The organism is Streptomyces sp. DG2A-72, from assembly GCF_030499575.1.
Lineage (GTDB): Bacteria > Actinomycetota > Actinomycetes > Streptomycetales > Streptomycetaceae > Streptomyces.
Window position 1 is genome coordinate 6,447,589 of record NZ_JASTLC010000001.1, and the last position, 55,699, is coordinate 6,503,287.

A 55,699-nucleotide genomic window follows, 5' to 3' on the forward strand; every position below is an offset into this window, starting at 1 on the left:
ACAATGTCGCCGACCTGGTGTTCCATGAGGAGCAGGCGTCGTACCTGGCCGGCGTCGCCGCCGCCGAGACCACCAAGAAGAACCACGTCGGCTTCATCGGCGGCGTGGACATCCCGCTGATCCACAAGTTCGAGGCCGGCTTCAAGCAGGGCGTGCAGTCCGTCGACCCGAAGATCAAGATCGAGTCGCAGTACCTGACCGAGACGCCCCAGGAAGGTGGCTTCTCCAGCCCTGACAAGGGCAAGGAGGCCGCCAGTGGTCAGATCGAGTCCGGCGCCGACGTCATCTACCACGCGGCCGGTCTGTCCGGTCAGGGCGTGATCTCCGAGGCCGCCGCCAACAAGGTATGGGCCATCGGTGTCGACTCCGACCAGTACAAGCAGAGCGCGCTGGCCAAGTACAAGGACTACATCCTCGGCTCGGCCCTGAAGAACATCGGCGGTGCCGTCTACGACCTCGCCAAGTCGGTCCACGAGGGCAAGCCGCTCAGCGGCGTCGTCCGAGGCGACCTGGAGTCCGGCGGTGTGGGCTTCGCCGACTCCAACCCGAAGTACAAGGCGATGACCGACGTCGTCGCGGCCGTGGACAAGGCCAAGCAGGACATCATCGACGGCAAGGTCACCGTCAAGACCCAGTGACCGCCTGCGGGCGCACTGCTGAGCAGTGGCCTGCTGCGGGTGCGGGCACGCCGCCCGGCATCGACAACGTCGGCCTTCAAGCCCGCAACCAGGGCTTGAAGGCCGACCTCACGCGAGGCCCCGCATCACCCGACAGCGTCCTGGCGGGTTACGGAACGCGCTCGTCGTGTCAGGGCGTGTCCGTCTCGACGCTGACCCTGTACACCTCGACACCGGTGTTCCCGGGGTCGGTACTGCAAACGGCCTTCGAGGTCTGCCCCTTGCGGGTGTCGACCCAGGCGCCGTATCTGGTCGCCTTCGTGCCGCGAGAGTCCATGCACACCACCTTCACCCGGTGGGTGTCGAAGCGGGTGACGCCCCCGGTGCACTTCGCGTAACCGGTCCCCTGGTTGCTGGATATCCAGGTGCTGCAGTTCGTCGCGGCCATGGCGGGCGTCGCCACACCGACGACAGTGCCTGCCAGGACGACGCCGACCCCTACAGAGGTGGCGGCGAGCTTCTTGAGTTTCATGGTCCTCCCCGTTGATCTCGGTGAGATATCACGCAGATGGTCTGACCTGCTGGGATGCGCATCTCCATCCCGGATCCTGCCAAGAAAGACCGGCGGAAGATCGAAGCTGGAAAGATCTTGGGTGAGTCATGGTCTGGTACATGACATCCCAGGGGTCGTTCATGGGGTTCGAAACGGTCGGATAACACTCTGGCAAGGTGGGGTTCTCCGCCATGTCTACGCGCGTTACGCTGCGGCGGAATTAGCGCCTGGTGTAGGCGCTTGCACTAAGGAGTCTCGTTCCATGCGCCGGGTGTCCCGTATCGCGGTAGGCGCTGCAACCGCAGCCCTTGCCCTCACCGTCTCCGCTTGTGGCAGCAGCAGCACGTCCAGCTCATCCGCCGAGGGCGGCAAGAGCCAGGGCATCGGTCTCGCCTACGACATCGGCGGCAAGGGCGACCAGTCCTTCAACGACGCCGCGTTCGCCGGTCTGGAGAAGGCCGACAAGGAGTTCGGCTACACCAGCCGCGACATCGAGCCGCAGGACGGCGAGGCGGACGCCGACAAGGTGCAGCGCCTCGAGCAGCTGGCCAAGTCCGGCTACAACCCGGTCATCGGCGTCGGCTACGTCTATGCGCCGGCCGTCAAGGAAGTCGCCGCCAAGTACCCGAAGGTGACCTTCGGCATCGTCGACGATGATCAGGTCAAGGCCGACAACGTCGCCGACCTGGTGTTCCATGAGGAGCAGGCGTCGTACCTGGCCGGTGTCGCGGCGGCCAAGGCCACCAAGAAGAACCACATCGGCTTCATCGGCGGCGTGGACACCCCGCTGATCCACAAGTTCGAGGCGGGCTACGTCCAGGGCGCGCAGTCCGTCAACCCGAAGATCAAGATCGAGAAGCAGTATCTGACCGAAACGCCCCAGGAGGGTGGCTTCTCCAGCCCCGACAAGGGCGAGAGCGCCGCCGAGGGCCAGATCGACGCCGGGGCCGATGTCGTCTACCACGCGGCCGGCCTGTCCGGCCAGGGCGTCATCAAGGCCGCCGCCTCCCGCAAGGTGTGGGCCATCGGCGTCGACTCCGACCAGTACAAGCACTCGGCGCTCGCCAAGTACAAGAACTACATCCTGACCTCCGCCCTCAAGAACGTCGAGGGTGCGGTCTACGAACTCGCCAAGTCCGTCCAGGACGGCAAGCCCGAGACCGGCGTGATCCGCGGTTCTCTCGACAACGGTGGCGTCGGACTGTCCGACTCCAACCCCGTGTTCAAGAACGACGCCGACATGCAGGCGGCCATCGAGAAGGCCAAGAAGGGCATCATCGACGGCACGATCAAGGTCAAGACCTCCTGACGGGCCTGACCTCAGGGCGCCGTAATTGAAGCGTTACGGCCACGGAACGGGGCACGGGAAGGATGACGTCTCCGCGCCCCGTTCGCGCGGCAGAATGCTCGGAACGGATCGAGAGCGAATCGAGATCGATCAGGTCCGGGCACTATTTAAAGCAGGGGCGCTACGCGCATAGAGTGGCCCCTTTCCCAAGGAGAGTGCGCCATCGACGCGACCAGCAGCCCTCCGCTCACCGCCCAGTCGACGATCGCGGTCGAGCTCGCGGGCATCACCAAGCGATTTCCCGGTGTCGTCGCCAACCACGACATCCACCTGACCGTCCGAAAGGGCACGGTCCACGCCCTCGTCGGCGAGAACGGCGCCGGTAAGTCGACCCTGATGAAGATCCTCTACGGCATGCAGAAGCCGGACGAGGGCACCATCGCGGTCGAAGGCGAGCAGGTGAGCTTCCACAGCCCCGCCGACGCCATCGCCCGGGGCATCGGCATGGTCCACCAGCACTTCATGCTGGCCGACAACCTGACCGTGCTGGAGAACGTGGTGCTGGGCAGCGAGAAGCTGTACGGCATCGGCGGCGGCGCCCGCAAGAAGATCAAGGAGATCTCCGACCGCTACGGACTGAGCGTCCGCCCGGACGAGCTGGTCGAGAACCTCGGCGTCGCCGACCGCCAGCGTGTCGAGATCCTCAAGGTCCTCTTCCGCGGCGCCCGCACCCTCATCCTCGACGAGCCGACCGCGGTGCTCGTCCCGCAGGAGGTCGACGCGCTCTTCAGTAACCTGCGTGAGCTCAAGGCCGAGGGCCTCGCCGTCATCTTCATCTCGCACAAGCTCGGCGAGGTCCTCTCCGTGGCCGACGAGATCACCGTCATCCGCCGCGGCACGACGGTCGGCACCGCCGTCCCCGCCGAGACCACTCCGCGTCAGCTCGCCGAGATGATGGTCGGCAGCGAACTGCCCACCCCGGAGACCGCCGAGTCGACGGTCACCGACCAGCCCGTCATCGAGGTCGGCAACCTCACCGTCTACGCGGTCGGCGGCGCTTCCCTCGGCGTCGAGGCCGAGCCCGCGGCTGCCGGCGTCACCGGCATGGTCGCCCCCAGCATCACCGCCGCCGGCGAGGTCAAGCGCGTCCTGGACGACGTCACCTTCACCATCCACGCCGGTGAGGTCATGGGCGTCGCCGGCGTCGAGGGCAACGGCCAGACCGAGCTCATCGACGCGTTGATCGGCCTGAAGAACGCCGACTCCGGCGAGATCCGCTTCCTCGGCGAGGACATCACCCCCTGGCCCACCCGCAAGCGTCGCGAGCAGGGCGTCGGCTACATCCCCGAGGACCGCCACCGCCACGGCCTCCTCCTCGAGGCCCCGCTGTGGGAGAACCGCATCCTCGGCCACGTCACCGAGAAGCCCAACACCAAGGGCAGGCGCCGCTTCTGGCTCGACCCCAAGGGCGCCCAGGAGGACACCCGCCGGATCGTCGAGGCGTACGACGTCCGCACCCCCGGCATCGACGTCACCGCCGCGTCCCTCTCCGGCGGCAACCAGCAGAAGCTGATCGTCGGCCGCGAGATGAGCCACCAGCCCAAGTTCCTGATCGCCGCCCACCCCACCCGGGGCGTCGACGTCGGCGCGCAGGCCGCGATCTGGGACCACATCCGCGAGGCCCGGCGCGAGGGCCTGGCCGTGCTGCTGATCTCGGCCGACCTGGACGAGCTGATCGGCCTGTCGGACACCCTGCGGGTGATCTACAACGGCAGGCTGGTCGCCGATGCCGATCCCGCCACCGTCACCCCGGAAGAGCTCGGCTCGGCGATGACCGGCGCCGCCTCCGGTCACCTTGAGCACGTCGAGGAAGAGAGCGCCCCGGAGGACGAGGCCCGATGAAGAAGTTCGACAGGGAGCGCGTGCTCCTGGCGGTGGCCGGTCCGGTCATCGCGCTCGTCGCGGCGATCCTGCTGACCTCGGTCGTGCTGATCGCCTCCGGCAAGAACCCGTTCGAGCCCTACTGGCTGATGATCGAGCAGGCAGGGTTCTCCGACGTCCAGGTGCTGATCATCAACCAGGCGTCGCTGTACTACCTGGCGGCGCTGGCGGTGGCCATCGGCTTCCGCATGAACCTGTTCAACATCGGCGTCGACGGCCAGTACCGCCTCGCCGCGATGATGACCGCGGTCGTCGGCGCCCATGTCGCCCTGCCCTCCGTCCTCCAGATCCCGCTGCTGCTGCTCGTCGGAGCGCTCACCGGCGCTTTCTGGGCCGGTATCGCGGGCCTGCTGAAGGTCACCAGGGGCGTCAGCGAGGTCGTCGCCACGATCATGCTCAACGCCATCGCCACCAGCCTGATCGGCTACCTCACCCTCGACAACATCTGGGGCGTGCAGGTCGGCAACAACAACACGACCGGCGAGATGAAGGAGTCCGGCTGGGTCCCGGGCATCGACCTCGGGCCCGATGTCGGCGAGATCTACGGCCTGGTCTTCCTCGCCGTCCTCATGGGCGTCGCGTACTGGGTCGTCCTCAACCGCACCCGCTTCGGCTTCGACCTGCGCGCCACCGGCGCGTCCGAGACCGCCGCCGCGGCCTCCGGGGTCGACGCCAAGAAGATGGTCCTCACCGCGATGATCATCTCCGGCGCGGTCGCCGGCCTGTCCGGACTGCCCCTCCTGCTGGGCGACGCCCACACCTACAGCCTGAGCTTCCCGACGGGTCTCGGCTTCACCGGCATCACCATCGCCCTGCTCGGCCGCAACAACCCCGGCGGTATCGCCTTCGCCGCCCTGCTGATCGCCTTCCTCGACAAGGCCTCTCCCGCCCTCGACTACGCCACACCGGAGGCGTACGAGAAGGAGATCGCCACCATCATGCAGGGCCTGATCGTCTTCGCGGTCGTCATCTCGTACGAGGCCGTACGGCAGTGGGGTCTGCGCCGCCAGCAGAAGCGGGTCGGCGCGGAGCTCGCCGCTGAGGCCGCCAACAACAACGCCCCGAAGAAGGAGGTGACGGCCTGATGACCACCGACACCATCGCCAAGCCGCAGGCGAAGCAGCCCGGCAGGGGCGGCCGCCGTATCTCACTCCCGGTACTCCTGCTGATCATCGCGGGCGTGCTGGTACTCGTCTCGATCGTCCGCCTCATCACCGGCGCGGACGGCATCACCTCCACCGGCCAGATGTCCACCGCGCTGCGCCTGGCCGTGCCCATCGGCCTCGCCGGACTCGGCGGTCTGTGGGCCGAGCGCGCGGGCGTCGTCAACATCGGCCTCGAGGGCATGATGATCCTCGGCACCTGGTTCGGCGCCTGGGCCGGCTACCAGTGGGGCCCGTGGACCGGAATCGCCTTCGGCATCATCGGCGGCGCCCTCGGCGCGATCCTGCACGCGGTCGCCACGGTCACCTTCAACGTCAACCACATCGTCTCGGGCGTGGCCATCAACATCCTGGCCCTCGGTACGACGCGCTACCTGTCGAAGTTCACCTTCGAGAACGCCCCGCAGGGCTCCTCCAAGCAGTCCCCGCCCATCGAGTCGCTCGGTCAATTCGACATCCCAGGCCTGTCCAGCGCGCTGGAGACCCTCAACGGCAAGCACTGGTTCCTGATCTCGGACCTCGCGGGCCTGGTCGGCGGTCTGGTCACCGACCTGTCGCCGCTGACGGTCATCGCGGTGGCGCTGATCCCGGTCACCTGGTACGTGCTCTGGCGCACCTCCTTCGGCCTGCGCCTGCGCTCCTGCGGTGAGAACCCGGTGGCGGCGGAGTCCCTCGGCGTCAACGTCTACAAGTACAAGTACATCGCCGTGATCATCTCGGGCGGCCTGGCCGGCCTCGGCGGTGCCTTCCTGTCCATCGTCGCGTCCAACGTCTACCTCGACGGCCAGACCGCCGGCCGCGGCTACATCGGCCTCGCCGCGATGATCTTCGGTAACTGGATGCCGGGTGGACTCGCCCTCGGCGCAGGTCTGTTCGGCTACACCGACAGCCTCAACCTGCGCGGCGGCACGACCAACGTCCACGCGCTGATCCTGCTCATGGCGATCCTGCTGGTGTTCGGAGCGGCGTACCAGGTGTGGAAGAAGAAGTACGTCCCCGCCGCGATCGTCGCCGCGGTCTCGGCCGTCATGTTCGTCTGGTACGCGGGCACGGATGATGTGCCTCGTCAGGTCGTGACCGCTACGCCGTATGTCATCACCCTGCTGGTGCTCGCCCTGTCGGCCCAGCGCCTCAGGATGCCGAAGGCGGACGGCCTGCCGTACCGGAAGGGACAAGGCAAGTGACCGTCGACTGGGAGGCCCTGCGATCGGTGGCGAGGGACGCCATGTCCCATGCGTACGCCCCCTACTCGGGCTACCCGGTCGGCGTCGCAGCCCTGGTCGACGACGGCCGCACGGTCTCCGGCTGCAACGTCGAGAACGCCTCGTACGGGCTGGGACTGTGCGCCGAGTGCGGCTTGGTCTCGGAGTTGCAGCGCACCGGCGGCGGCCGGCTCACGCACTTCACCTGCGTGGATGGCAGGGGCGACATCCTCGTCCCGTGCGGCCGCTGCCGACAGCTGCTGTACGAGTTCGGCGGCCCGGACCTGCTCCTGGAAACCCCGGCGGGAATCCTGCCGCTGTCGGAGATGCTGCCGCAGGCCTTCGGGCCGGGGCACCTCACCGAGTAACTCCCGTGCGGCCCCTCTGAACCGGCTCAGAGGGGCCGCGCACTTTCTTGATCTTTCGGAAGGAACGCCATGGACGTCATCTCCGTGATCCGCGCCAAGCGGGATCGCGGTGAACTCAGCGACGCACAGATCGACTGGGTCATCGACGCGTACACCCGTGGGGAGGTCGCCGACGAGCAGATGTCCGCGCTCGCCATGGCAATCCTGCTCAACGGCATGAACCGGCGTGAGATCGCCCGCTGGACGGCCGCGATGATCGCCTCCGGCGAGCGCATGGACTTCTCGGCCCTGTCCCGTCCGACGGCCGACAAGCACTCGACGGGTGGGGTGGGTGACAAGATCACGCTGCCGCTGGCTCCGCTGGTGGCGGCGTGCGGTGCGGCCGTTCCCCAGCTGTCGGGGCGGGGGCTCGGCCACACAGGTGGCACGCTCGACAAGCTGGAGTCGATTCCCGGCTGGCGGGCCCTGCTCTCGAACGAGGAGATGCTGTCCGTACTTGACGGTGTCGGCGCGGTGATCTGCGCGGCGGGCGACGGTCTGGCACCCGCGGACAAGAAGCTGTACGCCCTGCGCGACGTGACCGGCACGGTCGAGGCCATCCCGCTGATCGCCTCCTCGATCATGTCGAAGAAGATCGCGGAAGGGACCGGCTCTCTGGTCCTGGACGTGAAGGTGGGCACCGGCGCCTTTATGAAGACCATCGAGGATGCGAGGGAACTGGCCTCGACGATGGTGGGCCTCGGGACCGATCACGGTGTGAAGACGGTGGCGCTTCTGACGGACATGTCGACCCCGCTGGGGCTCACGGCCGGTAACGCCCTCGAGGTCCGCGAGTCGGTGGAGGTCCTGGCGGGCGGTGGGCCTGAGGACGTGGTGGAGCTGACTCTGGCCCTGGCCCGCGAAATGCTGGACGCGGCGGGCATTCGCGACGCCGACCCGGCGAAGGCCCTGGCCGACGGTTCCGCGATGGACGTCTGGCGCCGCATGATCGCGGCCCAGGGCGGCGACCCGGACGCGGAGCTGCCCACGTCGAAGGAGCAGCACGTGATCAAGGCTCCGTCCTCGGGCGTCCTGACCCGCCTCGACGCCTACGACATCGGCGTCGCCGCCTGGCGGCTCGGAGCGGGCCGTGCCCGCAAGGAGGACCCGGTCCAGGCGGGCGCGGGCGTGGAACTGCACGCGAAGCCGGGGGACACGGTGACCGAGGGCCAGCCCCTGCTGACGCTCCACACGGACACGCCGGAGCGGTTCGCGTACGCCCTGGAGGCGGTGGAGGGGGCGTTCGACATCGGGGCGGCGGGGGCCGACTTCACGGCGTCGCCGGTGGTGCTGGAGCGTATCGCCTGACGCACCTGAGCGCTCCGCTGGAAGTGCGGTGACGGGCCGTCGATCGTCTGCGGCACCATCGTGGCTGGTCGCGCAGTTCCCCGCGCCCCTTCGGGCGCTGCACGAACCGCAGCGGACTTCGCCAGGCCTAAAGGGGCCGGAACCTTCGGGCTCCGGCCTCTTTCGCCTGCTTGCCCTCAGCCGAGCAGGGCCGCGACGGCCACCAGAACCGGCACCGAGAGCACCGTCGACAGCAGGATCGAGTCGCGCGCGAGCCGCTCGCCCACGCGGTATCTCGACGCGTAGGTGAAGAGGTTCTGTGCGGCGGGCAGCGCCGACGTGACCACCACGTCGAGGAGTTGGGCGCCGTGCAGGCCGAAGGCACCGGACGCGAGTGCCCAGGCCGCCGCGGGCTGGCCCACCGACTTCAAGGCCACCGACAGCAGGACCAACTGCCGGTCCGGGCCCCGGCCGGGCATCGTGCTGCCGCACAGGGAGATGCCGAAGGCGAGCAGGACGGCGGGGACCGACATGTTGCCGATCAGGGTGACGGGGTCCATGACGGCGGTCGGGACGCGGAGGCCGGTCGCCGAGACCGCGACGCCGGCCAGTGAGCCCAGGGCGATCGGATTGCGCAGCGGCGTCAGGAGCCTGAGCCACAGCGGCTCCTTGCCGTCCCGGGCGGTCGAGAGGTCCAGGACCGTCAGCGCGACCGGCGTCAGCAACAGGAGCTGGAACAGCAGCACCGGCGCCACCAGCGAGGCGTCGCCCAGGACGTACACCGCGATCGGGATGCCGAGGTTGCCCGAGTTGACGTAGCTGGAGCACAGCGCGCCGATCGTCGTACGCCCCAGGCCCCAGCCGCGTACGGCACCCACCGCGATGAAGACGCCCGCCGCCGCTGCCGTGCTCAGCGCGGTCACCAGCAGGCGGCTGGAGAAGATCACCGACAGATCGGCGTGCGCGAGGGTGGTGAACAGCAACGCCGGGGACGCCACGTGGAAGGCCAGCTTGGTCAGTACCTCGCGGCCGTGTTCGCCGAGGTGGCCGCGGCGGCCGAGCACATAGCCCACCGCGATGACGACCGCGATGACCGCGAAGCCCGTCAGCACCCCCTGCACAACGCCTCCTCAGCGGTGAGGAAGCCGTGGGGTATCGCCGGAGGTGCTGATTCATGGGGCATGCACCCAACCCTCCGGGGAAGGCAGGACGCAGGTCAATGTGATCCTTCGCGGGCCGCGCGCGGGTGTACGGCAGCCTGCGGTGTGGGTGTACGGCACGTTGAGCGCGGCGCCCCGATGAGTTACGCCCGCCCGCCCGGTCTACCGCTCGTGGACGCCATGACACCCGCAGTACTCGTGCTGACCGGCCCCGTCACCAGGGACGAGGTGACAGGGCTGTGTGACGACGTGCGGGCGCTGCTGGAGGCGACGGGTGCGGAAGCCGTGGTGTGCGACGTCGGCGGGCTCGGACCGCCGGGGCTCGGCACCATCGACCTGCTGGCACGGCTGGAACTCGCCGCCCGGCGGGCCGGAGGCCGGATCCGGCTCCGCGATCCGGCCCCTGCCCTACACGCCCTCCTCGACCTGGTCGGCCTCCGCTTCGAGATGGAGGGGGAGCCCGAACAGCGGGAACCAGCGTTCGGTGTCCAGGAAGCAGTGGAACCCGGTGATCCGGCCGTCTGATATCTCCAGGACCTGCACCGCCCACGGGGTGAAGCCGCCCTTCTCCAGGTCCGGCTTGTACTGGGCGAAGCCCGGCAGGCCGTTGACCTGGACCGGCGTCAGATGCGAGCCGGCGCACGGGGCGCCGAGTGTCGTCATGAAGCCGGTGATGTCCTTGACGCCGGTCAGCCACAGGTCGAACGGCGGCATCGTCATGATCGCGTCCTCGTGCAGCAACGCCGTCAGGGCCGTCATGTCATAGCCCTCGAACGCCGCGACATAGCGCTCCAGGAGCTTCTGCTGCTCCTCGTCCAGCGGGTCGGAGACGGTGGCATCCGCACCCGTCTGCTCCCGCTCCGCGAGCGTGGCGCGCGCCCGCTGCAGCGCGCTGTTGACCGACGCGACCGTCGTGCCGAGCAGTTCGGCGACCTCGCTCGCCTTCCAGGCCAGGACCTCGCGCAGGATCAGCACCGCGCGCTGCTTGGGCGGGAGTTGCTGGAGGGCGGCCATGAACGCGAGCCGCACGGACTCCTTGGCGACGGCTGCCTCCGCAGGGTCGGCGGTGGTGGGGAGCACGCGGGCGTCCGGCATCGGCTCCAGCCAGGTGTTGTCCGGGCGGGGGAGAGGGCGGCCTGGGCGAGGGGGGTGGAGTCGGTGAGATCCATCGGCCGGGCGCGTTTGTTGCCTGCCGTGAGCATGTCCAGGCAGACGTTCGTCGCGATTCTGTAGAGCCAGGAGCGGAGGCTGGAGCGGCCTTCGAACCTGTCGTAGCTGCGCCAGGCTCGGACGAGGGTGTCCTGCACCGCGTCCTCCGCCTCGAAGCTCGAGCCGAGCATGCGGTAGCAGTAGCCGGTCAGCTCGACCCGGTGTGCTTCGAGCTTGGTGTCCAGGTCTGTTGTCGTTGCCGTGCTGTCGGTCATCGATCGTCCACCCACCCCTGTGGCCATTCCTGTGTCGTCCGCCTCATTGCGTCCAGCACTTCGGAAGCTACCGCAGCGCACTGACAACGGCTCGCTGTCCCGGGAAAAGGGCAGGTCACTGGGGATGCATCCGCAAAGCGCTCAGCGACGGCACCGTCTGCCGCCGACTGAGCGTCTTCGGGACCCCTGAGCTACCGCAGGGGAGTCAACTGCCGACGGCGCACGCTGTCCGGCTTGCACAGCGCTCGCCACTGGATGCGACGCCACGCTTGCGTCCAACCGCCACGATGGGCAGTAGGGGCGATCGACTGCGCCCCGCGCCTACGCGGTCAAGCGCCGCCATGCAACCGGGTCCACCGGCGTAGCCGGATCTGTGCCTTCAAGCGACTCCCACGTGGGAGCGCCAACTTAGCGCTACTGAACGGAGTTTGCCAAACGCGTTGCATGACAGCGCGCTGCCCGCGAGCCTGCCACCGTGATCCCCACAACCCCCAGCACCGCCAGGAGCCCAACCCCTACCGTTCCGGCCCAGCCCCCCGCGTGGAAGGCGACCGCTCCGGCCGTGCTGCCCGCGCTGGAGCCGACGTAGTACGCCGACTGGTACAGCGCCGAAGCCTGGGCACGGCCTGTCGTCGCCGTCTTGCTGACCGCCGAGGACGCCACCGCGTGGCCCGCGAAGAAGCCTGCCGTGATGAGGATCAGGCCGAGCAGGACCAGGGGGAGCGAGTCCGCGATGGACAACAGGAGGCCCGTCGCCGTCGTGCCGCCGGCCAGGTACAGCGCACCCCTGCGGCCCAGGCGGCCCACCAGGCGCCCGGCCGTGGACGCCGACACCGTGCCGACCAGGTAGACCAGGAAGATGGAGCCGACGATGCCCTGCGGGAGGCTGAACGGTTCCTCGGTCAGGCGGTAGCCGATCACCGTGTACACGCCGCCGAAGACGGTCATGAACAGCGCGCCGATCGCGTACAGGCGGCACAGCAGCGGGTTGGCGAGGTGCTCGCGGACCGTGCGGGCCAGCACGCGGGGCCGCAGCGAGCCCGGCTTGAAGTGCTTCGGGGAGGGGAGCAGCAGGCGGAACGCCACCGCGCAGGCCACGGCGATCGCGCCGATCACGCCCACCGCGACCCGCCAGCCCCACTCCTGCGCGACCCACCCGGTGATGACCCGGCCGCTCATCCCGCCGACGCTGTTGCCCGCGACGAACAGGCCGATGGCGGTCACCAGCGCCTTGGGCCGGACCTCCTCCGCCAGATACGCCGTCGCGGAGGCCGGAAGCCCTGCCAGCGCCGCGCCCTGCAACGCCCGCAGCGCGACCAGCGCGGGCAGCGAGGGCGCGAACGGGACCAGCATCCCGACCGTCACCGCCACCACCAGCGACGCCGTCATCACCGTACGACGGCCATAACGCTCCGACAGCGCGCTCATCGGGAGGACGAACAGCGCCAGACCGCCCGTGGCCGCCGCCACCGTCCAGCTCGCGTCACTCGCCGTCACGCCGAACTCGCCGGAGATCAGGGGGAGGAGGGCCTGGGTGGAGTACAGCAGCGCGAAGGTCGCCACGCCCGCGAGGAACAGGGCGAAGCTCATCCGGCGGTAGCCGGGGCCGCCCGGAGCCATGCGGGAGTCGGAGGAGACGGTGGGAACAACGGAGTCGGCGCCCACGGTGGTGGACGCCTCGGTACTGGCAGCAGGCATGCTCCGAAGGTAAAGAGCCCGCACTCATCCGTCCAATGCATGGAATCGGCATAATCGTTCCCATGGTGCATCAGCAGAGGTCACAGGCGCGCCTGTCACCGTCCAGTGACACAGAAGACATGACAGCCATGACGATGTTGCTCGCTCCCCGCCTCGCCTACTTCGCCGGCGTCGCGCGCACCGAGCATGTGACCCGGGCCGCGCAGGAGATGAACGTCCCGCAGTCCACCCTCTCCCGTGCCATGGTCCGCCTCGAACAGGACCTGGGCGTCGACCTGTTCGCCCGCCGCGGCCGTACGGTGTCCCTGACCCCCGCCGGACGCACCTTCCTCACCTCCGTCGAGCGCGCCCTCGCCGAGATCGAGCGCGCCGCCGACGAGGTGCGCGCCGACGCCGATCCGGCCGCGGGCAAGGTCGCGTTCGGGTTCCTGCACACCATGGGATGGGAGACCGTCCCCGGCCTCATCAGCGCCTTCCGCGCCGACCATCCGCGCGTCCGGTTCAGCCTCGTCCAGAACTACGGCGAGGCGATGATCGAGCGGCTGCGCGCGGGAGAGCTGGACCTCTGTCTCACCTCACCCGTCCCCGACGCCCCCGACCTCGTCGCCCGCCGCCTCGACGAGCAGAAGCTCCGCCTCGTCGTCCCCGCCGACCACCGACTCGCCACCCGCAAACGCATCCGCCTCGCCGAGGCCGCCGACGAAACCTTCGTGACCCTCGAACCCGGCTACGGACTCCGCCGCATCACCGACGACCTCTGCAAGGAGGCCGGATTCAAGCCCCGCATCGCCTTCGAGGGAGAGGAGGCGGAGACCTTGCGGGGCCTGGTCGCGGCCGGGCTGGGGGTGGCACTCCTGCCGCCGCCGGCGGTGCCGCGCCCGGGCGTCGTCGAACTGACGGTCACAGCACCAAGAGCGGCACGAGAAATCGGCGTCGCGTGGCTCGACGGCCACCCGGACACACCCCCGGTGGCAGCCTTCAAGAAGTTCTTGCTGTCGAAAAGGGGCAATCTGCTGCCGACTTAGGGGCGCGGGGAACTGCGCGACCAGCCCTCCACAACCCGCAGCCCGAAGACCACCTGCATCCCCACGGCGCTACCGCCTCAAAGACCGCCCGAACCCTGCAGCCAACGGCATCCGCAACCCCAGCGGCGGCGGAGCAGCAAACGCATCCTCCACCGGCCGCGAGAACGCCCGCCCGAACAACGCCCCCATGACGAAGTCCTCCGCAAGAGACAGGACTTCATCGCGATGCTGCTGCAAGCCATGACGGTCGGAGTGGACCTCGAAACGGCACACGTTCCGGTTGGACTTCTTCGCACGCTCCGCGAGCCGGAACGACAGCTCCGGGTCGGTGCGCTCGTCGTTCGTGCCGTGCACGATCATCACCCGCCGCCCGGCGAGCTGCTTCACCGGTTCGGGCGGCGCGGCCACGTCCTCCTCCGGCAGCCAAGGGGCGAGCGCCAGCACGGAGTTGACCGCGTCGTGCCCGCCCGCGCGCAGGGCCGCCCGGCCGCCCATGTCGATGCCGGCGAGGCAGACGGGGACGTCGCCATAGCGTCGTACGACCTCGCTGGCCGCCCAGGACGCGTCGCGGGCGAGATGTGCCTCGCTGCCGTTCCAGCCGCGGTAGCGGTAGTGCACGACGTGTGTCACCAGCCCCTCGTCGCGGCCCGCGCGCGCCAGACGGCGGCCCAACGCCCGTACGGACGCGGCTGCCAGCATCGGGGAGGGCCGGCGGCCGGAGACCTCGTCGCCGCCGGGGAGCAGCAGCACCGCCCCGCTGACCGCCCTCGGCTCCGGGCCGAGCGTCCTCCCCAGCCGGGCCGTGCGAACCGGCGTCGCTTGCTGTGCCATGACAGAACAGTGTCAGAAGAGAGGGTGTACGCGACCCTGCCGCACGGTCACCGTTGCGTATCGACGGATTCGCGCGACGCGCGATCTACGCGCGTAGGAGTTAGGGTGCGAAAATGACGAGCCAGACTGCCCCGATGGGAAACACACCGAGCTCGGACCAGATCCGCCGGGCACCCAAGGTTCTGCTGCACGACCACCTCGACGGCGGGCTGCGCCCCGGCACGATCGTCGACCTCGCCCGCGCTTCGGGCTACTCCCAGCTCCCCGAGACCGACGCCGACCAGCTCGGCGTCTGGTTCCGGGAATCCGCCGACTCCGGTTCCCTGGAGCGGTACTTGGAGACGTTCTCCCACACCGTCGGCGTCATGCAGACCCGTGAGGCGCTCGTCCGGGTCGCCGCCGAGTGCGCCGAGGACCTTGCCGAGGACGGCGTCGTGTACGCGGAGGTGCGGTACGCGCCCGAGCAGCACCTCGAAGGCGGGCTCACCCTCGAAGAGGTCGTCGAGGCCGTCAACGAGGGCTTCCGGGAAGGCGAGCGGATCGCCCGCGTGAACGGCCACCGCATCCGCGTCGGCGCCCTGCTCACCGCCATGCGGCACGCCGCCCGCGCCCTGGAGATCGCCGAACTCGCCAACCGCTACCGCGACTTGGGCGTTGTCGGCTTCGACATCGCGGGCGCAGAGGCCGGCTACCCGCCCACCCGGCACCTCGACGCCTTCGAGTACCTCAAGCGCGAGAACAACCACTTCACCATCCACGCCGGCGAGGCCTTCGGGCTGCCGTCCATCTGGCAGGCCCTCCAGTGGTGCGGCGCCGACCGGCTCGGGCACGGGGTGCGCATCATCGACGACATCCAGGTGCACGCCGACGGCTCGGTGAAGCTCGGGCGGCTCGCCTCGTACGTACGGGACAAGCGCATCCCGCTGGAGCTGTGCCCCAGCTCCAACCTGCAGACCGGCGCGGCGGCCTCGTACGCCGAGCACCCGATCGGGCTGCTGCGGCGGCTGCATTTCCGGGCCACCGTGAACACCGACAATAGGCTGATGTCCCACACCAGCATGAGTCGGGAATTCGAGCACCTAGTCGAGGCATTCGGGTACACCCTCGACGACATGCAATGGTTCTCGGTCAATGCTATGAAGTCAGCATTCATTCCTTTCGATGAACGACTGGCGATGATCAATGACGTCATCAAGCCGGGATACGCCGAGCTGAAATCCGAATGGCTGTTCCGCGAGAACGCCTCCACCAGCGGTTCTACGGCATCCGAGGGCTGATCGGGGACTGATCTTGGGCTACTCCGGGGCGTCAGCGCACACGAAATTCTGACGGCATTCACAACGCGCCCGCATTTCGGTATTTGCGGTGGATGGCGGGGAATGTTTACGGTTGTGAACATATCCCCGTCGGCCCTATTCAAGGACGCATTCACGATGAAGCAGTCTGCTGCCAAGACCCTCGGTGTCGCCGCGCTCGGTGCCGCCTTCGCCGCAGCCGGAACCGGCGCCGCGCACGCCGCCCCGGCCGTCGTCCCGGACACCGGGTCGGTGGTGAACACCGCCAAGATGGTCACCACGGCGCTGCCGGCGGAGGACGTCTCCAAGGCGCTGCCGGCCGGCGAGAAGGAGCGCGCCGTCGAGGGGCCGTACGTGCTCACCCCGGTCACCGGCCCCACCCTCGCCGGGTGGGCCCTGGCCCAGGGCCTCACCGCCCCGGCCTCCCTGCTGCTCGGCGGGATGCCGGTGCAGGCCGTGCCGGTGCAGGCGGTGCCGGTCCGCTGAGCAACGCCCTCTAAGCGCGCCGATGGGGCGCACCCCGAGTCACGGGGTGCGCCCCATCGGCGTTGATGCGCAAGGTGCTTACCGGTACGCAAGGCACTTACCAGGATGCGCGCGCCTTCTCCTCCGAGGGCAGGAAGATCCACAGCGCGATGTAGAGCAGGAACTGCGGGCCCGGCAGCAGACAGGACAGCACGAAGATCACGCGCATCGTGGTCGCGGAGGTGCCGAAGCGCCGTGCCAGCGCAGCGCACACTCCGCCGATCATGCGGCCGTTGGTGGGGCGGGCAAGGGCGGTCATCGCGGCTCCTTCGTGTTGTTTTGGCTCGCGGTGCGTCGGTGCGAGGCTCCCTCTGTGGTGGCCTCATCTGTCTTCAACGCTACGGCGACGAAGGGGGCAAAGCGTCGCTCTACGGTGCGATCCCGACCCTGGGAATCGTCGGGGTGCGACCCTGAGCCGGCTCCTCCTGGCGGACGGTCGTACGCCGCTTGCGCTCGGTCCTGCGGCGGAGCGCCAAGCGGCCCGCCGGGACCAGTGCCAGATGCGCGAGGGCCACGCCCACCGTGTTCAGCAGGAGCGAGTCGACGTCGACGACCTGGCCGGGCACGCCGGTCTGCAGGAGTTCGATGCCGAGCGAGATCAGGGCGCCCGCGGTGATCGTACGGACCAGGGAGCCGAGCGGGGAGGCGAGGAGTCTGCCGTGGGCCAGCGGGAGCAGCACGCCCAGCGGCGCGAGGAGTGCGAGCCCCTCGCCGATGCGCCGGGCCGCCTCCGGCCAGCCCAGTGCCAGATCGGCCCGGATACCGGCGAACGGACGCAGATTGGCGGGCATCACCCAGGGGACGTCCAGCGGACGCAGCGTGAGCCAGGCGACGAGCGCGAGGTGTGCGGCGAGGAGGACACCCCCTGCCACACGGATGCGAATCGCGGCGCCGCCGCCGATGGAGCCTTCACGCTGCACGCTCCCCTAGACGCGGCCCTCGGCACGATCGGTTCCGCAATGTCGACACACAGGGTTTGAGGCCTGCACCACAGTGCTCGAACCGAGGTCAGCCGCCCGTGACCCCCGTCGACGGCGGCGCCTGTGTGCCTGGCCTGGAGCGGACCTCGTCGGTGCACTCGTAGCGCTGCACGGGCTCGGTGTCCGGGCCGGCGAGGATGACCGAGCCGTCGCCCTCGGCCGCGGCCGAGTCGGAGAGGGTGCAGACGATCTGGGCGAGGGCGTAGGAGGTGAGGTCCTCGGGCGGGGTGCTCAGCCGCAGCGTGTCCTCGGGGTCGCCGGGGCGCGGGCCGCCGACGGTCATGCCGCCGCGTACGTCCGTGGTGTACCCGGCCTCCTTCTCGGCCGCCGACGGAGTCTGAGCCAGCTCGTCGAGGAGCCCCTGCGCCACCAGCACGCGCCGCTCGGAGTCCACGGCACCGTCGGGCACCCGTACGGTCCGGTCGACGGCCACCAGCGACGACCGGCACAGCAGGAAGACCTGGACCGGCAGCCCGCGCGCGGCCTGCGGCGAGACGTCCTGCTCGGTCAGCGAGCACTGCACGCGCGAAGGCGCGGGCCCGAAGTCCGTCGGCACCTCGGTGGCCCGGATCCCGCACCCGGCCAGCAGCACGGCGAGCACGGGAACGGCCGCCCATCGGCGTACGGTCATCAGGCCTCCCCCTCCGCGCGCTTGCCGTTCTTCTCGTCGGTCTCCTGCGCCGTCAGCTCCGACGCGTCCCGCGGCAGCGACAGCGTGAACACCGCACCGCCCTCGGGGGAGTTGGCGGCGGTGATCTCGCCGCCGTGGATGTGCGCGCTCTCCATGGCGATGGACAGGCCGAGCCCGCTGCCCTCGGAGCGCGGCCGGGAGGCACTCGCCTTGTAGAAGCGGTCGAAGACGTGCGGCAGGACGTCCTCGGGGATGCCGGGCCCGTGGTCGCGCACCTCGATGACGACGTCCTCGACGGCCTCACGCACCGACACCCGCACCGGCGACCCGCCGTGCTTGAGCGCGTTGCCGATGAGGTTCGCCATGATCACGTCCAGACGGCGCGGGTCGAGCCGGGCGTGGATGCCGCGCTCGGCGTTCAGCTCCACCGCGTCCAGCCAGGCCCGTGCGTCGATGCAGGCGGTGATCTGGTCGGCGATGTCGACGTCGTCCAGGACGAGCCGCGCGGTGCCCGCGTCGAAGCGGGTGACCTCCATCAGATTCTCGACCAGGTCGTTCAGCCGCCGGGTCTCGCTGACGACGAGCCGTACGGCGGGCTCGATCATCGGGTCCATCGACCCGGACTCCGCCTCCAACTCCTCCTCCAGGATCTCCGTCACGGCGGTGATCGCGGTGAGCGGCGTACGGAGTTCATGGCTCATGTCCGCGACGAACCGCCGGGACGCATCCTCCCGTGCGGCCATGTCGGCGACCCGCTTCTCCAGCGCCTCGGCCGCGTCGTTGAACGTCCTTGACAGATCGGCCAGTTCATCGGTCCCGGACACCCTCAGCCGGGTGTCCAGCTTGCCCTCGCCGAGCCGCCGGGCGGCGACCCCGAGCCGGTGCACGGGCTTGAGTACGGTCGTGGCGGCGGCCTGCGCGAGCAGCGCGGAGCCGATCAGCGCCAGGCCCGTGGCGATCCCCAGCGACCAGGCAAGGGAGTTGAGGTCCTTCGCCTCCGGCTCCAGCGACTTGAGCATGTAGCCGGTCGGCCCGCCGCCGATCACCTTCGTGCCGGCCACCAGATAAGGGGTGCCGTCCTCGACGGTGCGCTGCCAGTACAGGTGGTACGCGGACTTGTTGTTCGCATTGACGTCCTGCTCCTTGTTCACCGCCGTACGCAGCGACTTGGGCACGTCCTTCAGCGCGAAGCCGTCCAGGGCGCCGGAGTTGCCGTACACCGTCCGGCCGCTGTCGTCCTGGGCGACGAGCAGCACGCTGAAGCGCTGGCCGCTGTTCGCCATCTGGCCCGCGGTGTGCTGCAGTTCGTCCTGGGTGGGGTGTTCGGGCAGGGCGCCCGCGCGGTTCTGCATCTCCTGCTGGAAGTCGGCCAGCACCGCGTCCTGGGTGCGGGTGAGCACGGCCTCGCGGTTGAGCCAGTACGCGATCGCGGACGCGGACACCGCGGCGGTCAGCGCCACCAGCCCGAAGACGACGACCAGCCGGAGCCGCAGACTGGTGAAGCGCAGCCGAGCCACCTGTCGCGCGCGTGCCGCGGCCCAGCCGCGGAAGCCTCCTTGCGCTGGTGTCACTGAGGACTGTCCAGCCGGTAGCCGACGCCGCGCACCGTCCGGATCAGCGTCGGGGACGACGGCACGTCCTCCACCTTCGCCCGCAGCCGCTGCACACAGGCGTCCACCAGCCGTGAGTCACCGAGATAGTCGTGCTCCCACACCAGCCGCAGCAGCTGCTGCCGGGACAGCGCCTGACCGGGCCGGCGGCTCAGCTCAAGCAGCAGCCGCAGCTCGGTCGGCGTGAGCTGAAGATCCTCGCCGTTCTTCGTCACGGTCATCGCCGCCCGGTCGATCACCAGGCTGCCGAAGGTCGCCGCATCGTTCGCCTCCCGCTCCCCGCGCCGCAGCACCGCCCGGATCCGGGCGTCGAGCACCCGTCCCTGCACCGGCTTGACGACATAGTCATCGGCACCGGACTCGAGACCGACCACCACATCGATGTCGTCGCTCCGAGCCGTCAGCAGAATGATCGGCAGCTGGTCCGTGCGCCGGATGCGCCGGCACACCTCGAAGCCGTCGATGCCGGGCAGCATCACGTCCAGCACGATCAGGTCCGGCCGCTGCTCGCGCAAGAGCTTGAGACCGTCCTCACCGGTGGCAGCGGTGGCAACCCGATGTCCCTGGCGCGTCAGTGACAGCTCCAGGGCCGTACGGATGGCGTCGTCGTCCTCGATCAGCAACAGGGAAGGCACGGGCTCATTCTGGCCCATGCGGGGCTGGGGTTTCGACACTTGTACGGCTCCGTGCACGTAGCGCTGTTTTCCGTGATCGGACTGTGAGGTGCCTGGGACAGACCCCTGTGACAGGTCTGTGACAGTCGACGGACACGGCCATGAAGTCGGCTCGGCAAGCTTTTGGGCACAGGCAAGGAAGCGAGGCCGAACCGGGCCGAGCGAGACCGAACACCGGGAAGTCCACGACGGGGGGCGCGAGATGAACACGCTGCACAGCACGAGCGCAAGCGCAGTTGTCACGCGTCTGCACGACGTCACCCGGGGTTCCGAGAAGTCCGGTGCCGCAAGCGGGCGGGGGTGCGCTCGCGGCACCGGGCGTCAGCATGCCGCGTACATGACGGTGGTTGACGGTTTCACGGGGGAACCGCACGGGGGAGCCGCGTACAGGGAGGACACGGGGGAGCGCCGCTCGCTGTCGGAGGCGGAGTTCACCGCCTACGTCCAGGAGCGCCGCGCCTCCCTGTACGCCACCGCCTACCACCTCACCGGCGACCGCTTCGAGGCCGAGGACCTGCTCCAGAGCGCGCTGTTCTCGACCTACCGGGCGTGGGACCGGATCAGTGACAAGGCGGCCGTCGGGGGATACCTGCGGCGGACGATGACCAACCTGCACATCAGCGCCTGGCGGCGCCGCAAGCTGAACGAATACCCGACCGAGGAACTGCCGGAGACGCCCGGCGACACGGACGCGATGCGCGGCACCGAGCTGCGCGCGGTCCTGTGGCAGGCGCTGGCCCGGCTGCCCGAACTCCAGCGGACGATGTTGGTCCTCCGTTACTACGAGGGCCGCACCGACCCGGAGATCGCGGAGATCCTCGACATCAGTGTCGGCACGGTGAAGTCCAGCATCTGGCGCTCCCTGCGCCGGCTGCGCGAGGACGAGGTCCTCAGCTTCGGCCGTGACGAGGAGGAGTCCTTCGGGGAGCTTGTCGCCTGAAGGTCTGGGGGGAAGTAGGTAACGGGGGAGCACGGGGAAAGTACGGGGGAGCGGTTCCGGGGGAACCAACGGGGTCACGGGGGACCACGGGGGAAGCACCACGGGGATCACGGGGGAGCACGAAAGGAGCGGGACTGGAGGGCCGGGGGGTCCGTCCAGTCCCGCTTTCGTGTGTGCGGTACGACGCCTAAGCGCTCCGCGGGAAGTGCCGCGACAGTCCAGCGTTCGTCTGCGGGTCCGTCGTGGCTGGTCGCGCAGTTCCCCGCGCCCCTTTGGGGCGCTGCCGAACCGCAGTCGACTTCGCCAAGGCCGCTTAGACGGCCGTACGTGCCTTCGCGTACCGCCCGGCCGCCGCGTCCGCGAGCCGCCCCATCGCCTCGTCGCGGTCGCAGGCGTGTGCGCCCAGCGCGGTCTGCCGGGCCACGATGGACCGCTCGGCGCGCATCAGCCGCCAGCCCCGCCGCAGCAGGAACGGCACGGACTTGCGCCCCTCCTTCAGGTCCCGCAGGAAACGGCGCCGGAAGGTCCTGACCGGTCCGCGGCTCAGGCACAGCGCGTCGGCCAGGACGCCGAGCTCACGGCAGCGCGTGACGATCTCGGCGGCGAAGATGCCCTCCGCGATGAACAGCGGGGTGCGCCCGATGCCGACGGTCTCCGCGCCGGTGCGGGCGCTGCGGGAGATGTCGTACAGCGGGACGTCCGTACGACCCGTGCGGCACAGCTCCGCGATGGCGGCGACGGCGGCGTCCGCGTCCCAGGAGTCGGGGTGGTCCCAGTCGATGTCGGAGCTCCCGAGGACCTGCGGCAGCGTCGGGTCGTCACCCTCCTTGTAGAAGTCGTCGAGCCGCAGCACCGGAAGGCCGGAGCGGGCGGCGAGCAGGGACTTGCCGGAGCCGGAGGGGCCGCAGAGCAGCACGACTCGCGTGGGTATGGGTGGGTGGGAGCTCACGGGAGACCAGTGTGGCATTCACCTGCCGTTCATCGAACCCCGCGGGTCGGCTTTGCAGCATGCGTCACACATCAAGCGCCCTTCGTGCCGCCCTGGTTACTCAGTGCATGGAAAGGTGGCAGAAACGATGGCTCGACACGCGTCCCCGCAGAATCCGACCGCCCAGCGTGCTCTGGTCGCCCTCGCGACTGCGGTCGTGGCCCTGGGCGCAAGCGCGGCGACGGCCTTCGCGGACACCGAGCCGGTCGCCTACGTGCAGGCGCCGGAGGGCGGGTGATCCGTAGGGATTGGAACCTGGCGGGCAGGGCTGAGTGGCCAATGCGTCTACGGCCTCGTAAACGGCAGACGACCCGGCCGGGTCGTCCTTGATCCTTGCGCCGCTGGTAGTCCGCGAATACAAGGGCGTCTTCGAGATCCTCTATCACTTGCGGTGATACGAGAAGGGCAGCCACGTGGCCATGGTCGGTGAGGGCGATGGTCTCCTGGCCGTGGGCGGCGCGGCGGACAGGTCGCCGAGCTGGGAGCGGGCGGCGCTGATGGCGATCTCAACCATGTGCACATGATTACCCTTGTGAGCAATTTATGTGACTGCATGGTGACCGCCGGCATCACCCTTGTGCAGGCCAAGTGGAGTGACAAGGGCGAGGCCGGATTCGGTGGGCATGATGCCGCCGCATTGATGCGTGGGCTCGATTACTGCGTGTCGCCCCAGGTGACCCGCGCTTCTCAGGGCTTGTCTGTTCGCATGCTCCGGTCGGAGCCGATGTTCCGGCTGCTCAGATCCATGTCCGTCGGTGGCAAACAGCAGGACCTCCACGAGGAGCTACGCAAAGGCGTCCCCGCTCCCGTCCTCAGCCAGACCGACCGCGATCGTATCGCCGCCACCGTCCGGGCCGCTTACAAGAGGCGCGACGAGGCCGACCGCAAGGAGGACCTGGCGCTCGCGAGGCTGGAGGAGGCCGTGGCGGGCTGAGCGGCCCGCCAGGTTCCTTGTTCCGAACGGGTTCTGGAACATCTCCAGGACCCGTTCCGCGTAACCGTCTTACAGAGAACCGTCCTTGATGCCGTCGACGAACGGCTGCCAGGCCGCGCCGGTCGGCATCAGGACGGGGCCGGTCGTGTTCTTGCTGTCGCGGACGGGGACGGTGCCGGGGCGGTCGTCGCAGACCTCGACGCAGGCGTCCCCTGCCTCCTGCCCACTGTAGGAGGACTTGCGCCAGCGGGCGGTGCTCATGTCTGGAGTGGCTCGCATGACTCGTACATCTCCAACGTCGCTTTGATCAATGCCGCGGATTCTCTCGGTGGGAGGGCGCAGGCTTTCATGTGATCGAATTTTCGCACACGCCGCGTGACGATCTCTCGATCATCGAAGGTCTCTCCGTACCCGAAGCCCTCCTGGTACACGGTGATGGAGTTGTCCGGGAGCGTGAGCAGAATGAGTGTGCCGTTCATCAGAGGGAGCGCCCCTGCCGCGAAGGGGGCGATCTGGATGGTCGTGTTGCGCGTTCTCATCAGCGGAAGCAGCGCCGCGAGCTGTTCCCTCATCACTGCCGGTCCGCCGACTGCCTGTCGTAGGGCTGCTTCGCCGAGAATCCACCAGAGGTCTGGTGAGCTGTCGCTTCGCAGCATCTCCTGACGGCCCAGGCGGGCGGCCACCAACCCATCGATCTCCTTGGAGGTCATCTCGGGATTGCCTTCGACGAACAACGCACGCATGTATTCCGGAGTCTGGAGCAACCCGGGGGTAAGGGTCGCGCAGAACTCCTGAAATCGCACCGCCCTCGCCTCCAGCTCCAAGCAGTGCTCGAACCGTCGAGGCATGTGCTCCCGCTTCACCGCCCCCCAAAGCCCCTGGAACAACTCCCCCGTCCCAAACGCCACATCCAGCTTCTCCGAGATAGGAGGCAACGGCAGCCGCTCCCCCGACTCCACCCCATGCAGATGCGTCTTGCTGTAGTTCACGATGTCCGACAGCCGATCCAACGACAGCCCGGCGACCTGGCGTTGGCGGCGCAGCTCCACGCCGTACAGGTCGCGGGCGGAGCCGGCGGGGTCGAGGTCTCGGGCGGTCTGGGTCATGGTTCGGTGCTCCCTTGTCGTGTGCTGTCTGGACGCGAGTGCTGTTCCGTGTCCCTGGGGGAACGCCGTCACCAGCTCACGGTAGTTGCGGTCGGTGACAGTGTGGGCGCGAAACGTGAAACAGGGCAGGTGGGGGCTGTTCCGGAACCCGGCTGGGAACACGGTCACCCTGTCCGACGGCAGCCGACGACCGTTTCGCTGGGAGTACGAACAGCGAGAACGGAGACGCCCGTGGCATCCCGAGGACGTACGACAGCCGACACGACGGACGCGACCGCGCCCACCACGGGCACTGCCCGCACACCCCACCCCGACCGTGCCGAACTTGAGGCGTCCCGGCTCCCTGTCGGTCAACCCGCCCACGACACACGGCTGGAGAGGCGCGGGATCGTCATGGACCACCAGGACGGGCTCGTGTGGCTGCGCCCCGAAGGCGGCGGCACGGAGTGGACGGCGCGTCCCGGCGACGTACAGCCGCTGCATGTGCGCGAGCAGGCGGAGGCCCTGATGTGGGCGCGGGTGGCCCACGCCAACGCCCGCAGCCGAGGGGAGGTTCTGTGAGCTTGAGACTGTCCCCAGGGCGCTTGCGGAGTTCGTCGGAACATACGGGAGGAGAGCCCCGTATCCGCCCTGCCGCCGCCGCTCAGCAGCGATACTGGACGCATGGACGCGACGACCACCGCCCCCCGCGCCGAGGTACTGCGGGACCGTTACCGCAATCGGCTGCCCGAGCGACTGCAGGAGTTGACCGGCCCCGTCGAGGGCACCGTAGACCTGCCGCTCCACATCGTCTGGTCCGGGCGGACGAGCTACAGTCTGGACCGCCCGAAGGCCCGCATGACGCTCTATCGGACCGTCCTCGCCGAGGGCTTGCGCGGGGATCTGGTGGCCTTCCTTCACCACCGGCTGCTCGCCGAGCAGTGGCCCATTCTGCGTCGCTTGGTCAGCCCCTACATCCGCGAGGTCTGGGAGGACGCGTTCCCCGAACTGCCCCGCACCGCTCCGGACGACGCGACCGCGGCGTGAAGCTCACCCGCTCCATGAGCGTCTCCTCGCCGACATCCTCGACCTCGGCTCTCCCTATCCTCTGGTCCTCACCGGCGGATACGCCGTGCAGGCCCACGGCCTGGTTGAACGCTTCAGCCGCGACCTCGACGTCGCCACCGAGAACCCCGCCCCGATGGACGAGATCGTTGCCTCCCTCACCGTCGGCCTCGCCGCGCGCGGCTGGCGGACCACGCATGTCCAGACCGACCCGCTCAGCGGCCGGTTCCTCGTCACCGATCCGGAGACCGGCGAGGAGTGCGAGGTCGACGTCCTCAAGGAGGCGTCCTGGGCCCCACCCGCCCAGACCCGGTACGGCCCCGTCCTCTCCCTCGACGACGTGATCGGTACCAAGGTCCGTGCCCTCGCCGACCGCGGCACCGTCCGCGACCTCATCGACGTCCAGGCCGCCTCCCGCCACCGCTCCACCGCAGACCTCGAATCCCTCGGCCGTCGCCGCGCCCACGACGAGTTCAGCCTTGAGGACCTCCGCGACCGGCTCACCGGTGCGGACTGGTACGAGGACGAGGACTACGCCGCGTATGGCCTCACCTCCCGGCAGATCGATGAGCTCAAGATGTGGGCGCTGGCGTGGGCGGAGGATCTGGGGGCGCGGATCCACGACGAGAACGCCTGAACAAGCCGTACGCCTCTCCGGTCGGCGTGCTCAGGCACTGGTCGTGGTGCCGTGAGCTCGGGTGACCGGTTCCCGACGCGTTGTCAGTGGGGCGTCCCAGAGTGTTCCGTGACACGGATATCGGCGCTTGTGCCGTGGGGATACCCGGGTGCGTGGGCGCGCCGGCCCGCTGGACGAGGGCGACGGGTACGCAGTGGTCCTCAAGGACGTGCTCGCCGAGGCGCTGCGGGTCAGACTCGATGTCCGGGGACAGGGTGCGCTGGGCGCCGATGCCAGGCGGCGGGTGGTTGACGGGGTGCTCGGCGGTCTCGCCGTCGCGCACGCCCACCGGGTCGTGCACCGCTACCTCAGCCCGGACACCGTGCTCATCGGGCGCAACGGCACCACCATGCTCACCGGTTTCGACTACGCCCACCCCGGGCCGCCGCGCCCGCACGACGAGTCCCGGGGCATCGAGGCGTATGGGCCAGGCGGCCCCTTGTTGTCATGTGGTGGCCCGGTTTGATCGTCCAGGTGCCGTCGGTGACGTGGAGTCCGAGGTTGACCAGTCGGCGGAGGTTGAGGGCGGCCGCCCGGTGGTGGAGTCAGGCGTCGTTCTTCAGGACACCTCGGTAGCGGAGTCTGCGGCCGTGGTGGGTGAGCCAGGCGATGCCGCGTTCGACGAGGGGGCGCCAGTGGCGATATTCGTCCTGCTCACGCAAGATCTTCAGAAGTCTCCTAGGAGGGCTTTCTCCCCCGCAGCGGGACCTCCCGGATCAGCCAGGACACCGCGAACGTCACGGCGCACAGCGCGGCCGTGCCGAGCGCGACACCGTGCATGCCGTCGACGACACCTGCCCGGAACGCGTCCTGGACCGGCTCCGGCAGGTCCCGCAGCAGCGCGGGCGTGAGCTCCCCGCCGGTCAGCCGCTGCCCGTCGGCGCCGAGCCGGTCCGTGACGGTGGCGTCGAGACGGCTCGTGTAGACGGAGCCGAGGATCGCGACGCCGAGCGAGCCGCCGATGGTGCGCAGCAGCGTCTGGGTGCCGCTGGCCGCGCCCATGTCGCGGGGCTCGGCACTGTTCATCGTGATCAGCATCGTTGGCTGCATCAGGCAGCCGATTCCCACGCCCAGCACGGATGTCAGGCCGGAGGCCAGACCTGCGGTCGTGCCGGTGCCGAGTGTCAGCAGGGCCAGGGCGCCCACCGTGGCCAGTGCGCCGCCCGCGATCGGGTAGCCGCGGTAGCGACCGCCATCGCTCACCCGCCGCCCGATGGCGAGCTGCGCGCCGATCATGCCGAGCATCAGCGGGATGAGCAGCAGACCACTCTCCGTGGACGACATGTCCCGCACGAACTGCATGTACTGCGGCAGATAACTCGCCGCCGCCAGCATGGCCGCACCCGTGACGAAGCTCAGGACCTGCGCCACGGTGAAGTTGCGGTCCCGGAACAGCCGTGGCGGGATCACCGGCTCCAGGGCGCGCCGCTCCACGCGTACGAAGGCGGCGACCGCGGCAACGGACACCAGGCCGAGGCCGATGATCTGCGGTGACGTCCAGGCGTACGTCGTCCCTGCCCAGCTCGCGAGCAGCGTCAGGGCGAGGATCGCGCCGGTCAGCAGCCCCGCGCCGGCGAAGTCGATCCGTGCCTTGACGCGTTCGCCGCGCAGCCGCACCCCGAAGCCGATGAGGGCGAGCGCCAAGGCGCCGACCGGCACATTGACGTAGAACACCCATCTCCAGTCCCACTGATCGGTGAGGAAGCCGCCGATCAGTGGCCCGCCGATCATCGCGGCCGGCAGCAGCACCCCGATCAGCGACTGGGCGCGCCCGGCCTCCGCGGGAGCCAGCAGCGTCCCGATGAGCGAGAGGGCCCCCACGAACAGGCCGCCCGCGCCGATGCCCTGCAGCGCCCGGAAGGCGATCAGCTGCCCCATGTCCTGGGCGAGTCCGCACAGCACGGAACCGATGAGGAAGACGGTGATGGAGGCGAGGTAGCTGCCCTTGCGGCCGTACAGATCGCCGAGCTTGCCCCAGATCGGTGTGGAGACGGCCATCGTGAGCAGATAGGCGGTGAGCACCCAGGACAGTTGGTCGAGGCCGCCCAGTTCGCCGACGATGGTGGGCAGCGCGGTGCCGACGATGGTGCCGTCGAGCGTGGCGAGCACGATGCCGAGCAGCAGGCCGAGGATGACGAGCCGGGTGGGCGGGGCACCGGTCTCGTCCCCCGCGGCGGCTCCGGGCGGCTTCTCGTCCGTATGTTGCTTCATGACTTCCCCCACGGTTCTGGCGCCGACTCAGGCGACGTACGAGCGAACGGCCCTGGCGTCGCGCAAGGCGTGTCCCCACCAGGCCAGCTGGTCGAGCAGCGCCTTTGCGGCGGTGTCGGCGGCCGGGTCCTTGACGGCGCCGGACTCGTCGAAACAGCTCCACGCCTCGTGGAAGCTGACCGTGTTGCGGATGGTCGTGGCGTTCAACTCGGCCATGACGACCCGCAGATGCTCCACCGCGCGCAGACCGCCTGACAGGCCCCCGTACGAGACGAACGCGACCGGCTTGCCGTGCCACTGCTCGTTGTGCCAGTCGATGGCGTTCTTCAGGGGCGCCGGATAGCTGTGGTTGTACTCGGGCGTGACGAAGACGAACGCGTCGGCGGCGGCGAGCCGCGGCGTCACTAGGGCCAGCGCCTCCTCGGTGCCAGGCGGCGGCTGCTGACCGAAGGCCGGGAACACCGTCGGCAGCGGGGTCTCCGCGAGGTCGGCGACATCGGCCTGCATGTCTTCGCGCTGCTCGAGGTGGCCGCTGAGCCAGTTCGTCACGACGGGACCGAAGCGGCCCTCGCGGGTGGAGCCGACGAGTACGGCGACGCGGAGCGGCTCGGTGGTGGCAGGCATGGACGACCCCTTGGTTGTGTACGTCGTATCTTTATGAGTACAACGTACACTCTGATGTGTACATCGTCTACTGGCGATACGCTGTACGCGATGTCGACGGAGAGGAGCCGTGCAATGGCCGCCCGGAAACAGGAAGAGAGCGACGGGAGCAAGGTCGTGGAGCCCTCTCTCTGGGAGCGCATGGAGCGGCCCGCCCCCGCGCCCCGAGCCTCACTGACCCTGGAGCGGATCGCCGCTGCCGCGGTCGCGATCGCCGACGAAGAGGGCGGCGGCGCCGTCACCATGCGCCGTCTCGCCACGAAGCTCGGCGTCGCCCCCATGGCGGCCTACCGGCATGTGGCGGGCAAGGACGATCTCTGGGCGCTCATGATCGACCGGGTCTCCCGGCAGCTGGCCGTGCCGGACGACGCGACGGACTGGCGGGAGGTGCTGCGCTCCTTCGCCCTGCAGACACGGGAGTTGATGTTGGTGCACCCGTGGATGGGATCCATTCCGCTGATCTCGCTCACGCCGTCGCGGATGGCCGTGGCCGAACGGCAGTTGGCGGCGCTCGCCGCGTGTGACCTGGACGCCGACTCGGTGATGGCCGCCTTCCGGGCCGTCGGCTCCTACGTGCACGGCTCGACCCAGGCCGAGATCGTCCTGCGCGAGTTCCAGGAGCGGCACGGCTGGGCCGGCGGTGACGAGACCCGTCAGGCGCTCGCTCCGCAGATGAACTACCTGATGAGCACGGGCCGTTATCCGACCTACGAGCGTTACGCCCTGGAGGCGGCGCGCAAGGACGATCACACCTGGGCGTTCGAGTTCGGCCTCGACTGCGTGCTCGACGGCATCGCCCAGCGCCTCGGCATCTGACCGGAAGAAACCCCGGCCCTCCTGGACGGAGGAGAGCCGGGGCTTCGGTCTGTGCGGTTCCTTGTGCGCCTGGTGCGAGGAACGTACCTAAGCGCTCCGCGGGAAGTGCGGTACGAAAGCTGCGGGCCGTCCGTGGCTGGTCGCGCAGTTCCCCGCGCCCCTTACGGGGCGCGGTACAGCACCGGACTTCGCCACATCCGCTTAGTAGGAGGAACCGGAAGCGCCCAATGAACCCGTCGGGTGCCAGACCGTCTTCGTCTCCAGGAATGCCGTCAGGCGCTCGGTGCCCGGGGTCTCCGTGTAATCCACAGGCTGTGGACGCAGGACGCGCTTGAGGTTGTCGGCCGCCGCGATCTCCAGTTCCTTCGCCAGGCCAGCGTCGGTGCCGGCGCCCGCGAGGTCGATCGCGTTGACGTCCTGGTGCGCGGCGAGGGGCGCCGCGATCTCCGCCGTACGGCCGGAGAGGACGTTGACGACACCGCCGGGCAGGTCGGAGGTGGCCAGTACTTCGCCCAGCGACAGGGCGGGCAGCGGGGACTTCTCGCTCGCCACCACGATCGCCGTGTTGCCGGTCGCGATCACCGGGGCGACGACCGAGACCAGGCCCAGGAACGACGACTCCTGGGGGGCCAGGACCGCTACCACGCCCGTCGGCTCGGGCGAGGAGAGGTTGAAGAACGGGCCCGCGACCGGGTTGCCGCCGCCGACCACCTGGGCGATCTTGTCGGTCCAGCCCGCGTACCAGACCCAGCGGTCGATCGTGGCGTCCACGACCACGGCCGCCTTGGACTTGGAGAGTCCTTCGGCGTCGGCCACTTCACGCGTGAACTGATCGCGGCGGCCCTCCAGCATCTCCGCGACGCGGTAGAGGATCTGCCCGCGGTTGTACGCGGTCGCGCCGGACCAGCCGCCGAAGGCCTTGCGGGCGGCGACGACCGCGTCACGGGCGTCCTTGCGGGAGGAGAGTGGCGCGTTGGCCAGCCACTTGCCCTTCGAGTCCGTCACCTCGTACACCCGGCCGCTCTCGGAACGCGGGAACTTCCCGCCGACGTACAGCTTGTAGGTCTTGAAGACGCTCAAACGGTCAGACATCGAGGTACGCCTCCAGGCCGTGGCGACCGCCCTCGCGGCCGAAGCCCGACTCCTTGTAGCCGCCGAAGGGCGAGGTCGGGTCGAACTTGTTGAACGTGTTGGACCAGATCACGCCCGCGCGCAGCTTGTTCGCCACCGCCAGGATCCGCGAACCCTTCTCGGTCCAGATGCCCGCCGACAGCCCGTACGGCGTGTTGTTGGCCTTGGCGACCGCCTCGTCCGGGGTGCGGAAGGTGAGGACGGACAGCACCGGGCCGAAGATCTCGTCGCGGGCGACGGTGTGGGCCTGGGTGACGTTCGTGAAGAGCGTCGGGGCGAACCAGTAGCCGGAGGAGGGGATGTCGCACGGCGCGGACCAGCGCTCGGCGCCTTCCGCCTCGCCCTGCTCCACCAGGGACGTGATGCGCGACAGCTGTTCGGCCGAGTTGATCGCGCCGATGTCCGTGTTCTTGTCCAGCGGGTCACCGAGGCGCAGCGTCGACAGACGGCGCTTCAGGGAGGCCAGCAGCTCGTCCTGGATGGACTCCTGCACCAGCAGCCTTGATCCCGCGCAGCACACCTGGCCCTGGTTGAAGAAGATCCCGTTGACGATCCCCTCCACCGCCTGGTCGATCGGGGCGTCGTCGAAGACGATGTTCGCGCCCTTGCCGCCGAGTTCGAGGGTGAGCTTCTTGCGGGTGCCCGCGACCGTCTTCGCGATCTCCTTGCCGACGGCGGTGGAGCCGGTGAAGGCCACCTTGTTCACATCCGGGTGGGCCACCAGGGACGCGCCCGTGTCGCCGTATCCCGGAAGGATGTTGACGACGCCCTTGGGCAGACCGGCCTGGCGGCAGATGTCCGCGAAGAACAGGGCGGACAGCGGGGTCGTCTCGGCGGGCTTCAACACCACCGTGTTGCCCGTCGCCAGCGCCGGAGCGATCTTCCACGCCAGCATCAGCAGCGGGAAGTTCCAGGGGATGACCTGGCCGGCGACGCCCAGCGGCCGGGGGGCGGCACCGAAACCGGCGTGCTCCAGCTTGTCCGCCCAGCCCGCGTAGTAGAAGAAGTGCGCCGCTACGAGGGGAAGGTCGGCGTCCCTCGTCTCCTTGATGGGCTTTCCGTTGTCCAGGGTTTCCAGGACGGCGAGCTCGCGGGCGCGCTCCTGGATGATCCGGGCGATACGGAAGAGGTACTTCGCACGCTCGGAGCCGGGCAGCGCCGACCACTTCTCGAACGCCTTGCGGGCGGCCTTGACCGCCCGGTCGACGTCCGCGGTACCGGCCTGGGCGACCTCGGAGAGGACCTCTTCGGTGGACGGCGAGACCGTCTTGAAGACCTTGCCGTCGGCCGCCTCCACGAACTCGCCGTCGATGAACAGGCCGTAGGACGGGGCGATGTCGACGATCGAGCGGGACTCGGGTGCGGGTGCGTACTCAAAAGCCATGATGGATCAGTCCACCGTCACGTAGTCGGGACCGGAGTAGCGGCCGGTGGCCAGCTTCTGACGCTGCATCAGCAGATCGTTCAGGAGCGAGGACGCGCCGAAGCGGAACCAGTGGTTGTGCAGCCAGTCCTCCCCGGCGGTCTCGTTCACCAGGACCAGGAACTTGATCGCGTCCTTGGAGGTGCGGATGCCGCCGGCGGGCTTCACGCCGACCTGGATGCCGGTCTGGAGACGGAAGTCGCGCACGGCCTCCAGCATGAGGAGTGTGTTCGCGGGAGTGGCGTTGACGGCGACCTTGCCGGTCGACGTCTTGATGAAGTCGGCGCCCGCCAGCATGCCGAGCCAGCTCGCGCGCCGGATGTTGTCGTACGTCGACAGCTCGCCGGTCTCGAAGATGACCTTCAGGCGGGCACTCGCCCCGCAGGCCTCCTTCACGGCGACGATCTCGTCGTACACCTTCATGTAGTTCCCCGCGAGGAAGGCCCCGCGGTCGATGACCATGTCGATCTCGTCGGCGCCCGCGGCGACGGCTTCCCGCACGTCGGCCAGCTTGACGGCGATCGGCGCGCGGCCCGCCGGGAAGGCGGTGGCGACGGAGGCGACCTTGACCGTGGAGCCGGCGACGGCCGCCTTCGCGGCGGGCACCATGTCGGGGTAGACGCAGACCGCGGCCGTGGCGGGGGCCGTACGGTCGGTCGGGTCGGGGCGGACCGCCTTGGCGCCGAGCGCCCGGATCTTGCCCGGAGTGTCCGCGCCTTCCAGCGTCGTCAGGTCGACCATCGAGATGGCGAGGTCGATGGCGTACGCCTTCGCGGTCGTCTTGATGGAACGGGTACCGAGCGAGGCGGCACGCGCCTCCAGGCCGACCGCGTCGACGCCGGGCAGCCCATGGAGGAAGCGGCGCAGCGTGCTCTCGGAGGCCGCCACGTCCGTGAGGGTGTGTGCAGTGGTGGGCATGGTCACCAGACGAGCATATCTACGCGCGTAGCGGCTGTACACCCCGAGAAAGGGTTCCTTCTAGGAGAGGGGGAGGTGTCCAACGTGAAGGGGCGCGGGGAACTGCGCGACCAGCCACAACGCACCTGCACCCGCGTACGGTCGTCCCCTCCACGGCGCCCAGGCGCATCGGCCGAGCCGCCGCAGGCATGGGGCAGAATCAACGGCATGACCACCCCGGACCCCGAGAACAAGGACCGCGTCTTCCGATCCTCCGGCGGCATCGCAGGCGGCGTCCTCCTGCTGGGCCTCGTCGCCTGGCTCGGCATCGACGCCCTGTTCCAGGGCAACGGCCGCACCCCCTGGCTGGCCCTCGCCGCGATGATCCTCGTCGTCCCGCTGATCGTCGCCTTCACCGTGCGCCCCGCCGTGTACGCGAACGAGGACCGCCTCCGCATCCGCAACCCCTTCCGCGTGATCGTGCTGCCGTGGGGACAGGTCGCCTCGTTGCGCTCGGGCTACTCGAACGAGGTCGTCGACCGGTCCGGCAAGAAGTTCCAGCTCTGGGCCATCCCGGTATCGCTGCGCGCCCGCAAGAAGGCGGCCCGGCGCGAGGCGAGAGCGATGGCGAGCGGCGAGGACACCACGCGTGGCCTCGTGCAGGGTGGTCTCCGGAACGTGCCGGACGGCCCGACCCGGGCGGCGAGCGACCAGGCCATGGACGATCTGCGTGAGCTGCAGGAGGCCCGGGGGGCGGCGGTGACCGCGCAGGACGAGGGGATTGTCGTGCGCTGGGCGTACGAGATCGTGGGCCCCGCGGCGGCGGGCGCGGTGCTGCTGGCGATTCTGCTGGCGGTGGGCTGACGGGCGATCCCCGCAGGCCGGATGATCGATGCCGGGCCGCCCGTGTGGGCCGCCCGGCACCGCTTTCTCAGGTTGAGCGCACGTCTTTCTCAGGTTGAGCGCACGTCCACTTTCTCAGGGTTCAGCGCACGTCCACGAAGTCGCCCTCGGACACAGCGGCCGCGGTCTTGTCCGTGCCGGCGTAGGACCAGCGGTAGTCACCGTCGGAGTACGCGCGGACGGTGGTGGAGAGGGTGCCGCCGGCGGCGGTCTTGACGGTCTTGACGGTGGTGTAGGTGGTGCAGCCCTTCTCGCGGAACTGCAGAGCCACGGACTGGCCGGCCTCGGCGGCGACGTTCGTGCCGTTCGCCCAGCCGGCGTTCTGCATGCCGCCCTTGACGGTGAGGACCTTGCCCCGCTTCACCGGCTCGGGGGTGGCGTCGACGGTGAGCTTGGTGTCGCGCTGCAGGGAGAAGGTGGCCGCGCTGTCCAGGAACTCGGCGTCGCCGTCGGCGGCGATCGCGAAGGCGCTCACGCTCCAGGAGCCGGCCAGCGCGTCGTTGGCCGGGGCGGTGCCGGGGGCCAGGTCGAAGGTCAGGGTGCAGGTGCTGGTCGCGGCGGCCGTCGGCCCGCAGGCCGCCGTCGAGGCCACGGTGGCGTCCTGGGCGTCGTACGAGCCGTGGTACAGCGTGGCGTTGATCGTGTCGAAGCCTGCCGGGTCGGTCGCGGTGACCTTGACGGTGACGGTTCTCGCGCTCGTACCGACGACGACGGGGTTACCGCTGTTGACGACGACGCCGGTGATGTCGGTGTCGCCGAACTGCTCGTCCGCCTGGGCGGCCGGAACGGCGAGTGCGGACAGGGCTATGACGCCGCACGCGGCGACGGCAGCAGAGTAAATGCGCATCCGAATTCCCCAAGTTTGAATGCCACGACCCGCCAATCCCCGTTCGGCGGGCCCGAATTGACGTGTGCAGCGTACTCATGTCGTGGAGATTTCGGAACGTTTTTGGCGGCGGAGTGAAGAAGGTTGCCGATTTTTCGGGAAAGGATGTGCGGCCGAATATCGGGTGCGCCGATTCCACGGAAAACCGAGGGGAAAACTCAACCGGAATTTCAGCGGACCTGGCGACCACCTACGCGCACCGCGGGTCCGGCGGCCGCCGCGCGACGGCCGCCGGAGGGCCCTCGTTCCCCTCTCGCGCCCGCCATGGGGCCGCTGTGTGAACGAGGGGCAACTTTCGAATGAAGCATGCCGGGTGCGCTTGGGGCAGGGCGAACGCTGTCACTCGTGTCTCACTACCCTGCGGGTGCCGCATGAACGGCGAACCATCGTCGGCGCATGCGGCCTTCCTGAAGACGGGATCCGCAGGGGTGGGGATGGATGGCGGCAAGACAGGGGGCGCGGCCGTACCCGGCACGCGCTGCCAAATAGACATATCCGCAGACGGCAGTTACCTGTGGCGGCTCACGGCCACGAACGGGCGGGTGGTCGCCGTAGCGGCCCTGACGTACCGCAGCTACGCCGAGTGCAGAGCGGCGTTCGAGGAAATGTGCGCGGGAGTCGAGGGTTTACCGGGGGGCGTGCACCACACCTCCGAAGGAAACGGCTGGGTCTGGCGACTTCGTGAACCGGCCGGCGGCGCTCTGGCGGTGTCGTCGCGTTCTTATGAGCGGCACTCGACGTGCCAGGCCGCGTATGAGCGGTTCCGGGCGCTCCTGGGCGATCTCGGTTCGGGGGGCGTGATCGCCTGGGACGACATGGACTGAGCCGGCCGAGCCAGGGGCTCGGCGATTCACGGGAGGGGCCGGGGCCCGCCGAGAAGGCGGGTCCCGGCCTCTTTTGTGCTCCTGCGTCGCCGCGTTCACGTCAATCCCGGATGTTGCCTCTCGGGGTCGTCTCGTTCACGTCCGTGTGCGCAGAAGTCCACCAGGCCTCAGGAGCGTCGGCACATGTGACGACGCGAATGTATGAGCGACCTGTGGTTCCGGCGGACGACCCTCCGAGACGCCTGCACGCCGACACGGGCGTGCCCGACCGCGTTTTCCGAGGCGTCCTGCGTGGGGGCGGCGCCCTCGTGCTGGCCATCATGCTGCTCGTCGGCGGCTTTCTGACGTACCGGGCCTGGCAGGCGCTGTCCATCGCGAAGTGGGGCTTCATCACCACCGAGGCCTGGGAGCCCGACGGGGGCAACTTCGGTATCGCGGCCGTCCTCGTCGGCACGATCCTCATCGCACTCGTCGCCATCGTCTTCGCGGTACCGCTGGCACTGGGCACCGCGCTCTACATCTCCGAGTACGCGCCGCCGCGGATCAAGCAGACCCTCATCAGCATCGTGGACCTGATGGCCGCCGTACCGTCGGTGGTCTACGGCCTGTGGGGCCTGTTCTTCTTCCAGGGCCACGTGGTCACCCTGTCGCGCTGGATCTCCACGTACTTCGGCTGGATACCGCTCTTCAAGGTCGACGGCGCCGATCCGGGGGACCCGCTCGCCACCGCCACCGTCTACACCTCCGGCTCCTTCATCGCCGGCATGGTCGTGTCGCTGATGGTCGCGCCGATCATCTGCTCGGTGATGCGGGAGGTGTTCTCGCAGGCTCCGGTCGGCGAGCGGGAAGGGGCGTACGCACTCGGCGCGAACCGCTGGGGCATGATCCGCAGCGTCGTCCTGCCCTTCGGCAAGGGCGGCATGATCGGCGGCACCATGCTGGGCCTGGGCCGGGCGCTCGGCGAGACGATCGCCGTGTACCTGATCATCTCGCCGCTGTTCGTGATCCAGCCGCACATCCTGCAGAACGGCACCAGCTCGGTGTCCTCGCTGATCGCCCTGCGCTACGGCGAGGCGAGCGAAATCGGCATGTCGGCGCTGATGGCCGCGGGCCTCGCGCTCTTTCTGATGACCCTCGTCGTCAATTTCGTCGCGTCGTCGATCGTCGCCCGCAGCCGTTCCGGCGCGGCGAGCGACTCCTAGGAGACCGAGCACGATGACCGTCACCACCGCACAGAGCCCGCCCGGCGACCAGGGACCGCGGACGAGTCCCGCGAAACCGCCGGCGCCCGGCACCACCCTGCCCGCACGCCGCAAGACACGCACCGAGTCGCGCCGCAACCTGGCCACGCTGCGCGCCACCGACGTGTACGCCATGCTCGGCGCCGGCGCCGCCGCCCTCTGCATCACCTGGCTGATGTTCGACCGGATGCTGCCCTTCAACGGCGCACTGGGCTTCGTCGTCATCGCCTACGTGCTCTTCATCGGCCTGTACGCGCTGCTGGTCTCCTTCGACGAGGACGGCCCCGCGGTGCGCGACCGGGTGGCCGCCGCCATCATCCAGAGCCTCGGCATAGTGATGCTGGCCGTGCTGGCGTTCGTGGTCGTCTACACCCTCTGGGAGGGCCGCGACGCGCTGCCGCACCTGAACTTCTATACGGAGTCGATGGCCGACGCGGGTCCGGTCGAGCCGCTCAGCGTCGGCGGCATCCTGCACGCGATCGTCGGCACGCTGTGGCAGATCTCCATCGCCCTGCTGATCTGCATCCCGGCCGGGCTGGTGTGCGCGGTCTTCCTCAACGAAGTGCCGGGCGCCTTCAGCCGGTTCGTCCGCACCATGGTCGAGGCGATGACGGCGTTGCCGTCCATCGTCGCCGGCCTGTTCATCTACGCGACCTTCATCCTGGCGCTGGGCTTCGACCGCTCCGGCCTCGCCGCCGCGCTGGCGATCTGCGTGATGATGCTGCCGATCATCATCCGCGCGGCGGACGTGGTGATCCGGCTGGTGCCCGGAACGCTGCGCGAGGCGTCGTACGCACTCGGCACCTCCCGCTGGCGCACGGTCTGGCACGTCGTGCTGCCCACCTCCCGGTCCGGCCTCACCACGGCGATCATCCTGGGCACGGCCCGCGGCGTCGGCGAGACCTCGCCGGTGCTGCTGACCGCCGGCTACACGGCGGAGCTCAACGCCAACCCGCTCCACGACCCGATGGTGTCGCTGCCGCTGGCGGCCTTCGAACTCGTCAAGTCCCCCGAGCCCACCTACATCGCCCGCGGTTTCGGCACCGCGGCGGTGCTTCTGGTGCTGGTGCTCGTCCTGTTCGTCATCGCCCGTGTCCTCGGCGGCCGTGGACCGGGCCAGCTCACCCGCCGCCAGGAACACCGTCGCGTCAAGGCGTCCCGCCGTGACGCGAAGCGTTTCGCGGCGAAGCCCCCCGCAGACCAGCCGTCAGACCGTCCCGCACCGACGAGGAGCACTTCGTGAAACCCGCACCTGTCCGTCGTTCGCGCGCTACGCGCGTGTACCAGGCGCTGGCGCTGTTCGTCGCCGCGGTCTGCGCGCTGCTGGCCATCAACCCACCGAATGCCTCCGCGGCCACCTACACCAAGATCAGCGGCTCCGGCTCGACCTGGAGTGCCAACGCGATCGAGCAGTGGCGCCGCAACGTCCGCCAGCAGGGCATGACCGTGAACTACTCGGCGGTCGGCTCGTCGGTCGGCCGCCAGCAGTTCAAGAACGGCACCTCCGACTTCGGTGTGTCCGAGATCCCCTACGGCCTCAACGACCTCGGCCAGTCGGACCCGCCGCCCACCCGCAAGTACGCCTACATACCGATCGTGGCCGGCGGTACGTCGTTCATGTACAACCTGAAGATCGGCGGCAGGCAGGTCACCAACCTGCGGCTGTCCGGTGACGTCCTCACCAAGATCTTCACCGGCAAGCTCACCCAGTGGAACGCTCCGGAGATCAAGGCGGACAACCCCAAGCTGGCCCTGCCGGCCCGGCGTATCGTCCCGGTCGTCCGCTCCGACGGCTCGGGTACGACCGCGCAGTTCACCCTGTGGATGTCCAAGCAGCACGGCTCGCTGTGGAACGACTACTGCCGCCGCGCGGGCAAGCAGACCCCCTGCGGCCTGACGTCGTACTTCCCCGTGGTCCCCGGCTCCGGCTTCGTCGCCCAGTCCAGTTCACTCGGTGTCGCGGGCTACACGAAGCAGTCCCAGGCCGAAGGCGCCATCACCTACGTCGAGTACTCGTACGCCAGGAACGCGGGCTTCCCGGTGGCCAAGGTGCTCAACAGGTCCGGCTACTACGTCGAGCCGACCGCCTCCAGCGTCGCAGTCGCCCTGACCAAGGCCCGGATCAACAATGACCCGCGCTCCGCGAACTACCTGACCCAGAACCTGGACAGTGTCTACACCTTCGGGGACCGGCGCACCTACCCGCTCTCCAGCTACAGCTACATGATCATCCCGACCAAGGTGGAGAGCGGCTTCACCGCGGCCAAGGGGAAGACGCTGAGCGCGTTCAACAACTACTTCCTCTGCGACGGCCAGCAGCAGGCCGACCGGCTCGGCTACTCGCCGCTGCCGAAGAACCTGGTGGAAGCGGCGATGGCGCAGACGCGGAAGATCCCTGGTGCCGACTCGAGCAGGATCGACATCAGCAAGTGCAACAACCCGACGTTCTCCGGCGGGCGGAACACCCTGATCGAGAGCGCGCCCTACCCGGCGGCGTGCGACAAGAAGGGCCCGGACCAGTGCAAGACGGGTACCGGCGGCAACAAGAACGAGACGCCGGTCAACGGGGGCAGTTCGGGTGGGTCCGGCTCGGGCGGTTCGAGCTCGGGCGGCTCCGGCTCGACCGGTGGCTCGGGATCGACGGGCGGATCGGGCTCCACGGGCTCGGGAGGCGCCACGGGCGGCTCCGGCGGTGATACGGCAGGCAGCACCGGCGGCGCGGGCGCAGCGACCGGCGGCACGGTCGTCGACCCCGACACCGGCGAGGTCATCAGCGGCGACCAGGCCACCGGGGACACCTCCGTCGCCGCCAGCCCGGTCTCCCTGGGCGCGGACGACGCCCTCGGTCTGCGTACGGCGCTGATGGCGCTGTCGGCCGCGCTGCTGGTCGGCGTGGTCGTCGGGCCACCGGTCGTCGGGCGTCTGATGGCCAGCCGGACGCGTCGTAAGGGGGGTGTGGCATGACGACTGTGCTGACCAAGCCCCGGCCGCGCATTCTTATCGCCGTGGGCTGTCTGCTGGCCGCGCTCGTGGTGGCGTTGTTGCCGGTGCCGCCGGGGACGACGCCGGCTGCGGCGGCGACCGGTGAGGACTCCGCGGTGACGAAGTCGGGGAAGAAGGGGAAGTACGACGACTTCTCCGATCTGAAGGTGACCGTTCACCAGACGAAGAATCTGCGCTCGCAGAGTGTGCGGGTCAGTTGGGAGGGTGGGGCGCCGACGGCGCCGAGCACCCTGTACAACATCAACTACCTGCAGATCATGCAGTGCTGGGGTGATGACCCTTCCGGTCCTGATCGGGAGCAGTGTGCCTTCGGTGCCGCTACCACGGGCGGGGCTGGAATCGGCCGGGTTGTGCGCTATGGGACCGGGACGCTTCCGGGTAGTGACGAGGACCCCGAGGAGGACGAGAAGTACACGGGTTCGCTTCCCTTCGTCCCCTTTCGCCCGGCCAATGGTGAGCCACCCACCACGTCCGCGACGGACTACACCTACTTCGGTCCCCTGGACACCAACGAGCAGAAGGCTGTCCGGACCTTTGCGAACGGCACGGGCGAAACGGAATTCGAGGTGCAGGACGGGATTCAAGCGGACTACCTCGGCTGCGGTGTGAACGCGGCGGCCGCCGGTAATACCCCCGCCCCGCGCCCTTGCTGGCTGGTGGTCGTGCCACGCGGCACCCACGACGCCAACGGCGTAGAAATCACCAACCCCGACGGCACTACCAACCAGCTCCGTTCCTCGCCGCTGTCTGCGACGAACTGGGCTCAGCGGATGGTCTTCCGCCTGGACTTTCAGCCGGTCGACGAGTACTGCCCGGAGGGCCAGCCCGAGCGAGCCGTACCCGGCTCCGAACTCGCAGACGATGCCGTCTCGTCGTGGGCGCCGAAGTTGTGCACGTCCACGGGGAACACCTTCACCTTCAACCGCGGGCCCGAGGACGCTGCCAGGAACGAGGTGCTGAGCACGACCGAGGAGACGCCCGCCATGGGCATCACCGTCGATCCGGTGGCTCAGTCGGTAGATGGACCACGGGTCGTGCATGCACCGGTGGCAGTGTCCGGGCTCGTGATCGCGTTCTTCATCGAAACTCCGTCCGGTGTGCTACAGGAAATGAAGCTGACTCCGCGGCTTGTGGCCAAGATGCTCACTCACTCCTACGTGAGAGATGTCCCATGGACGAATGTCTGCAACACCTCTCCCTGCCCACCTGGTGAGCCGGCCCCGCCCGAGCATCTCAAAGACAATCCACTGTATTACACTCTGGATGAGGAATTCTTGAACCTCAATCCGGAATTTGCCGAGTTGCGCATTACAACCGCACCATTGAGTCTCATGGTCCCGCAAGGGAATTCCGACACAGCGCGAGTGATATGGAACTGGCTTCAGTCGGACAAAGAAGCCCGGGATTTCCTCTCGGGGAAGCCGGATCCCCATGGCATGGTGGTCAATAAGTACTACAAGGACTTGGATCTTGCGGACCTGACTGACTACCCCAAGTCGGACCCGACAGTAGCGCCGGCAATCGACAACAGATTCAACGACCCGCTCTCAGAATCCGTTACCTACACAATCTTGGACCTGGACCCGTATACGGCTGACCTGCACGACGGAGCCGTGAAGGCCCGACGAGGCAACAGCGGTCGCACCACCCTGTATGCGATCAGGGACGGCGAAATCCCGGCCAAGGTCGTCAACGTGCCTCCGACGCCGGGCTTTCGTAGTGCAATGGCGATCGTCGATGCCGCGTCGGCGGAACGTTACGGGTTGCAGACTGCGGCCCTGCGTAACGGGGACGGAAACTTCGTGAAGCCCTCGGGCGACACACTTCAGGCGGGCGTCAACGCCATGCAACCGTGGTCGGACAACTCCGATGTGCTCAAGCCCGATCCGGCGCGGGCGAAGGGTCGGGCCTATCCGTTGACTGCCGTGACTTACGCCGCGGCCTCGGTGAACCAAGACGCGAAGGACCGCAAGGCTTACGCGGAATTCATCAGGTACGCCGCGGGACCGGGCCAGACGCAGGGCCTGTCGGTCGGCGAACTTCCCCCGGCTACGCACCGTTGCCGGCGAAGCTGCGCCAGCAGGCCAAGGCTGCGGCCGACGACCTGGAGCGCGGCGACCCCGGGAGCGATCCGTCGAGCGACGATCCGAACGGTTCAGGGGGACCGGCAGGCGGAGCCGGCACCGGCGGAGGGACCTCCTCCGGTACGGCCGGCGGGGGAGCGTCCGCAGGTGGACCGGGCGGCGGCGACGACCCCGGCTCGTCGGCGTCGGCAGCCTCCGCTCCGAATGGCTCCGCGCCTCCCACGTCAGGGTCTCAGCAGAATGTCGCACAAGCCGAGCCAGGAATCACACCCGGCGACATCCTCGGCATTATCCGCTGGATCCTTCTTGCCGTTCTGTTTGTAGGTGGAGCAGCAGGACTGGCAGGTCCCGTAATGCTTCGCTACGCGCAACGGCGGACTCCCTAGGAGGCGCCTAGGAAGCCTCCCCGTAACCTGTCCCTCGTCGGGAATTGGTTGGCCGCCGTGTCAAATTCTGGAAATGTATCCGGTGGCCGACCGACGGGTCGGCAGCACGAAAATCCGGATTCAGCTTGAACGTCCAGCCTTCGAAAATCCAGAAAGCAAGGGGTTCAGAAGTGAACGTCAAGTCCTACGCCAAGGTCGGTGCTGCTTTCGGCGCCGCGGCTCTCGGTCTCGGCATCCTGGCCGCTCCGGCCTCTGCGGACCCGTCCACGTCGACCGACTACCGCACCCTGGCCGTGGTCGGCTCGGACACCACGCAGTACGTCATGAACGGCCTCGCCAACGGCACCGCTGTCGTGGACGCCGGCGGCAACAAGCTCATGGCGTCGTGGAACGCCATCGGCGGCCTCTCCGACCCGTACAACACCAAGGCCACTGGCTGCTCGTACACCCGCGCCCAGACCAACGGCTCCAGCAACGGCGTCGCCCGGCTGTCCGAGGACATCGCCAACGGTGGCACCACCTGCATCGACATGGCCCGCTCCTCGCGTGGCCCGAAGGCCTCCGTGCCCGGCACCGACCTCACCTACGTCCCCTTCGCCCGTGACGCCGTCACCTACGCCACGGACCTCGGCAGCACCGTGCCGACGAACCTGACCAAGGCGCAGCTGAAGCAGATCTACCTGAACTGCACCTACACGAACGCCTCCGGCAACACGGTCACCGTGGCGCCGCTGCTGCCGCAGGCCGGCTCCGGTACGCGGCAGTACTGGCTGGACTCGATCGGGTTCACCGCGTCGGACACGATCGGCTCTTGCGTCAACCAGAACGCCCAGGAGCACGACGGTACGGCGATCACCGCTGCCAACCAGCTCATGCCGTACTCGGTCGCTCAGTGGATCGCCCAGGGCAAGAGCATCGCGGACGTCCCGAACCGTCGTGGTGAGTCGCGTCTGCGCAACATCGACGGCCAGGCTCCCACCACCGGCTCGGGCGCCGCGCTCGCGCTCAACCCGAGCTTCGTCTTCTCCCGTGACGTCTACAACGTCGTTCAGACGTCCCGGCTGAACGAGCCCGCGGTCTCCGAAGCGCTCGCGGACATCTGTGCGGCGTCCACCACCATCACGACCTACGGCTTCGGCCCCATCTCCAACTGCAACGCGCGCAATGTCACGGGCGGCCTGAACTCGTGATCGTCGTCTGATCCTCGCGTGACGGCCGGGCACCCTCGGGGTGCCCGGCCCCACGTGCTGTCCCGGTATCCATCAATCGACCGTCCCCCGGGGGGCCTTCGCAATGACAGTGCTACACCCGTTCCGAAGAGCGGCCGCCATCGTGGCCGCCTGCGCCGTGCTCGCCCTGGGCGTTGTGGCCCTGGTGGCGTCCCAGTCCCAGCCTGCCCGGGCGGCGTCGGTCGGCGAGTTCACGATGACGCCGAACACCGGCAAGGTGACCGATTCGCAGCCGTTCGCCGGTTCCATCCAACTCCCCGCGGCCTGCCCGGTGTTCGAGGACGGCGGCGAAACAATCCCCTTCAACTACGACCTTGTCCTCGGAGTGGTCGGTCCCGATGGTCAGGAGGTCCGCGCGCTGGACAACATCAGGGACGGGTCGCCCTACAGTGAACCGACCTCAACGGTTTCGCTGGCCCCTGAGGACAACCCGGGCATGACGGTGCTCGATCTGTCGAATGTTCTCAACAGCGATGGCACCTACGAGCTGCGTGTACGGTGCAGGGACGATTTTGGGGGCTTTGCCCCGGGTGAGCCGTACTGGTCGCAGAAGATCAGTGTGTCCGGCGACACCTGGATGGTCGGGGAGGGCGTGCAGGCCACCAGCGTTGTTCTGGGCGCCGATGACCTCGACGCCGAGATCGGCCAGGAGGTAACGCTCACCGCGACGGTCACACCGACGGATGCAGCCGGCACCGTGGCATTCCTGGAAGGCGAGACATCGCTGGGTGAGGCCACGGTCGCCAACGGCAAGGCCGAGTTCAAGACGAAGACGCTGTCCGAAGGGTCCCACGACATCGTCGCCCGATTCACGCCGACGGATGCCACGAAGTTCGGGTCCTCCGAATCCGCGTCGGCCAGAGTGCAGGTGCGGTTGGCGCGGTACGAGATGCAGGACGGATCGGGCAAGCGGCTGGCCGAAAACCCCGCACTGGAGCGGGGGCAGAAGGTGAAGCTCATCGTCCGGAGATGCCAGCCTGATACGACATTCGCCCTTGCCATGGAACGGAACGACGCCGAGTTCCCCAGCGCGAAGTCCGACGCCGGCGGAACCGTGACCTGGCAGGAACTCGCCATTCCGGATGACGCGGTCGAGGGTGATAGCGCGTGGACGCTCAGCCCGGGCTGCACAGGCGAAGTTGTTACCGACGGTACGTTGGCGGCCGTGCCGTTCACCGTGCCCGCCCCGTCCTCCGAGTCCCCCGGCGACGACCCGTCGGACGAACCCTCCGACGACCCGTCGGACGACCCCTCCGGTGAGCCGAGCGACGACCCTTCGGGCGACACGTCCGGCACCACATCGGGCACGACGTCCGGCGCGGCCGACGGAGGAAGCACCACCGGCGGCGACTCCACCTCCGGCGGCACCTCGCCGCAGGGCGGCCTCGCCTCCACCGGTAGCCAGATCGCGCTCTTCTCCGGCATCGGCGCCATCGTCCTCACCGCGGCCGGCATCGCCTTCGTGCGCTACGGCCGCCGCAACGGGCTGCTGAACTTCGGCGACCCGAACGCGTAACACACCGACGGAGCACGGGCGGCGGGCCCCCACCCCGCCGCCCGCGCCCCCGTTTCTCCACTCCACCCTTCTTCACAGGAGCGCACCCCGTGACCGTGCTGTCCCCGCCCCCGCCGGCCGTGGCGCCGCCGGCGCCGGAGCCTTCCCCCGAGCCCGAGCCCGAGCGCAGCTCCGGGGCGCCGCGCGCGGAACGCGCAGGCTTCGCGTTCGCCGGGGCCGCGCTGTGCGTGCTCGCCGCCCTGCTGCTCGGCTTCGCCGCCAACCTCACGATCGTGGGCCACCTCCAGCACTCCCGCGACCAGCAGACCGCGTACGACGAGTTCCGCCGTCAACTCGCCCTCGGTGTCGCGCCGGTGGGCCAGCAGACGTACGACGGCAAGCTGCTGGATCCGGGCGCGCCCGTCGCGCTGCTGCGCATTCCGGCCCTGGGCCTGAAGGAAGTCGTCGCGGAAGGCACCGCTTCCGGTGTGCTGATGTCGGGCCCCGGCCACCGCCGGGACACCCCGCTGCCGGGACAGGCCGGCACGAGCGTGATCATGGGCCGCCAGTGGGGATACGGCAGCCCGTTCAACAGCCTGCACGAGTTGCCCGTAGGCACCGAGATCCGGGTGACGACCGGTCAGGGCACGGCCACCTACGAGGTCACGGCCATCCGCCGCGAGGGCGACCCGTTGCCGCCCACGCTCAAGCAGGACGAGGGCCGGCTCACGCTCATCACCGCCGAGGGCAGGCCGTACACCCCCTCCGGCACGATCCGCGTCGACGCGACGCTCACGAGCGACGTACAGCCCGCTCCGCCGCGCCCGCTCGCCCCCGGCTGGATAGACGACTCCGAGCAGTCCCTGGGCAGTGAGGACACCGCCTGGCTCCCGGTCTTCCTCTGGTCGCAGGGGCTGCTCCTGGCCGCCCTGCTCACCATGGCCGCGTATCGCGCGTGGGGCCGCTGGCAGACGTGGATCGTCGGCGTACCCGTACTGGCCGCCTTCGGCCTCGCCGTCTCCAGCGCCGCCACCCGCCTTCTGCCCAACCTGCTCTGACCGCCGAGGAGTTCAGCCATCATGTCCGACACCACCGACACGACCGACACCCTCGCCGACGAGATCCTCGATCCGACGAGAAGTATGACGGCCGTCAGATCACCCAAGCTCGGCGCGGCCACCGCGGACAGCAACCCGGCCACCCTGGAGGCCGACGCCATCTCGGCCTGGTTCGGCAACCACAAGGTCCTCGAACAGGTCTCGCTGACCATGCCGGCCCGCAAGGTCACCGCGCTCATCGGCCCGTCCGGCTGCGGCAAGTCCACGTTCCTGCGGATCCTCAACCGCATGCACGAACTGGTCGGCTCCGCCTCCCTCGCAGGCCGGGTGCTCCTCGACGGCGACGACATCTACGACCGTGGCCGCCGCATCACCCACGCCCGCCGCCAGATCGGCATGGTCTTCCAGAAGCCCAACCCCTTCCCCGCGATGTCGATCTACGACAACGTCACGGCCGGCCTGAAGCTCGCCGGCATCAAGGCGGGCCGCGAGGACAAGGACTGGCTGGTCGAGGAGTGCTTGACCAAGGCGGGCCTCTGGAAGGAAGTCCGCGACCGCCTCCGCCAGCCCGGCGGCGCGCTCTCCGGCGGCCAGCAGCAGCGCCTGTGCATCGCGCGCTCGCTGGCGGTACGTCCGCGCGTGTTGCTGATGGACGAGCCGTGCTCGGCGCTCGACCCGACCTCCACGCGACGCATCGAGGAGACGATCCACGAGCTCTCCGGAGAGGTCACGATCGTCATCGTCACCCACAACATGCAGCAGGCGGCCCGAGTCTCCGACCAATGCGCGTTCTTCCTGGCGGCGCAAGGCACCCCGGGAGTCATCGTCGAACACGGCGCCACCGACGCGATGTTCAACAGCCCGCAGGACCCGCGCACGACGGATTACGTGAACGGCCGCTTCGGCTGAGGGAACGGCCCTGGAACAGGAGGTTCTGAGCGTGACGACCACGGGACGATCCGGCCGTACGGTGGCCCGTACCACCGCCCTCGTGACCGTGGCCGTGGTCGCGTCCGCCGCCCTGGCGGGATGTGCCGTTCCCGGCGTCGACGACAAGTCGCTCGCGGGCCCGCCCGCGAGCGCCCCGGCCACCGTCCCGTCTCCCGATCAGGTGCCCACAACGCCGACCGAGCCGACCCGCCACGGCACACCGACCCCAACCGTCACGCCTGAACCCGCTCCCACGGCATCCACCCGCCAACCCCCGCCGTCCCCCGGCAAGCCCACCACCATCCCGAAGGCGAAGCTCCCGGACCTGTCCGCCACCGCGCCCCCGTCCGCCCCCTCGCGCCCCCGCAGCACGCCCGTGAAGCCCTCGCCGAAGCCGTCCGCCGTGCCCCGCGCGGAGGCGTTCGGTGGGCGCAGCGAGGACGGCTCGACCACCCTGCGGGTGGGCTCCTGGTCCACCGAGGTCGTCCGCGGTGGGCAGGACGCGGTGGACGCCTGCGACGACGCCGTGCAGTGGACCGGGCCCGACCTGGGGACGGAGGACGGCCACGCGCTGCGCACCACCGTCATCGTCGGCCACGACTACTGCGGCTTCGCGCAGTTCGCCAAGTTGCCGGTGGGCACGACGGTCACCGCCACCACCCCGCGCGGCACCTTCAAGTACCGCGTCTACGCCAACTACGTATCGCCCGGCCGCGGTACGCCCTCCAGCGGCCTCTACTGGGGCGACCTGACGCTCCAGTCCTGCGTCGGCCCGAACACGGGATTCAGCTATCTCACGCGGGTCGAGTCATAGCCTCGCCGACACCCCCGTCACATCCGCCAGTTGTTCATCTCCCCTTAGCCCTCCGGAGTCGGCCAGGCGTCCCGCCGCGGTCGCCCGCTGTCTAGCGTCGGGCGCGGCAACCGGAACTGGCACCTCACGCCCCGTGCGCCCCCGATGGGCCTATGCGCCTCGAACTCCCGACCGTCAGGAGTGACTTCATGTCCCGTCCGCTCACCAGACCCTTCCGCCGAGTGGGCGCACGGCTGCGCACCCGGCGTGGCCTGCGCGGTACGGCCGTTGCCACGTTCGCCACGGTTGCCGCGGCTCTGCTCACCGCGGGTTCCCAGGCGCCGGGGCCCGTAGGGGCGACTCGGGCGGCGGGGGAGGACGAGGGGATGAGGGTGCCCGGTGGATTCGTGGCGCCGGACGCCCCGCTGCCGGAGGTTCCCTCGCAGGGCGACGACTCCTACCACGTCGAACTACCGCCGCTGAACGGCGTGTCGGGCGCCGAGAAGCTGTGGGGCGAGAAAGCCGTGACGGCCTCTGAGCAGCAGGTCGCGGCGGAGGCCGGTCTGCCGGTGAGTGTGCTCGGCGCCTATCGGAAGGCCGCGCAGTCGGTCGGCCGTACGGACCCCGGCTGCGGTCTGCGCTGGGAACTGCTCGCCGCGATCGGCAAGGTCGAGTCGGGGCACGCGGGCGGCGGCGCCGTCGCGGCGAACGGCGACACCCTCACCCGGATCACCGGACCGGCCCTCGACGGCAACGGCTTCGCGCTGATCCTCGACAGCGAGGGTGGCGCATGGGACGGGGACGCCGTCTACGACCGGGCCGTGGGGCCGATGCAGTTCCTGCCGACTACATGGAAGACGTGGGGTGCCGACGGCAACGGCGACGGCACCGCGAACCCCAACAACATCCACGACGCCGCCCTCGCCGCCGGTCACTACCTGTGCGCGGGCAAGCGGGACTTGGGCACCGCGGCGGGACTCGAGCGGGCGATCCTCAGCTACAACTACTCGCGCGACTACCTCAACCTCGTCCTCGGCTGGATGGAGTTCTACCTGCGCGGTGTGCACACTGTGCCCGACGGCGAGGGTGTCGTTCCCAAGAGCCCCGGAGCGGGTGGCACCACGCCGCCCAGGAGGCCCGTACGCGAAGGCGATGTGGGAGGCGGGGACATCCCCGAGGCCCCGGACACCACCGCGCCCGGCGACAGTGCCACGCCGTCGCCCTCGCCCGCCACGCCCACTCGGCCGGCGTCCCCCAAGCCGTCCCTGCCCTCCCCGCCGTTGCCGAGCGCCAGCCCCACGCCGACCACCACTCCGAGCCCGACGGCCGAGCCCACGCCCAGCGACACCCCGAGCGAGACCCCCGCAGAATCACCCACAGCCTCCGAGCCCGTACCCACGGAGACACCCACGGAGACCGCCACCCCGGATCCCGGGCCGTCCACCGAAACCCCGGCATCCCCCACACCCACCGGGACGACCCCTGAACCCACCCCGTCCGACACCACCGCCGCCGCTTCCGAGGCATCCGTCACGCCCACTGGCTGACAAGGCACATCCCTGACACACGAGGGACCCGGCACAGAGTTCAGCTGACTCATGTGGGTCTGAACCCCGTGCCGGGCCCTTACACGCGGTATGCCGGAGTCCCGCCTGATGTGTTGGGGCGGCGGAACGCCTGGGGGCGGATGCCTCCAAGGGGGGCAAGGAGAGCACCCATACCGCGGTTACAGCCTGCGGCGACTGCCGCCTCAGCGGGCGTCCGAGGAGCAAGCGACAGCCCAACTCCCGGTGAACCAGGGGTGTCTACGGCTCAGATGCCGGCCGCCGCGGAAAGGTCCCGCTTGATGGCGTCCAGCAGCTCGGCGGCCGTCGCGCGTGCCGCGGGCAGCCCGTCGTGCGCGGCGACCGGCACGACGACCTCCAGGTAGCACTTCAGCTTCGGCTCCGTGCCGCTGGGGCGTACGACGACCCGGGCGCCGTCGAGCGTGTAGCGCAGGCCGTCCGTGGGCGGCAGCCTGTCCGTGCCCCGCGTCAGGTCTTCGGCGTCGGTGATGGCCAGTCCCGCCAGCTCGGTCGGCGGCTGCTCGCGCAGGCGCCGCATGGCGTCCGCGATGACCGACAGGTCGTCCACGCGGACGGAGAGCTGGTCGGTGGCGTGCAGGCCGTGCTCCACGGCGAGGTCGTCGAGGAGGTCGAGAAGTGTGTGTCCCTGCTCCTTCAGCTCGGACGCCAGCTCGGTGACGAGGAGGGCCGCGGTGATGCCGTCCTTGTCGCGTACGCCGTCGGGGTCGACGCAGTAGCCGAGGGCCTCTTCGTAGCCGTAGCGCAGACCGTCCACGCGGGCGATCCACTTGAAGCCGGTGAGCGTCTCCTCGTACGGCAGTCCCGCCTTCTCGGCGATCCGCCCGAGCAGGGACGACGACACGATCGACTCGGCGAACGTGCCCTGTGCGCCGCGCCGGACGAGGTGGGCGGCGAGGAGGGAGCCGACCTCGTCGCCGCGGAGCATGCGCCAGTCGGCGCCGTCCTTGACGGCCACCGCGCACCGGTCGGCGTCGGGGTCGTTCGCGATGATCAGGTCCGGCTCGGTCTCGCGGGCCTTGGTGAAGGCCAGGTCCATCGCGCCGGGCTCTTCCGGGTTGGGGAAGGCGACGGTCGGGAAGTCCGGGTCGGGCTCGGCCTGCTCGGCGACGAGCACCGGCTCAGGGAAGCCGGCGCGGGCGAACGCGGCCAGCAGGACGTCCTTGCCGACGCCGTGCATCGCCGTGTAGACGGTGCGGGCGGTGCGCGGGGTCCCGGCGGTCAGGACGGCGTCCGTGCGGGCGAGGTAGGCGTCGAGGACGGCGTCGTCGAGCGTTTCCCAGCCGGAGTCGGGGCGGGGGACATCGGCGAGGGCGGCGATCGCGTCGATCTCGGCCGCGATCTCCGCGTCCGCCGGCGGAACGATCTGCGAGCCGTCGCCGAGGTACACCTTGTAGCCGTTGTCGCGGGGCGGGTTGTGGCTGGCGGTGACCTCCACACCGGCGACCGCGCCCAGGTGCCGTATGGCGTAGGCGAGGACGGGGGTGGGGAGGGGGCGGGGCAGGACGGCCGCGCGCAGGCCCGCGCCCGTCATCACGGCGGCGGTGTCGCGGGCGAAGTCGGCGGACTTGTGGCGGGCGTCGTAGCCGACTACGACCAGCCCGCCGGCCTGACCGTTCTTCCTCAGGTACGCGGCGAGACCCGCCGCCGCGCGGATGACGACCGAGCGGTTCATGCGCATCGGGCCGGCGCCCAGCTCACCGCGCAGACCGGCCGTACCGAACTGGAGCGTGCCGGCGAAACGCTCGCCCAGCCCTGTGACGTCCCCGGCCTCGATGAGACCCGCGAGCTCGTCGCGGGTCTCCGCGTCGGGGTCCTCGGCGAGCCACGCCTGGGCCCGGGCGATGAGATCGTCGTGCACGTCGGGTACCTCTCGTTGTGTCCGTACGGTGTCGGGTGCGGGCCGGGTTTTCGCCCCCGCCGCCCCGACCCGTCCCATCCTGAAGGGGCTCCGCCCGGGGGGCTCTGCCCCCCTGGACCCCCGCTCCTCGAACTCCCCCAGAGGGGGGACCCCCAAGGGGCTGGTTCTTAGGGGCGGCGGGGGCGAGAAACGCCCTACAGCCGGCCCAGCACCTGCGCCAGCAGCGACCCCATCTGCGTCGCGCTGTCCCTTCCCGCCTGCAGAACCTCCTCGTGGTTCAGCGGCTCCCCCGTCATACCCGCCGCGAGGTTCGTCACCAGCGAGATGCCCAGGACCTCGGCGCCCGCCTCACGCGCGGCGATGGCCTCCAGCACGGTGGACATGCCGACCAGGTCCGCGCCGATGACGCGGGCCATGCGGATCTCCGCCGGGGTCTCGTAGTGCGGGCCGGGGAACTGGGCGTAGACGCCCTCTTCCAGCGTGGGGTCGATCTCCTTGCACAGCGCGCGCAGGCGCGGCGAGTACAGGTCGGTGAGGTCGACGAAGTTGGCGCCGACGATCGGGGAGGTCGCGGTGAGGTTGATGTGGTCGCTGATGAGGACCGGCTGCCCGGGGCGCATGCCCTCGCGCAGACCGCCGCAGCCGTTGGTGAGGACGACCGTCTTGCCGCCGGCCGCCACCGCCGTACGGACGCCGTGCGCGACGGCGGCCACGCCGCGGCCCTCGTAGTAGTGCGTACGCCCAAGGAAGACCAGCGTCCGCTTGTGCCCGATCTTGTACGAGCGGACCTTGCCGCCGTGGCCTTCCACCGCCGGTGGCGGGAAACCGGGCAGCTCGGTGACCTGGAACTCGGCGTCGGGTACGCCGAGGGCATCCACGGCCGGTGCCCAGCCGGAGCCCATCACAAGGGCGACGTCGTGGGTCTCGGCGCCGGTGAGTTCGCGCAGGCGCGCGGCGGCGGCGTCGGCGGCGGCGTAGGGGTCGCCCTGGATGTCGTCCGGAAGAAGAGATGCGTTCACGCGCATGAGGGTAGCCGGTCCGGGCCTACGCGCGTAGATGACAGAGCTCACGGGATGGCGATCGTTGTCTTGTTGTTTCCGACGAAGCCGGCCGGCCGGGTGCTCAGCAGGGCCGCTTGCGCAGCTCCATCACGTAGTCGTGCGGCGCCCCGGCCGACTCGGCGGCGTCGGCGATCTCGCCCAGGTAGCGGGCCGACGGCAGGCCGCCCTCGTAGCCGTTCAGGACGTACACCCAGGCCGGCTCCTCGCCGTCCAGCGTGACCACGCGCACGCGGGCCCGGCGGTAGATGCCGAGGCCGACGCCCACCCAGCGGTCCAGGGACTCCTCGTCCATCGGCGCGATCTCGTACAGCGCCACGAAGACCTGCTCCATCGGGTCCTCGACGATGGTCGCGAGCGCGCCTTCCCAGCCCATCTGCTCGCCGCCGAAGGTCAGCCGCCACCCGTTCAGCCAGCCGGTGGCGCGCATCGGCGAGTACGGTGCGCGGCGGGTCATCAACCGCGCGTCGAGATTGCCCGCGTAGGCGGCGTAGAGCGACATGGGTCGAGCGTACGGCAGCCGAATCGGCCGTCCCTCCCGTAACAGTGGTATCTCGGGCGGCCCCCAGGGCAGGACCACCCTGAAGCGTGCGGGACAATGGAGTACGTGACTCGGATCGTGATCATCGGTGGCGGACCCGGCGGATATGAAGCGGCGCTGGTGGCCGCGCAGCTCGGCGCGGAGGTGACCGTCGTCGACTGCGACGGTCTGGGCGGGGCGTCGGTGCTCACCGACTGCGTGCCGTCGAAGACCCTGATCGCCACGGCCGAGGTGATGACCACCTTCGACTCCTCGTACGAAGAGCTGGGCATCATCGTCGCCGACGACACCCCGCACATCGACACGCCCGCACGGGTCGTCGGTGTCGACCTCGGCAAGGTCAACCGGCGTGTCAAGCGCCTCGCACTCGCCCAGTCGCACGACATCGCCGCGTCCGTGACCCGGGCCGGCGCGCGCGTCCTGCGCGGGCGCGGACGGCTGGAGGGCATGCAGGCCCTCGACGGTTCGCGCAAGGTCGTCGTACGGGCCGCCGACGGGACCGAGGAGAGGCTCACCGCCGACGCCGTCCTCATCGCCACCGGCGGTCACCCGCGCGAGCTGCCCGACGCCCAGCCCGACGGCGAGCGCATCCTCAACTGGACCCAGGTCTACGACCTCGACGAGCTGCCCGAGGAGCTCATCGTGGTCGGTTCCGGCGTCACCGGCGCCGAGTTCGCCGGCGCCTACCAGGCCCTCGGCTCCAAGGTCACCCTCGTCTCCTCCCGCGACCGCGTGCTGCCGGGTGAGGACCCGGACGCCGCCGTCGTCCTCGAGGACGTCTTCCGCCGCCGCGGCATGAACGTCATGGCCCGCTCCCGCGCCGCATCCGCCAAGCGCGTCGGGGACCGGGTGGAGGTGACGCTCTCCGACGGCCGGGTGATCACCGGGTCGCACTGTCTGATGGCCGTCGGCGCCATTCCGAACTCCGCGGGCATGGGCCTGGAGGAGGCGGGCGTGAAGGTCAAGGAGTCCGGTCACATCTGGACCGACAGGGTCTCCCGTACGACCGCCCCGGGCGTGTACGCCGCCGGTGACGTGACCGGCGTCTTCGCCCTCGCCTCCGTCGCCGCCATGCAGGGCCGCATCGCCATGTACCACTTCCTCGGCGACGCGGTGGCCCCGCTGAATCTGAAGACGGTCTCGTCCAACGTCTTCACCGACCCCGAGATCGCCACCGTCGGCTACTCCCAGTCCGACGTCGACGGCGGCAAGATCGACGCCGTCGCCGTCAAGCTGCCGCTGCTGCGCAACCCGCGCGCCAAGATGCAGGGCATCCGCGACGGCTTCGTCAAGATCTTCTGCCGCCCGGGCACCGGCATCGTGGTCGGCGGTGTGGTCGTCGCGCCGCGCGCCTCGGAACTGATCCATCCCATCTCGATCGCCGTCGACAACAATCTGACGGTCGAACAGATCGCGAACGCGTTCACCGTGTACCCCTCCCTTTCGGGGTCGATCGCCGAGGTGGCCCGCCAGCTCCACACCCGCAAGACGAACGGCGATGCCTGACGGCTTGAACCGACTCCCCGCTGGTCACGGGGAGTTGTCGAGCATTCGTACGGCATAGTCGGAGGGACTAGGCCCTATACCACTTCCCGCGTTCCTGTGCGAACAACTTCTGTTATTCGGCGCAAACTGCTGAAAGCAGACGGTCGTTGGGGTTACTGTCAGTTTCGTGTTCGCTGCAGAACGTCGCCAATTGATCCTCGAAATGGTGCGAGCGAACGGGGCCGTGTCGCTCCGTGAGCTCGCCCGCGTCGTCCAGACCTCCGAAGTGACCGTACGGCGGGACGTGCGCGCACTGGAGGCAGAAGGACTCCTCGACCGCCGGCATGGCGGTGCGGTATTGCCGGGCGGGTTCACGCGAGAGTCCGGCTTTCCGCAGAAATCACATCTCGCGACCGCCGAGAAGACGGCCATCGCCGATCTCGCCGCGAACCTCGTCGAAGAGGGCGAGGCCATCGTGGTCGGGGCGGGTACCACCACACAGGAGCTGGCCCGCCGGCTCGCCCGGGTCCCCGGACTCACCGTCGTCACCAACTCCCTCCTGGTGGCCCAGGCGTTGGCCCACGCCAACCGGGTGGAGGTCGTGATGACCGGCGGCACCCTGCGTGGCTCCAACTACGCGTTGGTGGGCAGCGGCGCCGAGCAGTCCTTGCAGGGGCTGCGGGTGTCGCGGGCGTTCCTCTCCGGGAGCGGGCTCACCGCGGAGCGCGGGCTGTCCACGTCCAACATGCTGTCGGCGTCCGTGGACCGGGCGCTGGTGCAGGCGGCGGCGGAGGTCGTCGTGCTCGCCGATCACACGAAGCTCGGTACGGACACGATGTTCCAGACCGTGCCTACGGATGTGATCACCCGGCTGGTGACGGACGAGCCGCCCGCGCATGACGACCGTGCGGCCACGGAGTTGCAGGCGCTTGCCGACCAGGGCGTGCAGATCGCTGTGGCGGGGGCGTCGGGAAACGCGGGGGGCGGTGATCCGGTCCCGGCGCGTCAACAGCGCCGGGACGTGCCGTTGCCTGGGCCGCGTCGGGGGGTTCCTGCGGGGCAGGGGTTGCGGACGGCGGTGCTCGGTGAGACTTCGGCGGGCTCTGAGCGGGCGCGGGTTGCGGATATGCGGCGGCGTTAGGGGCGCCTGTTCGCGGCAGGGCTTGCGGTTGTTGCGCGGCTGCGGGTGCGTGGGGGTT

54 protein-coding genes and 2 pseudogenes (1 of these 56 cut by a window edge) are annotated in these 55,699 nt (G+C 69.4%); 33 read left to right on the forward strand and 23 right to left on the reverse strand.

The window, feature by feature from the left end:
• Positions 1–638: the 3' portion of a BMP family protein gene (locus tag QQY66_RS30705; protein WP_301983509.1), read on the forward strand. The gene continues 391 nt to the left of window position 1, outside the view; only the last 638 of its 1,029 coding nucleotides appear in the window; the start codon falls outside the window, past its left edge; the stop codon is at positions 636–638.
• Positions 639–807: 169 nt separating this feature from the next.
• Here QQY66_RS30705 and QQY66_RS30710 read toward each other — a convergent pair whose 3' ends face one another.
• Positions 808–1,149, reverse strand: a complete 342-nt coding sequence (locus QQY66_RS30710; protein WP_301983510.1) for a hypothetical protein — start codon at positions 1,147–1,149, stop codon at positions 808–810.
• 283 nt (positions 1,150–1,432) lie between these two features.
• On the opposite strand from QQY66_RS30710, the gene QQY66_RS30715 reads away from it, so the two are divergent.
• From QQY66_RS30715 to QQY66_RS30740, 6 genes are all read left to right on the forward strand, one after another.
• A complete protein-coding gene (locus tag QQY66_RS30715) occupies positions 1,433–2,479 on the forward strand; it encodes a BMP family protein (protein WP_301983511.1) in 1,047 nt (348 codons plus the stop codon).
• Between the two features lie 243 nt (positions 2,480–2,722).
• Positions 2,723–4,360: an ABC transporter ATP-binding protein gene (locus tag QQY66_RS30720; RefSeq protein ID WP_301987555.1), complete on the forward strand. Its 1,638-nt coding sequence runs from the start codon at positions 2,723–2,725 to the stop codon at positions 4,358–4,360.
• On the forward strand, positions 4,357–5,484 hold the full coding sequence (locus QQY66_RS30725; RefSeq protein ID WP_301983512.1) for an ABC transporter permease: 1,128 nt from the start codon (positions 4,357–4,359) through the stop codon (positions 5,482–5,484). The genes QQY66_RS30720 and QQY66_RS30725 overlap by 4 nt, the downstream gene beginning before the upstream one ends.
• A complete protein-coding gene (locus QQY66_RS30730; protein WP_301983513.1) occupies positions 5,484–6,746 on the forward strand; it encodes an ABC transporter permease in 1,263 nt (420 codons plus the stop codon). The genes QQY66_RS30725 and QQY66_RS30730 overlap by 1 nt, the downstream gene beginning before the upstream one ends.
• Positions 6,743–7,132: a cytidine deaminase gene (locus QQY66_RS30735; protein ID WP_301983514.1), complete on the forward strand. Its 390-nt coding sequence runs from the start codon at positions 6,743–6,745 to the stop codon at positions 7,130–7,132. The genes QQY66_RS30730 and QQY66_RS30735 overlap by 4 nt, the downstream gene beginning before the upstream one ends.
• A gap of 69 nt (positions 7,133–7,201) precedes the next feature.
• Positions 7,202–8,479: a thymidine phosphorylase gene (locus QQY66_RS30740; RefSeq protein WP_301983515.1), complete on the forward strand. Its 1,278-nt coding sequence runs from the start codon at positions 7,202–7,204 to the stop codon at positions 8,477–8,479.
• Between the two features lie 176 nt (positions 8,480–8,655).
• Here QQY66_RS30740 and QQY66_RS30745 read toward each other — a convergent pair whose 3' ends face one another.
• A complete protein-coding gene (locus QQY66_RS30745; protein ID WP_301983516.1) occupies positions 8,656–9,579 on the reverse strand; it encodes an AEC family transporter in 924 nt (307 codons plus the stop codon).
• Positions 9,580–9,798: 219 nt separating this feature from the next.
• Here QQY66_RS30745 and QQY66_RS30750 point away from each other — a divergent pair, with 219 nt between their 5' ends.
• Positions 9,799–10,143 carry an STAS domain-containing protein gene (locus QQY66_RS30750; protein ID WP_301983517.1) on the forward strand — a complete coding sequence of 115 codons (345 nt, stop codon included), beginning with the start codon at positions 9,799–9,801 and terminating at the stop codon, positions 10,141–10,143.
• Here the strand turns inward: QQY66_RS30750 and QQY66_RS30755 are convergent.
• A pseudogene (locus QQY66_RS30755) lies at positions 10,027–11,042 on the reverse strand (sigma-70 family RNA polymerase sigma factor). The gene QQY66_RS30750 and the pseudogene QQY66_RS30755 sit on opposite strands and share 117 nt — an antisense overlap.
• 414 nt (positions 11,043–11,456) lie before the next feature.
• Positions 11,457–12,740 (reverse strand): MFS transporter, encoded by a 1,284-nt coding sequence (locus QQY66_RS30760; RefSeq protein WP_301983518.1) that lies wholly within the window; start codon positions 12,738–12,740, stop codon positions 11,457–11,459.
• A gap of 62 nt (positions 12,741–12,802) precedes the next feature.
• On the opposite strand from QQY66_RS30760, the gene QQY66_RS30765 reads away from it, so the two are divergent.
• Positions 12,803–13,765 carry a LysR family transcriptional regulator gene (locus QQY66_RS30765; RefSeq protein WP_301983519.1) on the forward strand — a complete coding sequence of 321 codons (963 nt, stop codon included), beginning with the start codon at positions 12,803–12,805 and terminating at the stop codon, positions 13,763–13,765.
• A 69-nt stretch (positions 13,766–13,834) separates the two neighbouring features.
• Here the strand turns inward: QQY66_RS30765 and QQY66_RS30770 are convergent, their stop codons facing one another.
• Positions 13,835–14,596 carry an alpha/beta hydrolase gene (locus tag QQY66_RS30770; protein WP_301983520.1) on the reverse strand — a complete coding sequence of 254 codons (762 nt, stop codon included), beginning with the start codon at positions 14,594–14,596 and terminating at the stop codon, positions 13,835–13,837.
• A gap of 113 nt (positions 14,597–14,709) precedes the next feature.
• Between QQY66_RS30770 and QQY66_RS30775 the strand changes: the two genes are divergently transcribed.
• A complete protein-coding gene (locus QQY66_RS30775; protein WP_301983521.1) occupies positions 14,710–15,873 on the forward strand; it encodes an adenosine deaminase in 1,164 nt (387 codons plus the stop codon).
• 156 nt (positions 15,874–16,029) lie between these two features.
• On the forward strand, positions 16,030–16,377 hold the full coding sequence (locus tag QQY66_RS30780) for an ATP-binding protein (protein ID WP_301983523.1): 348 nt from the start codon (positions 16,030–16,032) through the stop codon (positions 16,375–16,377).
• 97 nt (positions 16,378–16,474) lie between these two features.
• On the opposite strand, the gene QQY66_RS30785 is transcribed toward QQY66_RS30780, so the two are convergent.
• The 5 genes from QQY66_RS30785 to afsQ1 all read right to left on the reverse strand — a co-directional run bounded on the left by QQY66_RS30785 (position 16,475) and on the right by afsQ1 (position 20,272).
• Positions 16,475–16,675 carry a PspC domain-containing protein gene (locus tag QQY66_RS30785; RefSeq protein WP_301983524.1) on the reverse strand — a complete coding sequence of 67 codons (201 nt, stop codon included), beginning with the start codon at positions 16,673–16,675 and terminating at the stop codon, positions 16,475–16,477.
• Between the two features lie 109 nt (positions 16,676–16,784).
• A complete protein-coding gene (locus QQY66_RS30790; protein WP_301983525.1) occupies positions 16,785–17,336 on the reverse strand; it encodes a VanZ family protein in 552 nt (183 codons plus the stop codon).
• A gap of 88 nt (positions 17,337–17,424) precedes the next feature.
• A complete protein-coding gene (locus tag QQY66_RS30795; RefSeq protein ID WP_301983526.1) occupies positions 17,425–18,027 on the reverse strand; it encodes a hypothetical protein in 603 nt (200 codons plus the stop codon).
• Positions 18,027–19,598, reverse strand: coding sequence for a HAMP domain-containing sensor histidine kinase (locus QQY66_RS30800; protein WP_301983527.1), 1,572 nt, complete (start codon positions 19,596–19,598; stop codon positions 18,027–18,029). Before QQY66_RS30800 ends, QQY66_RS30795 begins: the two co-directional genes overlap by 1 nt.
• A complete protein-coding gene (gene afsQ1 / locus QQY66_RS30805; RefSeq protein WP_055611283.1) occupies positions 19,595–20,272 on the reverse strand; it encodes a two-component system response regulator AfsQ1 in 678 nt (225 codons plus the stop codon). Before afsQ1 ends, QQY66_RS30800 begins: the two co-directional genes overlap by 4 nt.
• Positions 20,273–20,513: 241 nt before the next feature.
• On the opposite strand from afsQ1, the gene QQY66_RS30810 reads away from it, so the two are divergent.
• On the forward strand, positions 20,514–21,251 hold the full coding sequence (locus QQY66_RS30810) for a SigE family RNA polymerase sigma factor (protein ID WP_301983528.1): 738 nt from the start codon (positions 20,514–20,516) through the stop codon (positions 21,249–21,251).
• A 313-nt stretch (positions 21,252–21,564) separates the two neighbouring features.
• On the opposite strand, the gene QQY66_RS30815 is transcribed toward QQY66_RS30810, so the two are convergent.
• Complete coding sequence (locus QQY66_RS30815) at positions 21,565–22,200, reverse strand: uridine kinase (RefSeq protein ID WP_301983529.1); 636 nt, start codon at positions 22,198–22,200, stop codon at positions 21,565–21,567.
• Between the two features lie 127 nt (positions 22,201–22,327).
• On the opposite strand from QQY66_RS30815, the gene QQY66_RS30820 reads away from it, so the two are divergent.
• On the forward strand, positions 22,328–22,477 hold the full coding sequence (locus QQY66_RS30820; RefSeq protein WP_301987783.1) for a hypothetical protein: 150 nt from the start codon (positions 22,328–22,330) through the stop codon (positions 22,475–22,477).
• Positions 22,478–22,621: 144 nt separating this feature from the next.
• On the opposite strand, the gene QQY66_RS30825 is transcribed toward QQY66_RS30820, so the two are convergent.
• The gene (locus QQY66_RS30825; protein ID WP_301983530.1) at positions 22,622–22,753 is read right to left on the reverse strand and encodes a hypothetical protein; all 132 of its coding nucleotides are present in this window, start codon (positions 22,751–22,753) and stop codon (positions 22,622–22,624) included.
• A gap of 6 nt (positions 22,754–22,759) precedes the next feature.
• On the opposite strand from QQY66_RS30825, the gene QQY66_RS30830 reads away from it, so the two are divergent.
• A complete protein-coding gene (locus QQY66_RS30830) occupies positions 22,760–23,173 on the forward strand; it encodes a hypothetical protein (RefSeq protein WP_301983531.1) in 414 nt (137 codons plus the stop codon).
• Between the two features lie 69 nt (positions 23,174–23,242).
• Here the strand turns inward: QQY66_RS30830 and QQY66_RS30835 are convergent, their stop codons facing one another.
• A complete protein-coding gene (locus tag QQY66_RS30835) occupies positions 23,243–23,452 on the reverse strand; it encodes a DUF397 domain-containing protein (RefSeq protein ID WP_301983532.1) in 210 nt (69 codons plus the stop codon).
• Positions 23,431–24,279: a helix-turn-helix transcriptional regulator gene (locus QQY66_RS30840; protein WP_301983533.1), complete on the reverse strand. Its 849-nt coding sequence runs from the start codon at positions 24,277–24,279 to the stop codon at positions 23,431–23,433. Before QQY66_RS30840 ends, QQY66_RS30835 begins: the two co-directional genes overlap by 22 nt.
• Positions 24,280–24,510: 231 nt before the next feature.
• On the opposite strand from QQY66_RS30840, the gene QQY66_RS30845 reads away from it, so the two are divergent.
• From QQY66_RS30845 to QQY66_RS30860, 4 genes and pseudogenes are all read left to right on the forward strand, one after another.
• Positions 24,511–24,840: a hypothetical protein gene (locus tag QQY66_RS30845; protein ID WP_301987784.1), complete on the forward strand. Its 330-nt coding sequence runs from the start codon at positions 24,511–24,513 to the stop codon at positions 24,838–24,840.
• Positions 24,841–24,942: 102 nt separating this feature from the next.
• Positions 24,943–25,305 (forward strand): hypothetical protein, encoded by a 363-nt coding sequence (locus QQY66_RS30850; protein WP_301983534.1) that lies wholly within the window; start codon positions 24,943–24,945, stop codon positions 25,303–25,305.
• A 10-nt stretch (positions 25,306–25,315) separates the two neighbouring features.
• Positions 25,316–25,960: pseudogene (locus QQY66_RS30855) on the forward strand (nucleotidyl transferase AbiEii/AbiGii toxin family protein); the annotation flags it as partial.
• A 148-nt stretch (positions 25,961–26,108) separates the two neighbouring features.
• Positions 26,109–26,465 (forward strand): hypothetical protein, encoded by a 357-nt coding sequence (locus tag QQY66_RS30860; protein ID WP_301983535.1) that lies wholly within the window; start codon positions 26,109–26,111, stop codon positions 26,463–26,465.
• A 212-nt stretch (positions 26,466–26,677) separates the two neighbouring features.
• On the opposite strand, the gene QQY66_RS30865 is transcribed toward QQY66_RS30860, so the two are convergent.
• Both QQY66_RS30865 and QQY66_RS30870 read right to left on the reverse strand, forming a co-directional pair.
• Entirely contained in the window at positions 26,678–28,210 is a 1,533-nt protein-coding gene (locus QQY66_RS30865) for an MDR family MFS transporter (protein WP_301983536.1), read from the reverse strand.
• Between the two features lie 27 nt (positions 28,211–28,237).
• Positions 28,238–28,834: an NADPH-dependent FMN reductase gene (locus tag QQY66_RS30870; protein ID WP_301983537.1), complete on the reverse strand. Its 597-nt coding sequence runs from the start codon at positions 28,832–28,834 to the stop codon at positions 28,238–28,240.
• 114 nt (positions 28,835–28,948) lie between these two features.
• On the opposite strand from QQY66_RS30870, the gene QQY66_RS30875 reads away from it, so the two are divergent.
• Complete coding sequence (locus tag QQY66_RS30875; RefSeq protein ID WP_301983539.1) at positions 28,949–29,689, forward strand: TetR/AcrR family transcriptional regulator; 741 nt, start codon at positions 28,949–28,951, stop codon at positions 29,687–29,689.
• A 201-nt stretch (positions 29,690–29,890) separates the two neighbouring features.
• On the opposite strand, the gene QQY66_RS30880 is transcribed toward QQY66_RS30875, so the two are convergent.
• The 3 genes from QQY66_RS30880 to deoC are packed head-to-tail and all read right to left on the reverse strand — an operon-like array spanning position 29,891 to position 33,161.
• Positions 29,891–30,781 carry an aldehyde dehydrogenase gene (locus QQY66_RS30880; RefSeq protein WP_301983540.1) on the reverse strand — a complete coding sequence of 297 codons (891 nt, stop codon included), beginning with the start codon at positions 30,779–30,781 and terminating at the stop codon, positions 29,891–29,893.
• Positions 30,774–32,204 carry an aldehyde dehydrogenase family protein gene (locus QQY66_RS30885; protein ID WP_301983541.1) on the reverse strand — a complete coding sequence of 477 codons (1,431 nt, stop codon included), beginning with the start codon at positions 32,202–32,204 and terminating at the stop codon, positions 30,774–30,776. The genes QQY66_RS30880 and QQY66_RS30885 overlap by 8 nt, the downstream gene beginning before the upstream one ends.
• Positions 32,205–32,210: 6 nt before the next feature.
• Positions 32,211–33,161 carry a deoxyribose-phosphate aldolase gene (deoC, locus tag QQY66_RS30890; RefSeq protein ID WP_301983542.1) on the reverse strand — a complete coding sequence of 317 codons (951 nt, stop codon included), beginning with the start codon at positions 33,159–33,161 and terminating at the stop codon, positions 32,211–32,213.
• Between the two features lie 207 nt (positions 33,162–33,368).
• On the opposite strand from deoC, the gene QQY66_RS30895 reads away from it, so the two are divergent.
• A complete protein-coding gene (locus QQY66_RS30895) occupies positions 33,369–34,004 on the forward strand; it encodes a PH domain-containing protein (RefSeq protein WP_301983543.1) in 636 nt (211 codons plus the stop codon).
• A gap of 121 nt (positions 34,005–34,125) precedes the next feature.
• Here the strand turns inward: QQY66_RS30895 and QQY66_RS30900 are convergent, their stop codons facing one another.
• Positions 34,126–34,890: a calcium-binding protein gene (locus QQY66_RS30900; RefSeq protein ID WP_301983544.1), complete on the reverse strand. Its 765-nt coding sequence runs from the start codon at positions 34,888–34,890 to the stop codon at positions 34,126–34,128.
• A gap of 410 nt (positions 34,891–35,300) precedes the next feature.
• Between QQY66_RS30900 and QQY66_RS30905 the strand changes: the two genes are divergently transcribed.
• From QQY66_RS30905 to QQY66_RS30955, 11 genes are all read left to right on the forward strand, one after another.
• Complete coding sequence (locus tag QQY66_RS30905; protein ID WP_301983545.1) at positions 35,301–35,753, forward strand: DUF1508 domain-containing protein; 453 nt, start codon at positions 35,301–35,303, stop codon at positions 35,751–35,753.
• A gap of 260 nt (positions 35,754–36,013) precedes the next feature.
• Complete coding sequence (gene pstC / locus QQY66_RS30910; protein WP_301983546.1) at positions 36,014–36,955, forward strand: phosphate ABC transporter permease subunit PstC; 942 nt, start codon at positions 36,014–36,016, stop codon at positions 36,953–36,955.
• A gap of 13 nt (positions 36,956–36,968) precedes the next feature.
• The gene (gene pstA / locus QQY66_RS30915) at positions 36,969–38,237 is read left to right on the forward strand and encodes a phosphate ABC transporter permease PstA (RefSeq protein ID WP_301983547.1); all 1,269 of its coding nucleotides are present in this window, start codon (positions 36,969–36,971) and stop codon (positions 38,235–38,237) included.
• Positions 38,234–39,958: a phosphate ABC transporter substrate-binding protein PstS gene (gene pstS / locus QQY66_RS30920; protein WP_301983548.1), complete on the forward strand. Its 1,725-nt coding sequence runs from the start codon at positions 38,234–38,236 to the stop codon at positions 39,956–39,958. The genes pstA and pstS overlap by 4 nt, the downstream gene beginning before the upstream one ends.
• On the forward strand, positions 39,955–42,405 hold the full coding sequence (locus QQY66_RS30925; protein ID WP_301983549.1) for a hypothetical protein: 2,451 nt from the start codon (positions 39,955–39,957) through the stop codon (positions 42,403–42,405). The genes pstS and QQY66_RS30925 overlap by 4 nt, the downstream gene beginning before the upstream one ends.
• Before the next feature lie 232 nt (positions 42,406–42,637).
• Positions 42,638–43,657 carry a hypothetical protein gene (locus QQY66_RS30930; protein WP_301983550.1) on the forward strand — a complete coding sequence of 340 codons (1,020 nt, stop codon included), beginning with the start codon at positions 42,638–42,640 and terminating at the stop codon, positions 43,655–43,657.
• A gap of 103 nt (positions 43,658–43,760) precedes the next feature.
• Positions 43,761–45,212, forward strand: a complete 1,452-nt coding sequence (locus QQY66_RS30935; RefSeq protein WP_301983551.1) for an Ig-like domain-containing protein — start codon at positions 43,761–43,763, stop codon at positions 45,210–45,212.
• 89 nt (positions 45,213–45,301) lie between these two features.
• Positions 45,302–46,249 carry a sortase gene (locus tag QQY66_RS30940; RefSeq protein WP_301983552.1) on the forward strand — a complete coding sequence of 316 codons (948 nt, stop codon included), beginning with the start codon at positions 45,302–45,304 and terminating at the stop codon, positions 46,247–46,249.
• Between the two features lie 84 nt (positions 46,250–46,333).
• Positions 46,334–47,158, forward strand: a complete 825-nt coding sequence (locus tag QQY66_RS30945; RefSeq protein ID WP_301987556.1) for a phosphate ABC transporter ATP-binding protein — start codon at positions 46,334–46,336, stop codon at positions 47,156–47,158.
• A gap of 31 nt (positions 47,159–47,189) precedes the next feature.
• The gene (locus QQY66_RS30950; protein ID WP_301983553.1) at positions 47,190–47,993 is read left to right on the forward strand and encodes a hypothetical protein; all 804 of its coding nucleotides are present in this window, start codon (positions 47,190–47,192) and stop codon (positions 47,991–47,993) included.
• A gap of 188 nt (positions 47,994–48,181) precedes the next feature.
• On the forward strand, positions 48,182–49,519 hold the full coding sequence (locus QQY66_RS30955; protein ID WP_301983555.1) for a lytic transglycosylase domain-containing protein: 1,338 nt from the start codon (positions 48,182–48,184) through the stop codon (positions 49,517–49,519).
• Positions 49,520–49,784: 265 nt separating this feature from the next.
• On the opposite strand, the gene QQY66_RS30960 is transcribed toward QQY66_RS30955, so the two are convergent.
• The 3 genes from QQY66_RS30960 to QQY66_RS30970 all read right to left on the reverse strand — a co-directional run bounded on the left by QQY66_RS30960 (position 49,785) and on the right by QQY66_RS30970 (position 52,976).
• Entirely contained in the window at positions 49,785–51,416 is a 1,632-nt protein-coding gene (locus QQY66_RS30960; protein WP_301983556.1) for a phospho-sugar mutase, read from the reverse strand.
• A gap of 194 nt (positions 51,417–51,610) precedes the next feature.
• Positions 51,611–52,435 (reverse strand): purine-nucleoside phosphorylase, encoded by an 825-nt coding sequence (locus QQY66_RS30965; protein ID WP_301983557.1) that lies wholly within the window; start codon positions 52,433–52,435, stop codon positions 51,611–51,613.
• 103 nt (positions 52,436–52,538) lie between these two features.
• The gene (locus tag QQY66_RS30970; protein WP_301983558.1) at positions 52,539–52,976 is read right to left on the reverse strand and encodes a gamma-glutamylcyclotransferase; all 438 of its coding nucleotides are present in this window, start codon (positions 52,974–52,976) and stop codon (positions 52,539–52,541) included.
• A gap of 96 nt (positions 52,977–53,072) precedes the next feature.
• Between QQY66_RS30970 and QQY66_RS30975 the strand changes: the two genes are divergently transcribed.
• Positions 53,073–54,521: an NAD(P)H-quinone dehydrogenase gene (locus QQY66_RS30975; RefSeq protein WP_301983559.1), complete on the forward strand. Its 1,449-nt coding sequence runs from the start codon at positions 53,073–53,075 to the stop codon at positions 54,519–54,521.
• A 166-nt stretch (positions 54,522–54,687) separates the two neighbouring features.
• Positions 54,688–55,641: a DeoR/GlpR family DNA-binding transcription regulator gene (locus QQY66_RS30980; RefSeq protein WP_301983560.1), complete on the forward strand. Its 954-nt coding sequence runs from the start codon at positions 54,688–54,690 to the stop codon at positions 55,639–55,641.
• Positions 55,642–55,699 lie beyond the last annotated feature (58 nt).

Excerpts from the sequence above, each read along its gene's own strand:
- QQY66_RS30710 (WP_301983510.1), bottom strand. The coding sequence starts at position 1,149 with ATGAAACTCAAGAAGCTCGCCGCCACCTCTGTAGGGGTCGGCGTCGTC.
- QQY66_RS30715 (WP_301983511.1), top strand. The coding sequence starts at position 1,433 with ATGCGCCGGGTGTCCCGTATCGCGGTAGGCGCTGCAACCGCAGCCCTT.
- QQY66_RS30725 (WP_301983512.1), top strand. The coding sequence starts at position 4,357 with ATGAAGAAGTTCGACAGGGAGCGCGTGCTCCTGGCGGTGGCCGGTCCG.
- QQY66_RS30730 (WP_301983513.1), top strand. The coding sequence starts at position 5,484 with ATGACCACCGACACCATCGCCAAGCCGCAGGCGAAGCAGCCCGGCAGG.
- QQY66_RS30740 (WP_301983515.1), top strand. The coding sequence starts at position 7,202 with ATGGACGTCATCTCCGTGATCCGCGCCAAGCGGGATCGCGGTGAACTC.
- QQY66_RS30750 (WP_301983517.1), top strand. The coding sequence starts at position 9,799 with ATGACACCCGCAGTACTCGTGCTGACCGGCCCCGTCACCAGGGACGAG.
- QQY66_RS30760 (WP_301983518.1), bottom strand. The coding sequence starts at position 12,740 with ATGCCTGCTGCCAGTACCGAGGCGTCCACCACCGTGGGCGCCGACTCC.
- QQY66_RS30765 (WP_301983519.1), top strand. The coding sequence starts at position 12,803 with ATGGTGCATCAGCAGAGGTCACAGGCGCGCCTGTCACCGTCCAGTGAC.
- QQY66_RS30770 (WP_301983520.1), bottom strand. The coding sequence starts at position 14,596 with ATGGCACAGCAAGCGACGCCGGTTCGCACGGCCCGGCTGGGGAGGACG.
- QQY66_RS30775 (WP_301983521.1), top strand. The coding sequence starts at position 14,710 with ATGACGAGCCAGACTGCCCCGATGGGAAACACACCGAGCTCGGACCAG.
- QQY66_RS30780 (WP_301983523.1), top strand. The coding sequence starts at position 16,030 with ATGAAGCAGTCTGCTGCCAAGACCCTCGGTGTCGCCGCGCTCGGTGCC.
- QQY66_RS30785 (WP_301983524.1), bottom strand. The coding sequence starts at position 16,675 with ATGACCGCCCTTGCCCGCCCCACCAACGGCCGCATGATCGGCGGAGTG.
- QQY66_RS30795 (WP_301983526.1), bottom strand. The coding sequence starts at position 18,027 with ATGACCGTACGCCGATGGGCGGCCGTTCCCGTGCTCGCCGTGCTGCTG.
- QQY66_RS30810 (WP_301983528.1), top strand. The coding sequence starts at position 20,514 with ATGAACACGCTGCACAGCACGAGCGCAAGCGCAGTTGTCACGCGTCTG.
- QQY66_RS30820 (WP_301987783.1), top strand. The coding sequence starts at position 22,328 with ATGGCTCGACACGCGTCCCCGCAGAATCCGACCGCCCAGCGTGCTCTG.
- QQY66_RS30825 (WP_301983530.1), bottom strand. The coding sequence starts at position 22,753 with ATGGTTGAGATCGCCATCAGCGCCGCCCGCTCCCAGCTCGGCGACCTG.
- QQY66_RS30830 (WP_301983531.1), top strand. The coding sequence starts at position 22,760 with ATGATTACCCTTGTGAGCAATTTATGTGACTGCATGGTGACCGCCGGC.
- QQY66_RS30835 (WP_301983532.1), bottom strand. The coding sequence starts at position 23,452 with ATGCGAGCCACTCCAGACATGAGCACCGCCCGCTGGCGCAAGTCCTCC.
- QQY66_RS30840 (WP_301983533.1), bottom strand. The coding sequence starts at position 24,279 with ATGACCCAGACCGCCCGAGACCTCGACCCCGCCGGCTCCGCCCGCGAC.
- QQY66_RS30850 (WP_301983534.1), top strand. The coding sequence starts at position 24,943 with ATGGACGCGACGACCACCGCCCCCCGCGCCGAGGTACTGCGGGACCGT.
- QQY66_RS30865 (WP_301983536.1), bottom strand. The coding sequence starts at position 28,210 with ATGAAGCAACATACGGACGAGAAGCCGCCCGGAGCCGCCGCGGGGGAC.
- QQY66_RS30870 (WP_301983537.1), bottom strand. The coding sequence starts at position 28,834 with ATGCCTGCCACCACCGAGCCGCTCCGCGTCGCCGTACTCGTCGGCTCC.
- QQY66_RS30875 (WP_301983539.1), top strand. The coding sequence starts at position 28,949 with ATGGCCGCCCGGAAACAGGAAGAGAGCGACGGGAGCAAGGTCGTGGAG.
- QQY66_RS30880 (WP_301983540.1), bottom strand. The coding sequence starts at position 30,781 with ATGTCTGACCGTTTGAGCGTCTTCAAGACCTACAAGCTGTACGTCGGC.
- QQY66_RS30885 (WP_301983541.1), bottom strand. The coding sequence starts at position 32,204 with ATGGCTTTTGAGTACGCACCCGCACCCGAGTCCCGCTCGATCGTCGAC.
- deoC (WP_301983542.1), bottom strand. The coding sequence starts at position 33,161 with ATGCCCACCACTGCACACACCCTCACGGACGTGGCGGCCTCCGAGAGC.
- QQY66_RS30895 (WP_301983543.1), top strand. The coding sequence starts at position 33,369 with ATGACCACCCCGGACCCCGAGAACAAGGACCGCGTCTTCCGATCCTCC.
- QQY66_RS30900 (WP_301983544.1), bottom strand. The coding sequence starts at position 34,890 with ATGCGCATTTACTCTGCTGCCGTCGCCGCGTGCGGCGTCATAGCCCTG.
- QQY66_RS30905 (WP_301983545.1), top strand. The coding sequence starts at position 35,301 with ATGAACGGCGAACCATCGTCGGCGCATGCGGCCTTCCTGAAGACGGGA.
- pstA (WP_301983547.1), top strand. The coding sequence starts at position 36,969 with ATGACCGTCACCACCGCACAGAGCCCGCCCGGCGACCAGGGACCGCGG.
- QQY66_RS30925 (WP_301983549.1), top strand. The coding sequence starts at position 39,955 with ATGACGACTGTGCTGACCAAGCCCCGGCCGCGCATTCTTATCGCCGTG.
- QQY66_RS30935 (WP_301983551.1), top strand. The coding sequence starts at position 43,761 with ATGACAGTGCTACACCCGTTCCGAAGAGCGGCCGCCATCGTGGCCGCC.
- QQY66_RS30945 (WP_301987556.1), top strand. The coding sequence starts at position 46,334 with ATGACGGCCGTCAGATCACCCAAGCTCGGCGCGGCCACCGCGGACAGC.
- QQY66_RS30955 (WP_301983555.1), top strand. The coding sequence starts at position 48,182 with ATGTCCCGTCCGCTCACCAGACCCTTCCGCCGAGTGGGCGCACGGCTG.
- QQY66_RS30970 (WP_301983558.1), bottom strand. The coding sequence starts at position 52,976 with ATGTCGCTCTACGCCGCCTACGCGGGCAATCTCGACGCGCGGTTGATG.
- QQY66_RS30975 (WP_301983559.1), top strand. The coding sequence starts at position 53,073 with ATGGAGTACGTGACTCGGATCGTGATCATCGGTGGCGGACCCGGCGGA.